Consider the following 57,671-nt stretch of genomic DNA (forward strand, 5'->3'; position numbering starts at 1 on the left):
TATTTAAAATAGCAAGCATAATAGCAGCCTGGCCAGAAGCTGTTGCAACAGCGCCTACACCACCCTCTAGTTCCGCTAACTTCTGCTCAAATGCTGCAATTGTCGGATTCCCAATACGTGTATAGATATACCCTTCTGCTTCTAAATTAAAAAGCGCCGCCAAATCATCTGATGTGTCGTATTTATATGTTGTACTTTGATAAAGTGGTAGAACGCGCGGCTCCCCATTCTTTGGTGTATATCCCCCTTGCACACAGATTGTTCCTTTTCCCCATGATTCGCTCATTTCTCATACTCCCTTCTTATATAAAACAAATAAAAAAACTGCTTCTTTCCTGAATGAGAAAGAAGCAGTTTAAAAACACGCTCTAAAATTCCTTCTTATCTCTCAGGATTTATTACCTGCAGGATTTGGCACAATTCCGATATTCGGCTGTTGCCAAGGCTTCATAGGGCCTGTCCCTCCACCTTTTCTTGATAAGACTATGCAATTACCAATGATTTTATAGCAATTATTTTCTAATGTCAATTTATTTACTGAATCTTTACAAAATAATATATTAACTGTTTATTTTTCTTTTCAAAAAATTAAAATTATATAACTATACTGTTTTTCATATCCTATATAACAATAACAAACAAGTATCTCTTAGTAACTACTTTATCATCACAGCTGTGCCATAACCGATTCACTCTGTCAACCCTTGCCCAGCGGTCATCTCAAAGCGCAGGCCAACAATAGCATTGGCCCCTAATCTTTGCCTCTTTCTCCAAACGTCCTTTTACCATTCTCTTAGAAATCCTCTAGTATTTCTACTAGTTCTTCATCAACAATTGAATTTAAATCTTTATTGAACAACACTTCCCGTTACGAATCCAAAAATGCCTGTAATCGTTTTTGTTGGTACTGAATCTGTAGATACCATCAACATTTTTATTCTGCTACATATATAAAAAGTAACTTTTTATTTAAATGAACATAAATTTCCAGTTTATAATAAAAAATAGATATCCTTTCAAGGGAACAATCCACTTTTTTACTTTGTACTTATTCACAACATTGATATAATGATTAAAAATGCAGTTATCATTATATCACCTGAGGGGGCTTTTACAATGACATTAAATAAAGCACTTACAATTGCTGGTTCTGACACAAGCGGTGGTGCCGGAATGCAAGCGGATTTAAAAACATTCCAAGAACTTGGTGTATACGGAATGACATCTCTTACAACAATCGTAACAATGGATCCACACAATGGCTGGGCACATAACGTATTTCCTATCCCTGTTTCTACATTAAAACCACAATTAGAAACAACAATTGAAGGTGTCGGTGTAGATGCATTAAAAACAGGTATGCTTGGATCAGTAGAGATTATCGAAATGGTTGCTGAAACAATCGAAAAACATAATCTAAAAAACGTTGTCGTAGATCCAGTTATGGTTTGTAAAGGAGCAGACGAAGCTTTACATCCTGAAACAAATGACTGCTTACGTGATGTTCTTGTACCAAAAGCATTAATTGTAACACCAAATTTATTTGAAGCATATCAATTAAGCGGTGTAAAAATTACTTCTCTTGCAGACATGAAAGAAGCAGCGAAAAAAATTCATGCTTTAGGTGCAAAATATGTACTGATTAAAGGTGGTAGCAAATTAGGTACAGAAACAGCAATTGATGTATTATATGATGGTGAAACATTTGAACTTTTAGAATCAGAAAAAATTGATACAACAAATACACATGGTGCAGGTTGCACATACTCAGCAGCCATTACAGCTGAACTTGCAAAAGGTAAATCTGTAAAAGAAGCTGTAAAAGTTGCGAAGGAATTTATTACTGCGGCGATTCGTCATTCGTTTAAAATCAACGAATATGTAGGCCCAACACATCACGGTGCATATCGTAAATTTGCCGGAAAAGAACTTGTATAACGACGCAAAAATAAAGCTATCAAACGGTAGCTTTATTTTTTTCTGTTCCACGTGAAACGTAAACCGAAAAAAAGAGCGAAACCTGAACTGCACCCCAATTGTTAGACACAGTCTAACAATTGGGGTGCAGTTTTTCTATGGTTAAATTTACAGCTGATGAAAAAATACACATCGTTCTACGTTATTTGAACGGAAATGAAAGTTACCGAGAAATTGGTAAAGCGATTGGTATAAGAGACACCGTAATTTTGAATTGGGTAAACCAATATAAACAAAATGGTGTGGAAGCTTTTCTAAAACGGTATACAAATTACACGCAACAATTTAAACTAGACGTACGAAACTTTATGATTGAAAACGGTATGTCCTTATTTGAGACGGCAGCTATCTTCAACATTCCTGCCCCTTCAACGATTTCTGTTTGGAAAAAACAACTCGAAACACAAGGAATTAATGCCCTTCAATCTAAGAAAAAGGGGCGTCCATCCATGAAAAAAGATTCAAATAAACAATTCAAACAAGCTTTAGCTGAAGGGTCAGTCGAAGCACTTGAAGCACGTATTATGATTTAGTAAAGAAAATGAAGGTCGTTATGGCTACCGTCGCATTCGTGATGAGTTAACGAATCGTGGTCAGAAAGTGAATCACAAGAAGGTTCAACGTATTATGAAAGAGCTTGGATTAAAGTGTGTTGTGCGTATGAAAAAATATAAGTCTTATAAGGGGAAAGTCGGTAAAACTGCACCCAATATTTTAGCGCGCAGTTTTCATGCAGATGCACCAAATCAAAAATGGGTAACGGACATCACAGAGTTTAAATTATTTGGAGAGAAACTGTATGTATCACCTGTATTAGATTTGTATAATGGTGAGATTATTACCTATACAATTGGCTCTAGACCGACGTATTCACTTGTTTCAGAAATGTTAGAGACAGCATTAGAACGATTACCTGAAAACCACCAACTATTGATGCATTCCGATCAAGGGTGGCATTATCAAATGAAACAATATGTCCGGACACTTGAATCAAGAGGTATTGTGCAGAGTATGTCCCAAAAAGGAAACTGTTATGACAACGCAGTCATGGAGAATTTCTTCGGGATCATGAAGTCAGAATTCCTCTACATAAAAGAGTTTGAAAGTGTAGAGGAATTTAAAATAGAATTAGAAAAATATATAGATTATTATAATAAGAAACGGATAAAGGCAAAATTAAAAATGAGCCCGGTACAATACCGGACTCACTTTTATCAAGCTGCCTAATGAAATAACCGTGTCTAACTTTTAGGGGCCACTTCAAACCCCGCTCTTCTTTTTAACAACATCTTGATACTTTTCCGCCTTTTGCATTAAATCTTGCTTCTTGTGCCTCTGCAAAAAATTGTTTTCGGCATAAAATGGGATCTCCAGGATGATTTTCTTTCATATGAGTGACATATGTTTCATAACTTGGAACTCCAACAAGCAAGCTAATGAATTGTTTTCTTGCTCCCCATATGTTTCCTAATTTTTTAAGCATAATTTCTCGACTCACTTTCATCTCTTGGAATATATGGTGCTTCTTTTAATGGTGTAGCTTTGTTTTGCAACACACGAATCCATATACGAATTGCAGAAATTAGAACTGCTATGACGACTAACATGAAAATTCCACAAAGTGCCGCATCAATATAATCGTTGAAAATGATTTGTTTCATTTGTGCGATATTTTTTGCTGGTGCTAATATTTTTCCTTCATCCAATGCACCTTGAAATACTTTTGCATGCGATAAAAATCCGATTTTAGGATTTTCATGGAACAGCTTTTGATAACCAGCTGTCATTGTTACAATTAGCAATCCGATTGTTGGGATAAGCGTTACCCAAACGTATAGCTTTTTACCCATTTTGAATAAAATAGTTGTTCCAAGTAATAAAGCAATTCCAGCTAGCATTTGGTTAGCAATACCGAAGAGTGGCCATAATGTATTAATGCCACCAAGAGGATCCACTACTCCCTGATATAAGAAGTAACCCCATCCTAATACGCATAATGTTGTGGCGGTCACATTTGCTACTGTGGAATCTGTTCTTGCAAACGGCTTATATACATGCCCTAATATATCTTGAATCATAAAACGGCCTACGCGTGTTCCTGCATCAATTGTCGTTAAAATAAATAGTGCTTCAAATAAAATGGCGAAGTGATACCAAAATGCCATCATCGCTGTACCGCCCAATATTTGTGAAAAGATATAAGCCATTCCGATTGCTAATGTTGGTGCACCACCTGTTCGAGATAATATTGTTTGTTCTCCTACATTTGTAGCCAGTTCTTTTAACTCATTTGGTGTAATCGCAAATCCCCATGATGAAATAACTTGTGCAGCCTGGGTTACATCTGTACCGATAAGAGCCGCTGGACTATTAATCGCAAAATAAGTTCCCGGTGTTAACACACATGCTGCAATCATTGCCATTGCTGCAACGAATGATTCCATTAACATTGCCCCATAACCAATTGGTTGTGCATGCCCTTCTCTTTCAATCATTTTTGGCGTAGTACCTGAAGAAACTAAAGCATGAAATCCTGATACCGCACCACAAGCAATTGTAATAAACAAAAATGGAAATAAGTTCCCTGAAAATACCGGGCCTGTTCCATCAATAAACTTTGAAACAGCAGGCATTTGTAATTGTGGTGCAACAATAACAATGCCAATTGCCAATCCAACGATTGTACCAATCTTCAAAAATGTACTTAAATAATCACGCGGTGCAAGCAGCATCCAAACGGGAAGTGCAGATGCGATAAAGCCATATACAATAAGCATGATAGCAATTGTTTCGCCACTAAACGTGAACATGCTTGCAAGGGTAGGATTTTCAGCTACATACTGTCCACCAATAAGGGCTAAAATAAGCAAAATAATTCCAATAACCGACCCTTCTCCCACTCTTCCTGGACGAATATAGCGCATATACACTCCCATTAAAATAGCAATTGGGATTGTTGCTGCAATCGTAAACATCCCCCACGGGCTTCCAATAAGCGCTTTCACAACTACTAAAGCCAATACAGCTAATAAAATAATCATAATACCTAAAATCCCAATCATTGCGATTAACCCTGTAATAGGACCAATCTCATCCTTAATCATTTCCCCTAACGACTTTCCATTTCGTCTCATTGAAGCAAACAAAATGACAAAATCTTGTACTGCTCCTGCAATAACAACCCCAACAATAATCCAAATCGTTCCTGGTAAATACCCCATCTGTGCTGCTAAAATGGGGCCTACTAGAGGACCAGCTCCTGCTATAGCTGCAAAGTGGTGACCAAATAGCACCCATTTATTCGTTGGTACATAGTCTTTTCCATCATTCAATGTCTCAGCAGGTGTTTGCCGATTATGATCTAGTTCAAATACTTTTCTCGCTATAAATCTACTATAAAATCGATATGCAACGGCATATACTGAAACTGCAGCAACTAATAACCAAATGGCATTAATCGTTTCCCCCTGTGATAGAGCAATCACTCCAAATCCGGTAGCTCCTAATACTGAGATTATCCCCCAAAGCAAAATTGATTTGAATGCCTTCACATACAATCCCCCCAATATAACTTCTTAGTGGAGATTGTACTAAATTTTCTGAATATTTAATTTGAATCCTCCTTATCATGAAGGATTCTTATGTTATCATGTTCATATTCTCTCACAACTTGTTACAATTCAATTTTATTTCGAAGTCGTTTTACATAGTTTCGACTAACAGGAATCGGCCGTTCATCATACTTTTCCAAATAAAGATTATACGTTCCATTATAATAAGGTTTTAGTTCCCGTACATATATAACATTAATTAAATAACTCTTATGAACGCGTAAGAAATCATATGTACTCAATTTATTTTCTAACTCTTGAAGTGTATATGTTGAAATATAATGATTATTTGTTGTATAAATAGAAACTGTTTTATTTTCTTTATTCTTACTTACATATACGATATCCTCGGGAAAAATGTACGTAATGCCTTCATGACTTTCAATTGGCAGCTTTCGTAAATAACTTCTCGTTTTCTTTCCAATTTCTTGCTCCATTCTGTGCGCTAAAAATAATACATCATCTTGATGAAATGGTCGCAGCAAATAATAAAATGCTCGAAAACGAAAAGCCATAACAGCTCCCTCAACATTCTCCCCTATAAATACAAATTTTATATTGCAATTTTGCTCTCGCAACAAGTTGGAAAACTCAAATCCTGTTCCGTCTCTTAGCTGCGTATCTAAAAAAACGAAATCTGGAGCATGCTTTTTTGCGATATGTAAAGACTCCGTTCCAGTGATCGCTTCCAGACATTCTACATTTCGTATATTTTCTGTAAATAATTCAATTAATCTATTGCGTCTTTCTACCTCGTCCATAATAAATAAAATTTTCATTTGCCCAACCACCTAATTGTTTTGTCCATGTGTCTTGTTTTATACATTCGCTTTCATTGGAAATAAACCCTTTTTTAAGCTTTATTTTCTACTTACCATTATTCCGCATAAAAATAGAAAAAAGGAAGTCACCCCAACTTCCTTTTTTCTTATACTAATTCTTGCTGCTTCGTTTCTTTTCCAAGTACGATTACCGAAAGTACTCCAATTAAAATAGAAGCACAAAAGATTGTAAAAATGAATGAAAGGGACGTTTGCGAAGCAACTAAATATCCTACTACAAGTGGACCTAAAATCCCTCCAATACGACCAAATGCAGCAGCCATGCCTGCTCCTGTTCCACGAATCACTGTCGGATATTGCTCAGGCGTATATGCATACAAGGCACCCCAAGCCCCTAAGTTAAAGAAAGATAGAAACATACCTGCTACCACTAATATAGTTACAGAATCTGCAATACCAAATATATAAGCACTACAAGCTGTACCAATTAAATATGTGATCAGTACAAACTTCCGACCCACACGTTCAATAAACCAAGCGGCTGTAAAATATCCAGGTAGTTGTGCTAGCGTCATGATCAATACATATTCAAAACTTTTTATTAAGCTAAATCCCTTTAATACCATTACGCTTGGTAGCCAAAGAAACATACCGTAGTAAGAAAAAACAACACAGAACCATAAAACCCATAGCATAACAGTAGCTTTCCGATACTCTTTCGACCAAACAGCCTTTATATTGGTCATAACAGATTGTCTCTTTTCTACTTTTTCAAACTTAGGTGAGTCTGGCAACCTCCATCTTAAATACAGAGCATAGATGGCTGGCACTGCACTTAAAACCATCGCTACTTCCCAACCATATTTCGGAATGACAAAATATGAAATAAGAGCAGCAATTAACCATCCTCCTGCCCAAAAACTTTCAAGCAAAACGACAATTCTTCCGCGTTCATGCGCCTCTACGCTTTCAGATACAAGTGTAGAAGCAACCGGGAGTTCCCCGCCAAGCCCCATACCAATTAAAAAACGTAAAATAAGAAATGCACTTATTGTTGTTGTTAAAGCCGTCAAACCACTACCGATCGAAAAAAGTAATAATGTGATAACAAAGACCGATTTTCGTCCCCTTTTATCTGCCATTATTCCAAATAAAAAGGCTCCTACTGCCATACCGATAGAGTTTATGCTACCAATCCAACCTATCTCCTGGCTTGTTAATCCCCACTCTTTTTGTAAAGCTACAATGACAAATGAAAGCATTCCGACATCCATTGCGTCAAATAGCCATCCAAGCCCCGCTATTCCGAGAAGCTTTCGCTTTGAAATTTCTTTTACCTTCCCCACTAGAAGTCCTCCTAACACAGGTGTCTTTACACATAATTTTACACATGTGTAATACATAAGTAAAACAAATTTATCCCGCTATTTTAGCGGTAGTAAGGCTCCACTCAAACATTCAAGTGAAAACAAAGAAGTAAGCGAGAGTATAGTTGTCTGTAAAGGTTTGATTCATGAATATGGAGAGGGCCTACTCATTAACGTTTCACTTTATCATTCCCCTAGACTTATACTTTCATTACTTTCGTAGATAAACGTCATAAATGGATGGTGATTGACTCTGCCATGTTCATATGTATAAAAAAAAGCAGCGAGACTTCGCTACTTTTTCGAACGCATTACTTCTTTTAAAAACTCTGCCAACACAAGCTGACGGCGCCAACGAGTTGGGTTACTACATAAACGATAGAACCACTCTAAGTGAATAGCTTGAATCCATTTTGGTGCACGCTTTACCTCACCAGCCCAAACATCAAAACTTCCACCTACACCGACTGCCATCTTTGCTTGTAAGCGATTTTTATTATTTTGAATGAAATTTTCTTGTCTTGGGAACCCAAGTGCAACGAGTAATAGATCTGGTTTCGTTTCTTGAATATGAGAAACAATATTCTCTTCTTCTTCAGGCTTAAAGTATCCATCCTGCAAACCAACGATGTTTATGGCCGAATATGTTTTCTTTAAGTGATCTGCAGCCCCTTTCACAACATGCGGCTTTGCACCTAATAAGAACACGGATACAGATTTATTTTCTTTTGAAAGTTCTCCGAATAAATGATTCATTAAGTCAAAGCCTGCTACCCGTTCTTGAAGTGGTGTCCCTAACATAGCGCTTGCTTTTACAACACCAATGCCATCTGGGGTAATTACATCTGCTTGTAAAAGTGTTTTTTGGAAACTTGAATCTTTTTTTGCACACATAACAATTTCAGGATTTGCTGTTACAACTTGAAATGTATGATCTTGTCCAACTTCCAGCTGTTTCATAAGATATTGTACAGTTTCTTCCATCGTCATTGTAGAGAAAGGAACACCTAAAATATCAACTGTTTGTACTGCCATAATTACAATCCTCTCTATTATTCAAGGTTATTTCGCTATTAATTGTTTATATGTTTCTTGCGTATCTTCATATAACTTGTGCAGTGAGAAATTTGCTACAGCATGCTCGTAAATCCGTTTTCCCATTACAGCAAGTTCACCTGTTTTCCATTTTTCATACGCTTGTTCTAAAGCATTAGCTAAAGCTTTCCCATCACCTACTGGAACAACCCATCCATATGTGTTATCTACGATTAACGGTTCAATTTCACCAGCTTTCGTTACAATAGATGGTACACGTTGATTTGCTGCTTCTAATAGAACTAACGGAAACCCTTCACTGTGAGATGTTAATAAGTTAATATGGGCCGATGCAAATAACTGTTTCACATCTTGACGATGTCCTAAAAATTGGACCTTATCTTCAATTCCTTTTTCTTTCGCTAAAGCCTTTAAGTCTTCCTCTAATGGACCATCGCCTACTAATAACACCTTAATTTTAGACAATGAAGTCTGATTTAATGCATCAAATAATACTTCATGTCCTTTAACTGGATGGAGCCGCGCAACTTGAATAGCCGTAAACACATCTTCTTCAATATGAAACTTTTCTTTCTTATCGTAACCTTGCGCTTTTTCCTTATCATATTCAATTCCATTATAAATAACACGCATCTTTTCACTAGAAATCCCCAATTGTTCCAAACTCTTTTTCAAGCGATTTGTTACAACAAAGAATAAATCTATATCTTTTAAAGCCTTTAAGTTTAATTTCGTAAAAATCCATCCTTTTAAACCTTGCTTTGTAAAGTCTTGAAACGGATCACTATGAATTGTTGTCACCCATTTTGCAGCAATCCTTTTTTTCATAAGAGAAACGTAAAAGTTTGCTCTAGGACCGTGTGTATGGACAACATCAAATTGTTCCTCATTAATGAATCTACTTATATTTTTTAAAATAGATAAATCGTAGCGAGATTTCTGTGAGAACACATGAACTTTGATCCCTAGCTCCCTTGCTTCCCTCGCAACAATTCCGTCTTCAAATACTGCCAGTTCTACTTCATCGGTTGGGAACTGATCGAGAAGTGAAATAATATGTGTCTTTCCTCCCCCGTCTTCTGCTCCTGCATTCATATGCAATATCCTCATTCTTTTTTCCTCCTTTAAATCCTCGCCACATTTCCATCTACCTTTTATTTTACTGTACTAAAAAATAAAAGCTAACAAAAGTTAGCTTTTATTTTTATCATTCAATTTCTAAATCTACAATGAGGTAAGCTAACACCACTATAAAGTAAATTCCAACCCCTGGTGCTGTCAAAATATGTCCCGCAATATATGCAATACCTAAAGCTAAAGCTAAACTCGTTGCAAGCATTCCATATTTTATATTAACGATGTCTTTAAATCTTGTAATCATACGGAATAAGATTCTGAATCCATAGTAAATGAATGGGATCATCATTAACAAAAAGCCAATGATTCCAAAATCATAAAACCAATCATGAAAGTCCATTTCAATTAACTTTGGATCTGGTTGTTTTTGTTCGTTGTATTTAAAATTACCTGCGTAACCCATTCCTAATAACTTTTGTGACATTGGGGCTTCTGTAAAGAATTGCTGATGTCTTTCCGCATATACTTGACGTCCACTGAATATGAGGTTCTCTTGATTTTCCTTTTGCTGCTCTTTCTGAAGTTCCTTTTTAACTTCTTCTTCAACTTTCTCTTTTTCTTCTGCTTTTTCCTTGTTATGTTTCTGTTCTTTTAATTTTTCTTTAATTTCTTTTTCCTTTTGTTCTTGTTGTGCCGCATTTTGTTCTGCTAAATAGGTATTATGAATACCCATGTTTTGTGCTAAAGGTGTCTTCTTAAACGTTCCAATCACACCTGCTAATAGAACAATAGCAATGATACTATTAAGTAATAATGCCTTTTTGTTTGGATTTCTTCTATCAAATAATACTTGAAGGAGAAGAATGATAATAGCTGCTGCCAATGTTGCACCAATTGAGCCCATACCTACTTTTGTACCAACTTGAATTAAAGAATAAATCATCAATAGAGACGGAATCCAGTATAAAATACTCGTAATCCCTTTTGTCTTCTGAACAGAGTATAATACTACAATCGGGAAGATGATAGCCAAAATAGATCCTAACTCATTTCCAGCATAAAACCATCCACGAGAGCCAACTTTCATCCATTGATAACTACCAAAGTCTGTAGATGTTGCAATAGAAACAACCATAACAATATTGATAATTAATGTAGAATACGTAATATTATTTCTAACTTTTTCACCAATATTTGTGATTTTCTTCAATGATTTTAAGGCTAAAATGTATGAAGACAGCATAATATATATATACAATGCTTTTGCGAAGAATTTAACTTCCTCACCCATTATAATTGGATTCTTATTTAGCTTATTATTTATAAAACCTAGGCATAATACTAAACCTAGTACTACTAGATAAATCAAAAACTTCCTATTCTCTTTTTCTTTTGCCTGCAATAAAATATAAATACCACAAACAGCCATAACAAGAAATCTTGCCATTACCCCGAATGTTGTATTTATTTTTAATACGATAATACTAAGCGAAGTTAATAAATCTAAAACAGGTTGTAAAATAATAAAAAAGAGCAAAAATTGCTCAAACCTAATCCTAGTTTGATTTGTCAACATTCTTAGACCTCCATAAAAAATCATTACATTATCATGTAGACGTTATTTATTCCATTTAAATATACCTAGCAATTATAACATAACTCATATTTAAATTGAGAAATATTTTTATCCTAGCTCCAGTCCCTGCTTCTCTCCATTAGGATAAAAAACCTCCTTCCTTCTTCTTGTAATAACAATAAATACTATCGATATACTACTAATTTCCATTTTTAACTATAATATAAAATAAGTTCTATGCAAAATCTATTTATTTATATTTTTTGAAATACATCTACTTAAAATACCTATAAAACTATTCATTTTATGTCATATTACCTTCAACTATCCATCCATTCCCCTTCCAAGATTTATCCTCTTTTTATGACATTTTCAAACGCTTTCTTTATGTATTTCATACGTTTTTTGACATGTAACGAAAAGTAATTGTTATTTCGATAACTTTAGTGTATATTTTTTCTCTGGAACATCTTTAGGAGGAAGGGATTAGAGCCATGTTATTAATCGATATCTTTACGTTTCTTGGTATTATTGCCGCTGCTATTTCTGGTACATTAGTTGGTTTAAAGAAAGATCTAGATTTTTTTGGTGTCCTTTGTTTAGCTGTAGCTACTGCACTTGGTGGCGGAATTATCCGTGATATTTTGATTGGTAACCTACCTCCCGTTGCATTTATAAAACCAATTTACTTTTTTGTTAGTGTATTATCTGCACTCTTTACTTGTATGTTTTTCGAGCGTATTAACAAATTACAAGTTGTGATTATGCTTTCTGATGCGGTTGGCTTAGGCGTTTTCACTGCAATCGGCGCTAATGCGGCAATGTTACATCATGTTGATGCTTCCTTTTTAGTTGTGTCAATGGGTGTGATTACAGGTATTGGCGGAGGAATTATGCGTGATATTTGTGCGCAAGATATCCCTTATGTATTTCGCAAAGAAATTTACGCCATTGCTTCCATTCTCGGTGCAATTAGCTTCCTGATTACATATGGGCTAGGTGCACACGTATTAGCTTTCTATGTTTGTTTACTCGTAACATTCATCATACGCGTAGTCACAGTTATATATAATGTACATTTCCCCGTTTTCTTTAAAACGCATGCGAAAATAACTAAAGGTCAGTAAGAGAATTTCAAAAGAAGTTCTCTTATTCTGTTATGTTCAATATTAATATAGAGTAATATTGAAGAAATGGTTATAATTAGAAAAGGACGTAAAAAGAAAACGCTTTATATAACAGGGGGAAAGAGCAATGTTTGGGGCTTTCAAGAAAAAGGATGCACATAGCAGTACAAGTATTATCGAATTAAGTCAACAACAGAAAATAACCTTCAATGTTACAAATCCTGAATTAAAGATGCAGATGGATATGCTTCATATTACGAAAGAAGACCTACAAGTTGTGAAAGTATTACAACCATTTATTTACGAGCAACTAGAATGGATAACAGATAAATTTTATAGCAATATTACAAAGCAGCCACACTTAATCGAAATCATTGAACGCTATAGTTCCGTAACAAAATTAAAGCAAACTTTAATGCAACATATTAAGGAATTATTTAGTGGCAATATCGATGAAGAGTTTATTGAACGCCGTATTCGAATTGCTAAAAAACATGTCAAAATTGGCTTACATAGAAAATGGTATACAGCTGCTTATCAAGAACTATTCCGTTCCGTCATGAAAATTTTAAAAGAAAACATTTCAACGATAGATGATTTCTCTTATTCTCTAAATGTAATAAATAAATTGTTCACACTCGAACAAGAACTTGTTATTGCAGCCTATGAATCAGAATATGAAAATATTCAAAAAGAACATGAGAAAGAAAAAGAAATTACAGCAATGACGATTAAACATATTGCTATGGAGCTCGCAGCAATTTCCGAAAAAAATAGTGCCTCTATTCATCAATTAACGACACAATCGGAAAAGATTGTTGAAATCGCCAAAACAGGTACAGAGTTAGCCATAACTTCTGAAGAAAAAGCAAATAAAGGAAAAAATCAACTAGGCACTCAAAATAAGCGAATGGAAAGCATTCAATCTAATATGGAAACAATTATTACAGACACAAGGGAACTTCTTGATATTTCTAAAAAAATCAATGAAATTATTGATATTGTAAAATCAATTGCTGAACAAACAAACTTACTTGCATTAAATGCCGCCATTGAATCTGCACGTGCGGGAGAGTTTGGCAAAGGATTTGCGGTTGTGGCAGATGAAATTCGCAAATTATCTGAACAAACGAAGGAATCTATCGCAAATGTTACAAAGCTAGTTGAAAAAACAAATACGCAAATCATACATGTTTCCTCATCTGTGGAACAAATTAGCTCCCTTGTAACTGAGGGAACAGGTAGTATGCATGAAACGGACCATTATTTCCAAGAAATTGTTAATGATATGTCAAATTCAAAAGAACAAAACCAAAAAATTGAAAATGAACTAAAAGTTATATCTCAAGTGATGAAGAGGATCCAAGACGATTCTTCGCAAATGGCTTTAACCGCAGAGAACTTGCAAATGGAATTAACTAGATAATATCAGTTGAAGTTCTCCTTCTTACTGATAAAAAAATGTAATTCCGCCTACTCCAAATCTTAAATAAGGAGTCTTACCGCCCGAAAATAGCGAAAAAATAAAAGAATCCATTTAGGATTCTTTTATTTTTTAAAAAAGATTTTTTGACAATAGAAATAACTCATATAAACCCCGAGGCTTTGTACAATAAATAACCCAGGTAGTATTAAATTTTCATATACGGTATTAGAATGAAAAATTTTCATACCAATATATCCAACAATAAGCAATATAAATAGCATGTATCCTTCAGTTTGCTGCTTTCTAATCATCAAATGCAGCAGAGCAATTGCTGTAAATAAGGTAATAACGATATATGTAAGTTTCTCATACTTAAACAGTACAAAATTCATTCCTTCACTTGATAATTGATCTATGCTTGGCTTTAGAAAAGCATACCGCTCAACCTCTATCTCATTCAGCTGTTGATCTATATGTTCCTTTATATTTGAACTTTTCATTTCCTGCTGGTGATTGTTATGATCTCCGATTAAGACTGATTGTACATATGCCTCATTAGAGATTGTATATTGAGGCATTCCTATCGTTTGCATCCAATAGCTGATTCCAAAGTGCATCACATAAAACATAACAACTATCCCTATCATTTTTAGAAGCACACCTTGTTTTGGTGATGCTTGAAACATTTCTACTAACATGACATATACGAGTACAACGATTATTAAAAATATACCTACAGGGTGAATCATATTACTGAATGCTAATAAAATTGCAACAAAGACCCACATATAAGAATGACTTAAACCTTTATGTAAAAGAATATAACAAGCAAAATAAAATAAACATGTTGCTAACGGTTCAGCTGTTAATAAAGCACTCGTAAGAATGTTTGGGATATAGAAAGCATACACAACTGCCGCGATACGTCCGCACTCTTCTTGAAATACGATAGATGCTATTCGATAAATGAAAAATGCAGTTCCGGTACAAAATAAAATATTGCATAATTGTAAAACGAATATTGTATCCCCAAATATACGAATTAATAGTGATTGGTAAATAATAAAAGGCAATTGTGCAACAGCACCAATACTATTTCCAAGCGCAACTTGTTTTGCAGACTCATACATCGATTTCATATCGCCTATAAGCGGGGCGTCTCCAAATAGAACGAATCCAAGCCTAACAAGGATCGTTATGCTAATGAGAAAAATAAGAAATTGTTGATGTGTAAAACGATATTGCAAAATAGATGCAATTAATAAAAGAAGTATAACAAATATAATAAATACAATAATCATACTCGTTGTACTTCCACCCAAAAATTGCTTTGCTACTTCAAAAGATGACCACCAAGAATAACCATAAAACACGAGCAGTAACCCAATAATCATTTTGCTAAAAAAAGATGAAAAACCTGTTTGGATTTGATTCATATGTCCATAGCACCTCTATTTCCATTTATGACAAAACGATTCTATCATGAATGAGCACATAGCTGATAGGGAATTTATATAACAAATAAGGAGTTCATCATTTTTTACTTGCAATGTAAGCGAAACCTCTTTTACACTACAATCTATATAAAAATAAATTTTCTTTCAGTTACATGCATACAAATACGAAAGTGTTAATCTTCCTTTCCTATCATATTTTACTTATTTATAACGGAAGTAAAATCCGACAAATATTACATTCCTTTTATACTAAAAAACATGTCACTCTGATTGAAAACAGAAAATAGGAGTTGTTTATATGGAAAAAAAATTTATGCGGGAATCAAAAGCAATTAAAACAACAAGAGTTTTTCCAAATGACTTAAACAATCATCAAACTTTATTTGGCGGAAAATTATTAGCAGAAATTGATAGCGTTGCTTCTATTGCAGCAGCTAGACATAGCCGTAAGCATTGTGTAACAGCCTCTATTGATTCTGTCGATTTCTTAACACCTATTCATCAAGCTGATTCTGTTTGTTATGAAGCGTTTGTATGTTACACAGGGAAATCTTCCATGGAAGTATTCGTAAAGGTCGTTGCAGAAAATTTATTATCTGGTGAACGTCGTATTGCTGCCACTTGTTTCATCACATTCGTTGCACTAAAAGACGGCAAACCATCCTCTGTGCCACAAGTACTTCCGGAAACTGATGAAGAACATTGGCTCTATACAACTGGTGCAGAGCGTGCAGAAAATCGTAAAAAAGGGCGTTTGAAAAGTAAAGAAATGGCTGAAGTATTAACTTTAAATAAACCGTGGAATATATAATTTCTCGTACATGCAAAGATGATTCCTTTTCTTTGCATGTATTTTTTTATTTCAATAAAGTGATAATACATGAAATCAAGATTGATGAAGTAGAATTTTCTTTATCCTAAGGCTTTATATCTCTCCACCCATTTAACTTCTTTACTTTCACAGAATGTTGAAGTGAAGTCTTACCAGCTAAAAATAACAGAAAATATTTCCTTTTCTTTACAAATCCCACTTCAGCTTGTCCTTTATTTTGGTATACTATTAATGGTATATTAGATAAAGTGCATTTAAAAAGAACTATACTATATTAAATATACAAGGGATGGTGCGATAATGTCTGTTGAGGTGCCAATTTCAATACCAAAAACATTGATTATTATTCCTGCTTATAACGAGGAAGAAGCAATCGCTGATACGTTAACTAGACTTTTAAAATTAAAACAACATTTTTCACAACTAAGTATTTGTGTCATAAATGATGGTTCAAAAGATAAAACATCTGATATCGTAAAAAATTTTCCTGTACATCTTGTAAATTTACCATACAACTTAGGGATTGGATCTGCTGTACAAACTGGTTACAAATATGCTTATGAAAATGGATATGACATTGCCATTCAATTCGACGCCGATGGGCAACATAATCCTGATGATTTATACAAAATTATCAAACCAATTGCTGAAGATGAATGTGATATGGTGTTAGGTTCTCGCTTTACAGAAAAAACAGCCTATAAAGGTAGTATTTCACGAAGAATTGGTATTTTCTATTTCACTGCCTTATTAAAACTATTAACAAAACAAACATTTATGGATCCAACTTCTGGATACCGTGCTATTAATCGTGAAGTAATTAAAATTTTTGCACATAATTATCCAAAAGATTATCCAGAACCCGAAGTTCTGATTCACTTAAAAAAGAAAAAACTTCGCATTAACGAAATATCTGTCAATATGCAAGAAAGACAAGGTGGACAATCTTCTATTACACCTCTTAAATCCGCATATTACATGATTAAAGTAAGTCTAGCTATCTTAATGCAAAAAATCGTGAAAGGTTGATAATGAATGCCTATAGTTACCTTTTCATTTATCTTTATTCTATTATTATTTTTTCTAATTATTAATTCTATCCGTCAGGGAACTTTGGAAACGAAGTACTCTATTTTATGGATTTTTGTTTGTATCTCTATGGCTATTTTAAGCTCTACAGATAAGATTATAAATTGGATTGGCCAGTTGTTAAAAGTGGAGTATCCTCCATCTGTCTTATTTCTATTTGGTCTTTTATTCTGTTTTGTGTTAATTTTTGACTTAACGCGAAAGATTTCTAAATTTCATCATCAACTTGTCACATTAACGCAAGATTACGCATTATTAAAACAACAATTAGAGCATAAAGAACAACAATTAAAAAGCCAAGAACAACAATTATCTCGCTTAAACGAACAATAAACAATTTATTTCCAAATTTAAATAACCCCCTTCTATTTCCATCAAATAGAAGGGGGTTTTATTAACCTTTCACAACGGACTCTTTCTTTAAAAAGAGTTTGCTCACTTTCATTATAGCTACTGTAATTCCTATTCCTATTATAATAAATAAAAATGGCATTAACGGTAGCGCGTAACGTTCATAGGCAACATATAAAGACGTAAAGTATGTTTGAAAAAGAAGAAGACCCCATAAAAATATATACTCTCTCCATTTTCTCCAACATAATACGAATGAAAGAATTGTACAAATGAAAAATAATTGTTTAATAGATTCAAAAAATCCTTTCATATCTTCCCCTGAAATATCAAATATCTTTATATTATGACCTGGATAATAATAAGGCTTTTCCCACAGAATTTTTGGTTTTAAAACAAGATAACTTCTTAGCATAGATTCTTTATCTGTACGCCACCATTCCTTCATGCGATCCACTGCAATCTCTTTTTCCATTTGCATCAGTTCATGCGCCTCAATATGAGGATATTTCTCATGTAATTCCGCTTCAATTTCATCCATACCCTTTTCTTTTGGATACCCTTCTCCTTGATAAGTTCCAAGTAATAAAGGATTTCCTGCTCCAGCAGTTAAAGGAATAAATTGATGAAATTGAATATAATTGCGAACCCACCAAGGACCAAGGATGATACATAATAATACGAAACTAACGATCGCTTGCTTCATTATAATACGAAATGGATAGCGCTTTATTAAAAGGTAAACAAAGAGTAAAATCGGATATAATGCGATTTGCACCCGAAAATACAAAGCTAAAAAATAAAAGAGTAATACAATTAAAAGGTCTTTCATCGCGTGAGTATTGGCTAATTTTAAACTCCAATATAATAAACCAAGTGAAAAAAATAAAAATGGTCCCTCTGTTAATGTTAAATTTTCCACTACTACCTCTGGAGGATAACAAGCTAATAGAAACGCAGCTATGAATCCCGATACTGGATTTAAGATGTACGTAGCAATTTTATAAGTCATATAAATGCTAGCTACACCAAAAAGCATCATTATTAATTTAGCTATAAATAGTCCACTATCCCCACTACCAAAAAAATAAAATATAGAGGCTAATAACATCGATTGCCCCGGCATAATATGAATCGTTGGTTTAGCTGGGTCATGATATGTTAGCATACCAGTATCCAATAAAACCTTTGCACTATTTTGATAGCCTATATCATCACTAGCAATTGTTAAGTCTACACCATACGTTGTTAAGGTCAAAAAGCGAAACAAAAATCCTACAAACAAAATCATACTCAAAAGAGCCCATTTTACCTTTTGATTCGGTTGTTCTAACATCGAAGTTCCTCCCTTTGGTTACATACATATCTTTGTTACAAAATCACAAATTACATTTCCGCCCAAATTATTACCATTATATAACATTCAATCTTTTAAACAAGGTATAATAATTAGAAAGTTGATTTACAAAGTTTATATGCGGTAAACTTATACAGATGTTCTTGTAATCTTCTTCCTTTATAAAAGGCTTGTATATATGATACAAAACATAAAAAACTAGAGGAGATAAAACGCTATGACGGAACAAAAACAACTCGTTTCTGTTGTAATCCCGCTATATAATGCGGAAAAGTATATCGAAGAAACGATGCAATCTATACTAAATCAAACGTATCAAAACATTGAAATTGTAATTGTAGATGATGGTAGTAAAGATCAATCACCTATAATTGTAAAAGAACTTCAGCGAAAACATCCAGAGAAAGTTCGCTATGTCCATCAGGAAAATCAAGGTGTATCAGTTGCTCGTAATACAGGAATTGAGCACGCTAATGGTGAATATGTTGCTTTTCTTGATAGCGATGATTTATGGCATCCAAATAAAATAGAAAAACAAGTACAAAGTATGCATATAAACAATATGAATGCTTGTTATTGCGGCTATATGAACTTCTATGAAGAAACAGGTGAGAAGGTAGCGCATGTGACCAACTTTATTAAAGGTGATATGACAAAATCCTTTTTAACACATCAAGTTGTTGCCCAAACAAGTACGTGGATTTTTAAACGCTCTATCGTTATGGATCATGATATCCGTTTTACACCTGGCTGCAGTTGGGGAGAAGACTTAGAATTTTTATTTAAGCTCATGAGTGTTACAAACGTGTGCTATGTAGATGAATATTTAACCTATTATCGAATTTTATCAGAAGGAAATCTATCTTCTAAATATAAAGATTATGAATTAAAAACAACAAAAGAATTAGAAGTATTTCATCGAATGAATGACTGGATTCATCAAAAATCTTCAGATTTGATAACAAAAGACTCTGAGGAACTAATTCAAATGATTGAGACATATCTATTCCCATATACTGTTATCAATAATGCTTGTATTTATATTAAAGAAAATACAAAGCTAGAAAAGTCACAGGTTCAATTGATTAAACAGGATATAAAGAAATATTGCCGTAAAATTTATTCTAAAAATGGAAAACGAAGCAAAAAATTATATGCAATGCTTTGGTTTGTTCGAATGAAATTTCTGTTTTCTTAAAACGGGACCATGCTACACATTCTTTCCATTTTATAAACTGGACAAATAGAATCCAAAGAATAGAAAGGTATTTGCAATGAAAACAAATAAAATCCTAAAAAATGCGTCCTATCTTTTTGTAGGAAATATTATCGTTCGGTTTGTACTTGCGATTGCAACCATTCTCTTTGCAAGATATGTTTCACCTCATGATTACGGTATGTTTACAGCTGCATTAGCTGTTTCTGCTGTCATCTGTTACTTTACAGATGCTGGTTTAACACATACTTTTATGCGTGAGGGAACAAAACAAAGCGCTAATATTAGCGAGCTTATCAGTAGTTATCTGCGCGTTCGCTTCATTTTAGCCGTTATTATTTCGATTCTCTTTGCCATTTTCGCACAATTTTTCTATGATAATGCTTATTTACGTGCAATGGTATATTTAGTTGTATTGCCAACAATGTTTGGAGCAACTTTGCAAGGCGTCGGAATGGCTTACTTCCAAGTAACAGAACGCATGCAATTTACTGCTATTATCTCTGTATTACAAGGTGTAACAGCAGCAGCAGCACTTTTACTAGGAATGAGCTTTAAGTGGTCACTTATGATGGTTGCAGCAATGTATGGAGCGTCAAGTCTTGTAACAGGACTGATTGCCTTTATAATGGTAATTCGCTATACAACGATTCATAAGGGGTGGAACTCTGGAATTTTAGATCAACTGCTCGTTTTCACAATTAATGGCATTATTATTATGCTATTACCGCAGCTTGGTCCGATTATTTTAGAAAAGGTATCAACATTAAAACAGGTTGGATTTTTCGGTGCTGCATCCAAAATTCCAGCTGTTCTCTACCAAATCCCTGGCGTCATCGCCGCAGCATTTTATCCGAAACTATTTGCTTTTGGAAATGAGAAAAATGTGGAAGAACATCGAAAGCTATCACATTTTGAATTAAAGTTGATGTCATTTTTAGGAATGGGGATTTCGATTCCATTTATTGCTGATCCAAATTTTTGGATTGTTAGCCTATTGGGCGAAGAGTATGCACCAGCTGGTAATGCCCTCGCCATTTTAGCATTTATGGTTATTTTACAATCCATTAACTATCCACTTGCTGATAATTTAACAACGATTGGTCAACAATGGAAGCGTACATTAACAATGGCAATTGGTTTAGTCGTTGCCATCATTAGCTATATTGTATTAGGTAGTAAATTTGGAATGATGGGGGCTGCCACTGCAGCTATTCTTACAGAAGTTACCTTATTAATAGGATTTACTCTATTTGTTCATAAAGGTATTGAACTTCTATTCAAAGGTATTCTCTTTAACTCCTTAGCCTTTGCTATTAGCTATTGCGCATATCGTATGATATTCGTTAATCTACCGTCATTAGTTGCTCTCATACTTACAGGCTTATTATTTGGTATGATTGGACTTGTTATTGATCCACAAATACGTAAATTAATTTTAGAATTTGTTAATAAAAAGGTACTTCGTAAAGAAACTTAAACTTCAATGTCCTTTTGTTCACCTTATGATGTGAAAAGGACATTGAAGTTTTTATTTTGTTTCGTACATATTAGCGATGTCTGACTGTCCACGAATAACAGAAAAGTCACTGTAATGATGCTTCTAACTTCTAAGTTAAATTGACTTACTTTCTGAGAATGCTTTATACTGAAATACAGATAACCATCATAAACCAATGATTATAAAATATATCTTTTCATGTAAAAACTAAAAACACACCTTTTCCATAAATGGTGTGTTTTTACATAATTTATGCCAATTAAATATGATATGAAATGACTTTGATTTAAAGGGAGGAACTTGAATTTTCATGTATTTTGAAAAAGACAATAAGACCTTTTTCCATAAAAGCACTTTTATTATCATTCCATTGTTATTATTATGTGCTTTTATTTTTCATTACTTCTTTTTAACATCAGATCAAATATTTTCTGGTTCAGGAGATGCATTATCTCAGTTCGGATTCTTTACTTTTCTCCTGCAACATGCTTTTAAAGATGGTAATTTCTTTTGGTCCTGGGATTATGGATTAGGCGGCGACTTATTTGGAGAATTCAGTTATTACTATAGTACGGCGCCATTCTTTTGGATCACATTATTGCTTCCTAAGTTAAATATTGAGCAAATCTATGATATGAAATTATATATGAGCATTTTCAAAAGTTTTTTAGCGATGCTCTTTATGTACGGTTCTTTGCGTTATCACCATAAAACAACCTTTTCATCTTTTATTTCTGCCATTATATACGGTGGATGTATTACTTTTATTCGTCACTCTTTACTTTGGGATTTTATGGCGGATGCTATCGTTTTTCTACCACTCGTATTATGGGGATTCGATCGATATATTATAGAAAGAAAAAAAGGACTATTTCTATTTGCTACCGCTTTAATGCTAGCATCTAACTTTTATTTTGCCTTTATAACAAGTATTTTCATTTACATTTATGCATTTTTTCAATACTTTACGACACAGCAAAATAAAACGATTCGATCCTTCCTAACTTACTATATTAGGATTACTTTCTTATATGGATTATCACTCGGTTTATCAGCCGTATTCTTTCTTCCATCTGTCAATGCTGTATTTAATGCTGATCGACTCACAAAGAAATTTGATATTCCTTTATTCTTTGAAGATACATTTTATAAAAATTTGCTGGAAAGTATTTTCTTCATCAATAACGCGGAATACTATCAATTAGCATTTCCTGTCTTGATTTTATTCTTAATTGTAATCGGTTTATTTATACGTGATAAATTCGTATTGAATAAAGTATTATTTACATTCTTTATGCTTATTCTGTACATGATTCCATATACTTATTCTGTTTTTAATGGTTTTTCCGCTATGCAATATCGCTGGTACTATTTATTCTCATTTATAATTGCCCAAACGGTCGCATACATTTTAGACTGGATGCTCCTTCATAAAAAAGAAAATAAATTGATGTATCTCATAAGCGCATTGTTAGCTACTGGCTTGTTCATTTACGCATTCATGAGAAAAGTAAACATCAACGATCAGCCATTAGACGAAGTCGATCATATGCTGATAAGTGTCATCGTAATTTCTATCCTTACAATATGTTTATGGCGCTATCTGTCTAAAATTTTCTTACAGTTCTTAGTGATCCTAAATGTTCTTATCAATGTAATTTTTATCAATTACATGTATTCAGAAAATGTACTAAGTAAACCCTTTGGACAGCGAAATGTTACAAAAGAATCTTTACATGCATCTGGATACGATAGTCAAGATGAAATTGCTGCTATTCGCTATATTCAAAATCATGATAAAGATTTTTACCGTATTATTAATCCGGGCAGCCTTCGTAATACACCAATGCTTCAGGAATATCATGGTGCAAGTGCTTATCATAGCCTAATCAATTATTATGTTCATGACTTTATGAAAAATAAATACAATGTTTTTCAAGGATTCGATACACCTTCTATGTTTTTCCAATTAGATAACCGACTCCTTCTTGAAAATATGTTAGGTGTGAAATATTACATATTAAGCGCAGATACCGATGCAGCTAACATTCCTTATGGCTATAAACAATTAAAGCAAGTAGGGCCATATAACATTTATAAAAATGAATATGCGTTGCCATTAGGATATGTGTATGAATCAGGGATAGATGATAAAGAGTTTTCTAAACTAAACTTTGCTGAGCGAGATCAATTATTGTTGGATGCTGTAGTCGTTGATAACATAAAAGATTTTTCATTAAAACATTTTGATACAAAAAGGCTTGATGTCAAACCAGTACCGATTAAAACCGAACAGATCCAATTCGAAAACATCGAAAACAATAACAGTATGCTTACGGTTCATGAAGATGGTCGCATAATAGTACCTATTGATCCACCTAATGTTGTAGGAGACCTTCTTGTGGAATTAAAAATTAAAAATAAAGGCTCCTTCCATGCAATTGTGAATGGAAAAGACATGAGTAAAGGAGACGATGCGGGTGCATATGCATACCCATTAGAAAGATTTGTTTATAATCTTGGAAAGAACAATCATCCAAACGAATTGACGATTTCTATTACTGATAAAATCCCTGGACCAGGTGAATATGAGTTACAAGACCTGCAAGTCAACATTGTGAATTATGAAAACATCCAAGAAAAAACTAAAAAATTAACTAAAAATAGACTCCAAAATATCTCTTATAAAAATAACTATTTAAAAGGTCAAGTTAACTCAAGTAAAGATGGATTACTCTACCTGTCTGTTCCATATAGTAAAGGTTGGACTATAAAGGTAGATGGGAAAGAGACAGAATTTACGAAAGCAAACTCTGCGTTCATAGGCGTTCCAATTCAAAAAGGATCACATGTAATTGAAATGAATTATGTTACACCTTACTTCAAATTAGGTTTGATTATATCCATTATTTCATTCATCATTTGCTCCACTTTATTATTTTTTGGACGCAAAAAGGGAAATAATGAGCTTACCTTTTTACACAACAATAAGTAAACATACATCCAGTTAGGGCTATTCCTTCTTATCAAATAAGGAATAGCCTGAATCCATAGCACTATCACAAACAAGGAGGGTCAAAAATGACTCTTTCAATAGTAGTACCCTGTTACAATGAAGAAAAAGTACTTCGATCTTTTTATTTAGAAACTTCTCTTGAAGTTCATAAATTAGATACCGATTATGAATTTGTTTTTGTTAATGATGGTAGTAAAGATGATACATTGAATATTTTACGAGATTTAGCAAATTCCGATTCAGCTGTACACTATATATCATTTAGCAGAAACTTTGGAAAAGAAGCTGCCATGTTGGCTGGATTAAAATATGCTACAGGCGATGCGGTTGTTATTATGGATGCTGACTTGCAGCATCCGCCTTCTTTAATAAAGGATATGATAGAAGGTTACAATGCCGGATATGACCAAGTGATTGCAAAAAGAACAAGAACAGGTGATTCACCTATACGGTCTTTCATCTCACGTCTATACTACAAAGTTATGAATAAATTTGTTGATATTGAATTAGTCGATGGTATCGGCGATTTTAGACTTTTAAGTAGAAGAGCCGTAGATTCATTACTCTCTTTAAGTGAATACAATCGATTTTCTAAAGGTTTATTCTCTTGGATTGGATTTAAAGAATTAATCATTGAATATGAAAATGTATTACGTTCTGATGGAGAAAGTAAATGGACTTTTTCTAAGTTGTTGAATTACGGAATAGATGGCGTTATTTCTTTTAATAATAAACCATTACGCTTATCTATATACCTTGGATTACTAACAACTCTTTTAGCAATCTTATACGTAATCACGACATTTATACAGATTATGATTGATGGAATTGATGTACCCGGTTACTTCACTTTAATTTCCGCTATACTATTCATCGGTGGTATCCAGCTCATCTTCTTAGGCGTCATTGGTGAATATATTGGCCGTATCTACTATGAAACAAAGCGCAGACCACATTTTATTGTGGCAGAGAAAAAAGTAAGTGAAGTAAAACAAACAGTCTAATAAGAAAAAGGAAAAGTTACTTCTATATAATCTAGGAGTAACTTTTTACTATACTAATCTCTACATACCGTTTTTCTTCATATATACTTCCTTTTATAAAATACACAACCTTTTCTTGAAAAATTATACATTTCGAAAGGATAGCATTATATTCGAGAATTTAGTATCATGATTCAAGATACTATTTTGAAATGGACGGAGGACACTATGAGTTTATTAACAGTTGAAAATTTAGGACACACATTTGGTGATCGTACTCTCTTTAAAGATGTATCCATGCGGTTATTAGCGAATGAACATGTTGGACTAGTCGGTGCAAATGGCGTTGGAAAATCCACATTTATGAATATTATTACTGGACAACTTATTCATGACCAAGGGCGCATCGAATGGACGCCTGGTACACATTATGGCTATTTAGATCAGCATACAATCTTAACACCTGGTCGAACAATTCGTGACGTTTTAACGGATGCCTTCTTACCTTTATTTGAGAAAGAAAAAGAATTAAATATTATTACAGAAAAAATGGCTACAGCGACACCGGAAGAATTGGAAGAGCTTTTAGACCAAATGGCTAATATTCAGGATGCTCTTGAGGCTGGTGGTTTCTATTTACTAGATATTAAAGTTGAAGAAGCTGCTCGTGGCCTTGGTCTTGATGCAATTGGTCTAGATCGTGATGTTTCTGCATTAAGTGGTGGGCAGCGCACAAAAGTATTGCTTGCAAAGTTACTGCTTGAGCAACCACAAGTATTATTACTAGATGAGCCTACTAACTATTTAGATGTTGAGCACATTCAATGGTTAACAAACTATTTAAAAGAATACCCACATGCATTCCTGTTAATTTCTCATGATACAGAGTTTATGAACAAATGTGTGGATGTCATTTTCCATCTAGAATTCTCAAAAATGACGCGTTATACAGCGACATATGAGAAGTTTTTAGAACTAGCTGAAATCAATAAAAATCAACATTTACAAGCGTATCAAAAACAACAAGAATTTATTAAAAAGCAAGAAGATTTCATCGCGAAAAATAAAGCTCGTTATTCTACAACAGGCCGAGCAAAAAGCCGTCAAAAACAGCTTGATCGTATGGAGCGAATCGATCGTCCAGAAACAGCGATTAAACCTGAGTTCTCTTTCAAAGAATCTCGCGCAAGTAGCCGCTTTGTCTTTGAAGGAGAAGATGTAGAAATTGGTTACACACATCCACTATTACCGAAACTAACAATGACAATTGAACGCGGTGAGAAAATTGCAATTGTTGGATGTAATGGTGTTGGGAAATCCACATTATTAAAAACAATTTTAGGTAAAATTAAACCATTAAGCGGAAAAACAAGCCTTGGTGACTTCTTAGAACCAGCATATTTCGAACAAGAAGTAAAAGCTGATCATATAACACCTATCGATGATGTTTGGAATACATTCCCGAATTTAGATCAACATCAAATTCGAGCAATGTTAGCGAAATGCGGTTTAAAAAATGAACATATTACGCGCCCATTAAATCAATTAAGCGGTGGCGAGCAAGCAAAAGTTCGTTTATGTAAGCTCATGGGTGAAGAAAGTAACTGGTTACTATTTGACGAGCCGACAAACCACCTTGATGTAACAGCAAAAGAGGAACTAAAAAAAGCAATGAAAGCATACAAAGGAACGATTCTTCTTGTATGTCACGAACCAGACTTTTACCAAGATTGGGTAACAAAAGTTTGGAATGTAGAAGAATGGGCGCAAGCTAACAAATAATAAATAGAGGTGGATCTGTTATGATCCACCTCTATTTATTTTAGATTACATCTACCTCATAATATGTCGCTAATCGAAGTCGAAAATCTGTTAAATTATCATAACGCTTTAAATTCGCTAACATCCCTTGAATCACTGGCATTCTTGGATTTGCTACTCTCATTTCTGCTTCTAAAACATCTAATGTAACTAATAACTCATCATTTTCTAATTCATCAGCTAAATTACGTTTAAACATAATAATTTCCTGTAGAAATTGTTCCTTCACTTGCTCTTTTATTAAGTCTGTACTACAAAGAAGTTTCCCTAATTGTTCTTCATGCAAAACAGGTTCCTCACCAGAATTTACAAGACCTTCTACAATGTCATCCATTCTTTTTAAAATAAATGTGGAAACATGAGTTAAATTAATTTCTGTTTCATTTAAAATGATTAATTCTAAATACGCTCGGGAAATCCCTTCTACTATCACTACAAGATCTAACAAATACGGAGTGACCTTTTCACCATAAATAGACAATATACTATTTCGATAAAATGCATGTGACTCCATTTTCATGTTCATCATAAATGCTTCTACTTCTTTATTAAATGGAATCGCATTCTCCCTTGCATGCATAATAATAAATTCTTTATGCTTTTGTATATCATGAAACTGACAATATAATTGTTTTATAAATTTTTCGCGTGGTAGTAATGATTCTTTTTCAATTTTCGTCATTTTACTTTGAATTTTTTCATAATAATATTTAAGAGTAGCTAGAAGCAATTCATCTTTTGATTTGAAATATAAATAAAAAGCTCCTTTTGATATCCCGCATGCTGTTACGATTTCTTGCACTGATGTTGCATTCACACCCTTTGCTGCAAATAACTTTATTGCCATTTCAATAATTAAGCGTTCTTTTTCTTTCATATTTTCTCTCCTAATAGACCTTTACAACATAATTTTACATTGCGGTTGTTATTTTCACTTTATCTTAACAGTATTATAACATCTCTTTTCATTGACGACTGACCAATCAGTCAGTTATATTATGTATTAGACTGACCGATTGGTCAATACATAATAAGGGAGCGCAAACATGAACAAAATCATTAACTTTTCGTTAAAAAATAAGTTCGCAGTTTGGCTATTAACCATCATTGTTACCACAGCGGGAATTTACTCTGGTTTAAATATGAAATTAGAAACAATTCCTGATATCACAACCCCTGTCGTAACAGTAACAACGGTTTATCCTGGGGCTACTCCGCAAGAAGTAGCGGATAAAATATCGAAGCCGATGGAAGAGCAACTGCAAAATTTAAACGGCGTGAACGTTGTAAGTTCCTCCTCTTATCAAAATGCATCTTCTATTCAAGTAGAATATGATTTTGATAAAAATATGGAGAAAGCTGAAACTGAAGTAAAAGAAGCAATCGCTAATGTAAAACTACCAGAAAGTGTAAAGGACCCAAAGGTTTCTCGCATAAACTTTAATGCCTTTCCTGTTATTGCATTAAGTGTGGCGAGTAAAGACGAACCTTTAGCTACTTTAACGGAAAAGGTTGAAAAAAGTATTGTTCCGGGGTTAAAAGGCCTTGATGGTGTTGCCTCTGTTCAAATTTCAGGACAACAAGTAGATGAAGTGCAACTAGTCTTTAAAAAAGATAAAATGAAAGAATTAGGCTTAAGTGAGGATACAGTTAAAAATATCATTAAAGGTTCTGATGTATCTTTGCCACTTGGCCTATACACATTTAAAGATAGCGAAAAATCAGTTGTTGTAGATGGAAATATTACAACAGTTCAAGCATTGAAAGAAATGAAAATCCCTACTGTTTCAGCAGCAATCGGCCAAAGTGGTGCCGGATCAGCTTCTTCTCTTCAAACAGAAGCACCGCAAATGAATCCAGCCATGACTGCTAGTATTCCAACTGTCAAACTTGAAGAAATTGCTGATGTGAAAGAAGTTGGGAAAGCTGAATCCATTTCTCGTACAAACGGTAAAGAAGCGATCGGTATTCAAGTTGTAAAAGCAGCTGATGCAAATACAGTTGATGTCGTAAATGCTGTAAAAGATAAAGTGAAAGATATTGAAAAAAAATATAAAGATTTAGAGATTATCTCGACATTTGATCAAGGTACACCGATTGAAAAATCAGTTGATACAATGCTTAGCAAAGCGATATTTGGTGCCATATTCGCTATCATTATTATCATGTTGTTCTTACGAAACATTCGAACAACATTAATTTCTGTTGTTTCCATTCCACTTTCTTTACTCATTGCTATTTTAGTATTGAAGCAAATGGATATTACGCTCAATATTATGACACTTGGAGCAATGACAGTTGCTATTGGACGTGTTGTCGACGATTCAATCGTTGTAATTGAAAATATTTACCGCCGCATGTCTTTATTAGAAGAACCATTACGTGGAAAAGACTTAATCCGCGTAGCAACAAAAGAAATGTTTATTCCTATTATGTCTTCGACAATTGTAACAATTGCGGTATTTTTACCTCTTGGGCTTATAAAAGGTATGATTGGTGAAATGTTCTTACCATTTGCCTTAACGATCGTATTTGCATTACTCGCTTCGTTACTTGTAGCCATCACCATTGTACCGATGTTAGCTCATTCTTTATTTAAGAAAGAAAGTATGAGAGAAAAAGAGGTACACCATAAAGAAAAACCAAGTAAATTAGCAAACGGCTACAAGCGCGTACTGAATTGGGCACTTAACCATAAAATCATTACATCTAGTATCGCTGTTCTTCTATTGGTTGGTAGTCTTGCACTTGTACCAGTTATCGGTGTAAGCTTCTTACCAGCTGAAGAAGAAAAAATGATGATTGCAACCTATAACCCTGATCCGGGGCAAACATTAGAAGACGTTAAAGCAATCGCAACAAAAGCAGAAACACACTTTCAAAATAAAAAAGATGTAAAAACCATTCAGTTCTCATTAGGCGGGGAAAACCCAATGAGCCCAGGTAAAACAAATCAAGCTATGTTCTTTGTTCAATACGATAATGACACAAAAAACTTTGAGAAAGAAAAAGAACAAGTGATTAAAGATTTACAAAGGATGACAGGAAAAGGTGAATGGAAAAGCCAAGACTTCGGAGCTAGCGGAGGCAGTAATGAAATTAAGCTATACGTATACGGAGATCGTTTAGAAGACATCAAACCTATCGTGAAAGATATTCAAAATATCATGAAGAAAGAAAAAGATTTGAAAGATATCGATTCTAGCCTTTCCAAAACATATGCAGAATACACGTTAGTCGCAGATCAACAAAAATTAAGTAAAATGGGGCTAACTGCTGCTCAAGTTGGCATGGAACTTTCTAATCAACATGGCCGTCCTGTTCTTACGACAATTAAAAAAGATAGTAAAGATATCAATGTTTATGTAGAAGCAGACAAACATGATTATGAAGCAATTGATGATTTAACAAATCGTAAAGTGAAAACACCACTTGGCAACGAAGTAGCTGTTAAGGATGTTATGACTGTGAAAGAAGGCGAAACTTCCAATACAGTTACACATCGCGATGGGCGTATTTACGCATCCGTAAGTGCAAAAATAACATCTGATGACGTTTCTAAAGCATCTGCGGCAATTCAAAAGGAAGTAGATAAAATGGACCTTCCTTCTGGCGTAGAAGTTTCTATGGGCGGTGTTACAAAAGATATTCAAGAATCCTTTACACAACTTGGATTAGCAATGTTAGCGGCAATTGCCATTGTATACTTCGTTCTTGTTGTGACATTTGGCGGCGCACTTGCACCATTTGCGATTTTATTCTCACTTCCATTTACAATTATCGGTGCACTTGTTGCTCTACTCATTTCAGGTGAAACATTAAGTGTATCGGCAATGATTGGTGCGCTTATGTTAATCGGTATTGTTGTCACGAATGCAATCGTGCTTATCGACCGTGTTATTCATAAAGAACAAGAAGGCCTATCAACACGTGAAGCATTATTAGAAGCCGGCTCAACGCGTTTACGACCGATTTTAATGACTGCAATCGCAACAATTGGTGCTTTAATTCCTCTTGCACTTGGATTTGAAGGTAGTGGCTTAATTTCGAAAGGACTTGGGGTAACAGTAATTGGTGGATTAACAAGTTCAACATTACTAACACTCCTCATTGTTCCGATTGTATATGAAGTGCTCAGCAAATTTAGAAAGAAAACAGTAAACTAAAAAAAGCCATCCATTTGACCCTTCTTGGTCAGATGGATGGCTTTTTTTTATATTTTTACATGTTGCATTGAGATAAGCCTGTATTTGGACAGCTCTCGAAGCCGAGCGTATAGATAGCTAAAGCCTTTGCTATCTATAAAACTACATTCAATCTTAGAACATCTTATTTTTTACAGTTTTCCCCTACATTATTCATTTATTCTCTCCCGCAATATCTTTATCTCTTTCCCAAATATGATAAGTAAGACCTTTCTGCTTTTGTTTCGCTGAAAAATATTTGTCATGTAACGAACAAACGGCACGATTTGCTGAATTTGACTTATATTGATGATATCCTTCTCGGTTTGTTGTTGCGTATTCTCACACGATTATTACGATGATTTTGTAAGGCACCATCATAAGAAACCTTTCCTTTTCCTCTTTTTTATCAGTGTTAATAACTTAAAAGGAAATCAGATATAAAAACAGGCTGTGGAGAGGGATTTCTCCACAGCCTGTAAAAAATTTAGCCATAAAAAATACACCTCCATTTATTAGATCATGTCTAACAATTGGGGTGCGCTTCAATAGATATTGATTTTTCCTCATCATTAAACAGAAATTAAAGTGAATTATGCTTCTTTATTTTCAAAGGAATAGATATAATATATAAATCTATGGCATAAGTAATAATTAAAATTCCTTTTCCTTCATCGGTAAATTTTGCTTGAAGAAACTTTTCTGAAACTTTTCTTTTTCCCCATCTCTTTGGAAACCATTCAAATCCTAAGAACATACAATTAATCTACCCCTCATTAGAATTCCGATAACTTATTTCTTAATTCCAATTCTTCAACTGTTTCAAAACCTTTAAAAAATAGTCTTGCAATCTGATTATGATTAAAAAACACATTATATTCTTTAGATAAATTACCATGGGGATACGGACAAGATACATAATCCCACATTTTATTTTCATTTGCTTGTTGTTGCTTTCTGCCGTAAATCATGAGAGGTTGATTAATACCCTCAACAAGAACTACAGAGCCAATTGGTAATAAATCTTCTCCAATTAATAAGTTTGGTACATATGTATTTTCCATAATTTAAAAATCCCCCTAACAAATTATAAAAATTAATATTTCTTTGAAGAATAAGATTTCTTAAAAAAAATGAAACAATCTTATAAAATATAAAAATAAATAATGGCATTACTATACAAAATACCACCGATAAAATAATCTTTTCCTTCAATGTAGCATCTGCTCCAATCCATATAGCTAATAAACTTGCTGGAACAGCAATAGCACAAAAAATCATTAAAATCTTCTTAAATATACCTAACGAAAACATTATATACCTCCTACAAAGCAAATTATTTTAGTCTTTTTCAACTCCAAACTTTACTCCCAACCCTATTCCAAAGCCAATATCAAGCTCATTCATTAACCCTATTTTAGCTTCCCCACCTATAACTACCATAGGCTGCCTCTCCACCAACCACTACCTTCCAATCATCAACAAAAGGAATAGGAATTTTAACTTCAGCTTCGCCTTTAATTAAATCTGCTTTAGCACCAATACCAATATGACCATCTTTAGCTTCAACACCAGCTTCAGCATTTCCAACTTTCACATGGACTTTTCCATCGTCGTGATCTATACCAAAATCATTAAAAGTCACCCCAACCTTAGCTTCTCCGCCTATTCCTCCACCAAATTGTGCCTTAGCCTCACCTCTAAGAAGTTGTTCATGTATAGTAAAATCTCCAACTTTAAATCCTGCATCAATAACTGAACCTTTAGCCTCTCCACCTATCTTATCATATCCATCTATATCGCCAATCATTGCACCTGACTCTTTAAATATATAATGATTATCTGTCCTTTCAAATTTATCCGCTATACGTTCTAATTCACTTTCGATAGTATTTAAACCTTTAATATAAGTATCATAAGCTTTATTTAATCGAGGCAATTCATTATAAAAAGATAAACTAGCAGCTCCGATCCATCTTATTTGAAGATTAAACAATTCAGAAAGAATACTGTTATTACGATCCGCTGCCTCAGCGCTAGCATATTTAAAAGATTTCGCTCTATTTCTTAATTCCTCTGGAGTTACCTTAATATCTCCCATTCATATCCCCCCTTATTTCTAATTAAATATTAGAATTATACATTAATAAGATTACTTTTTTTTCCAAAAAAGCAAGTCAAAAATTATATTTTCGTGAATATTAATAATAAAAAACTGATTCATAAAGTAAGATAATATATGCTGATTTTCACTGCATTTTTTTATAGTTATATTGCAAATTTTGTATACTAAGGACCAATCAGCTTTGTACTGTTAATTTATTTTCAGTGATTGAAGAAACTCTAAAGGAGTAATTTCTTTCTTATTAAATCGGTATTCTCTCTAAGAAATGAATATATCCCTATCATAAGAAACTTCTTCTCCTCTTTTTTATCAGTATTGACAAATCAATAGAGAAGAAGATACAAAGTGGACTGTGGAGAAAGCTTTCTCCACAGCCTGTAAAAAATAACCTCGCAATCGCGAGGTTATTTTTTTTGATGAAACAAGATTAGAAAATCTCCATATCCTTCTTTTTCTAAGTCTTCCTTTGGAATAAATCGAAGTGCTGCTGAATTAATGCAATAGCGAAGGCCGTTTGGGCCTGGTCCATCTGGAAAAACATGACCAAGATGTGAATCGCCTTCCCTGCTTCTCACTTCTGTACGCGTCATGTTATGACTAAGATCAATTTTTTCTTTTACACTGGCTGACATAACAGGCTTTGTAAAGCTCGGCCAACCACAGCCACTATCAAATTTATCTAAAGAAGTAAATAGCGGTTCACCAGACACGATGTCTACATATAGCCCTTCTTCTTTATGATCCCAATACTCATTTTGAAACGGAGGTTCTGTCCCATTTTCCTGCGTTACATAAAATTGCCTCTCCGTTAATCGTTCTTTTAAATGTGCATTATCTTTTGGCCAATGCTTTTTAATAAACGCATCACGCCCTGATCCTTGGCGATATAATGCATAGCGGAATGCATTTTTCTTATGATAATCCTGATGATACTCCTCAGCCAGATAGAATGTAGATGCTGGAATAATTTTCGTAACAATTGGTTTAGAAAAATGCCCGCTCTCAGCAAGTTCCTTTTTCGATGCTTCAGCTAGTTTCCGCTGCTCTTCATTATGATAAAAGATAGCTGTTTCATATGATTGTCCACGATCATGAAATTGTCCACCCACATCTGTTGGGTCAATTTGTCTCCAATACATATTTAATAATTTTTCGTACGGCATTTTATCTGGGTCAAATGTAATTTGAACTGCTTCATAATGTCCTGTCGTTTCAGAACAAACTTCTTTATAAGTTGGATTTTCTTTATGTCCCCCTGTATAACCAGAAACGATTCTTATAACCCCTTCCATTTCTTCAAATGGTGAAACCATACACCAAAAGCAACCTCCCGCAAACGTCGCAAGCTCTACCTTTTCATTGATAGACATTTCCTTCACCCCAATTATTTGTATTCTTCTTACAGTATGGCATATATGGAATTAAGTTATAAAGTGAAACTTTAATTAGTAGTTTTTTCATCCCCACTGATTATGAATCCTCACCAATCGTGCAGTAAGGCTCAGATGGGAGCCTTACTGCACAATAGCAGGATAAAAGAAAAAGCATCATCACCTGATGCTTTTTAAGACTCTATTTTTTCAGTAGCCCCTTTTTCTATTTCATCGCTCGTTACATCTAAAACATCCAATAGGAACATAAAGACTGGGATACCGATAATTAGCCCCCAAACACCTAGAAAATGCTCAGAAAAAATCAATACCATAAATGTATAAAAAATGGGTAAGTTCGTCTTTTGTGACATAAACTTTGGATTTAATACGTAACTTTCAAGCGCATGAATAACAACCACAATAATTAATATATAGATAACATAAGTAATACTACCAATATTATATGCGATCATGCAAAGTGGAAATAATGAGATAATTACACCCGCCACTGGAATTAAACCTAATAGAAAGATCATTAATGCTAGACCAAGTAACTGTGGAAATCCTAAAATCCATAGTGCAATCACGGATAGCACACAATTCACAATAGCAATTAAAAATTGTGCTTCAATTACTTTCCCAAAAGAGCGCGCAAATTTCTTCCCAAAGTATTCAATTTCATTATAGAAAATAGCAAGTTTGCTCTCTTTAAACTTTGCCGTAAATGCAACAATACGTGCTTTTTCCAACAAGAAGAATAAGCTTAAAATTAAAGAAAGTAAAAATTGCAAACCGAATTTCCCAACATTTGCAATGGACTTATAAATAATATCTACGCCTTGCCCTACATACTTCGAAAGCTCCATATGATTAATCGCATTAATCGAGGCCTTTATCATGTCATTATCCGGTGGATTTTTAAGGAATACATTAAATTGATAAATTAATTGTGAAATTTGTACTGTTAACACCGGTAGATATTTAAATAATGTAACTGTAATTCCACCAACAAACATGACATACAAAAACGCTATAATAATTTTTCGGTTAATCGGCATAAAATGATCGAGCTTTCTAGAAATAAATTTCTGGAAGCGATCCATTAAATATGTCAGGATAAACGTAATTAAAATTAAATTAAACATGCTTTTTAGCCCATATAATATAAGAGCTAATAATAAAAGTATCAGTAACCTTTGAAATCCTTTGCTTTGAAACAGGTTTTTCATTTGCATAATCGACGAGTGATCTCTCCTGTCCTATAAAGTAAGACTTATCATAAGGGGGTCTCTTTCTCTTCCCCAAAAATTTTTTATGTTGATTAAAATCCTCTTCTTATCTTCTTTCTGCTAGATTAAGATTTGGATCCATAACATTACCTTTCCTTTCTATTTTACAATATAATAGTCCTTTTCAGAACGCATTATATAAAGTATTAATAAAGATTTAAGGAAAAATAAAATAGGTCATACCACTACTGTAACATAAAAAGCAAGCTATCAGTAGAAATCTGTTCTACAAATAGCTTGCTTTTATCAGGTTTAAATTGATATCTGATTACGCAATCAATGGCATAAACATTGGAATAACAACAACTGTTACAACCCCAACTACTGTTACTGCAATACTTGCCATCGCTGCTTCTACTTCACCCATTTCAATTCCGACTGCAACGCCAAGTGCGTGTCCTGCTGTTCCTAATGCTAATCCTTTCGCAATTGGATTTTTGACTCTAAATGTTTTTAAGAATAATGCCCCAAGTGCATATACAATTACCGCGTTAAAGATAACAGCAAAAGATGTAATAGCTGGAATACCACCGATACTTTCTGATAAAGGCAATGCAATTGCTGTTGTTGCTGCTTGTGGCAACATAGAATTCATAACAGCTGCATCTAAATGAATGGCTTTCGCAACAATGAACACAACCACTACTGAACAAACAGATCCGACAATGATAGCAGATAAGATTTGCCACCAATATTTTTTCAATTTATCAGCTTGTTTATATAATGGAATTGCAAAAGCAATTGTAGCTGGCTCTAGAAAGAAGCTAATGATTTTACCACCAGTATTGTATTCTTCAAATGTGAAATTTCCAACCTTTAAAAAGACAATCCCTAATACCATTGCTACAAATAGCGGTGTAAATAAGAAAAATTGTTTTGAATGTTTAAATAAGAATGTTCCGATTCCGTATGCGATTAATGAAACAACAATTCCGAAATATGGAGTCATTGTGCTTGCCATATCCATTCCCTCCTCATCACGTATCCAATCTATTACGCAACTTTTCCGTGTTTATGTCCTTTACCTAAAGTGTCTAATTGTTTTGTATCTACCGGTTCTTTTCCATCTTTTCCTAGAATAAATTGAGCAAATAAACCTGTTACTGCTAATAAAATAACTGTTGCAACAACAATTACAGTAATGATTTGTACAAAATATTGTCCCATTACCCCAAGAGAATTAATAACGGAAATTCCAGATGGAACGAATAAGAAGCCGATAATACCTGTTAATGCCGTTCCAAGTGACTCAACCTGTTCCAATTTAATAACCTTTAAGCATAATAAGCTAAATAAAATGACTAATCCAATTACTGAAGAAGGCATTGGAATTGGTAAATGTGATGCGATCATATGAGAAACTAACATAATTGCTGAGAAAATAAATGCTTGTGATAAAAAACTATATACTTTTTTTGTACTCATTTTAGCCACCTCTTTCGATTTGGTACCTTTATTGTATACGATGTAAACTCTTAAGTAAGCGTTTACAAAACAGAACGTCGAATATAGAGAATCAGTTACAAAAATTACAGGATGAAATACAAAAACTGCTTCTTAAATACGAAGCAGTTTTTTTAATTCCTTTGCATATGTACGACTTACTGGTACTTTCGATCCATCTTTCATAATTAAATTATAAGTAGAATTAAACCAAGGTTGAACTTCTGAAATATGATTTACATTTGCAATAAAACTACGATGCACTCTCATGAACGTTGTTTGTGGTAGTTTTTTCTCCAAAATAACAAGCGTATCATGAGTTACATATGTTTCTCGAATTGTCTTTACAGTTACTTTCCCATCTACAAGTCCTACATAGACAATATCTTCCGTACTTACAAGAACGATTGATTCTTCGATTGGAAGTGCAAGTTTATGCATCTCAGCAGTTACATCCGGTACTTTCACATCTGCCTTCTTTTCTATTTCACTTTGCTTTCTCTTTTTATATTTTTTTAATGTTTGTGCGATACGTTCTTCATCAAATGGCTTTAAAATATAATCTAATGCATCGACTTCAAATGCTTGTAATGCATATTGATCATATGCTGTCGCAAATACAATAGCTGGCGGATTTTTCATCTTTTTTAATATGTTTGCAATTTCAAAACCATTATCATCTGAAAGCTGAATATCTAAAAAAACAATATCTGGTTTATCATCCATCAATATTTCTAATGCATCTTCTATACAATCTGCCTCTTCAATTTCATCCACTTCTTTCGTTCGTTGTAATAAATATTTCAGCTCATCTCTTGCTAACATTTCATCATCTACTACTAATACCTTTACCACTACTTCCTTCCCCCTCTACATATTGAATCGGAATTGCAAAGAAAATTTCGGTTCCTTTCTGTAATTCACTTTTAATATGAAGTGTCGTTTCTTTCCCAAATAACCCCATTAACCGTTCATTAATGTTATATAAAGCTGTACCTGTTCCTTTTTTGGATGTTACAACCGCTTTTCCTAATTGTTCTAAACGCTCCTGTTCAATCCCCTGACCGTTATCTTTCACCTTAAAATGAATCAAATCACCTTCAACGTGCGCATACACTTCTACTTGGCAAATCGGTTGCTTCTTCGGAAATGCATGTCTAAGGGCATTTTCCACTAACAATTGAAGCACAAATGGTGGAATTAACATAGTCTTTAATCCTTCGTCTATATAGGTTTTCACCTCATATTTATTAGGAAATCTCGCTTGTTCTAACGATAAATACGCATTCACGTGATTCAGCTCTTGCTCTAGCGGAATCAACAGTTGCCGCGCTCCTTGTAAGTTACAACGAAAATAGACGCTAAGCTGTAGTAAGAGCTTTCTTGCTTTTTCCACATCTGTACGACAAAGTGCTGAAACTGTATTAATCGCATTAAATAAGAAATGTGGGTTAATTTGTGCTTGTAATGCTTTGATTTCAGCATCTTGAAGCAATTTACTTTGCAGCTCTGCTTCCCCTAATTCAAGCTGGGTCGAGAAAATTTTTGCTAACCCTTCTGCTAGCTCCTCTTCCACACGACTTAACTGATTTGGATTTTTAAAATATAACTTTAATGTTCCAATTGTATTGCCATGCGATGTTAAAGGAATAACAATTGCTGCTTGTAATGGACAGTCTTCATGCTGACAGTTAATGACTTCTCTTGATTTCGCTTTCATTATTTTTCCTGTATGTAATACTTCTTTTGATAATCCTGTAATTAAACTATGCGACGGGATATGATGATCAGCTGCTAATCCCACATGTGCTAATATTTTTTCTGTATCTGTTAAGGATACCGCATCCGTTCCCGTAAAACGATGGATAATTTGTGCCACATGTTTACATGATTCTTCTGTTAATCCTTGGCGAAAATAAGGTAATGTTTTATCGGCAATTCGAAGCACTTTATGCGTTTGTAGTGCCTTTGCATTCTCTTCTTGTCGCAAAATCGCTTGCACCATGGAAAGTAAAATAAAACTACCAAAACCATTTACAAAAATCATCGGCATTGCAATCGTTTTTACTATATTCCATCCATCTTTTACGATGAATAAAATCATAACCATTTCCAACGAAACAATAACCACGCTTAAAAACGCTGAATACTTAGGTGTAACTGTACGATTATGCTTTTGAAAAATCCGGCCAATATATCCTGTAATAATCCCTGCCAAAATAGATGAAATGGCACAGCTAAAAGCTGTCGTCCCTCCTAGCATGTAGCGATGAATACCAGAAATAAACCCAACACCAATTCCGACAATCGGTCCTCCTAGTAAACCGCTAATTCCGACACCCATAATACGCGTATTTGCAATCGTACTTGATGAGGAAACGCCTTGTAACCAATTTTCATTCATAATTGTATTTCCTGCAATTTCAATTCCTGTGTAATTGCTTACAATTGTAAATAACGAAAAAATACAAATGAGCATAAGCTTATCTTTATATCCATCTTGTTTATGAAGAAGACGTCGAAAAATTCGAATATGCGAAAGTAGAAAACCTAATATAACAATTAATCCAACGCGCTCAATCATCATGAGTACTAAATCTAACATCTTTAGTCCTCCTTTATTTATTTTGTTCATTTTATTATCGAAAAATAATGAAGCGAACGTCAAGAAGAATCATCTATCATTTATAATCTTTTACAATAATATCCTTAAAAACTATCTTTCATATTTGACAATAGAATCGAAGAGTGCTAATAATAAAGTAATTTCATTACAGTCCTTTAACACAACCCCGTGAGGTTGAGAAGGAAGTCGGAATATAAAAAAAGTATGCGCATTCTTTCCAAGGGATACGCATGCTCTTTAGGCCTTCTCACACAACTGACGTGAGAAGGCCTTTTATTATTCTTCCATAGTGACTGTATAAAAATAAGGAGGAGTAATAATGGACATAACAAATGAATCAAAAGCAAAACGTTATAAAACATTGCTTGGTTCTGCATTAGGGTATGCAGCAGAGGGATTAGATATGTTACTTCTATCCTTCGTACTCGTTTACATTTTGAAAGAATTTCACTTAACACCTGTAGAGGGCGGAAACCTTACATTAGCAACAACGATTGGGATGTTAATTGGTTCCTACTTATTTGGATTTATCGCTGACTTATTGGGTCGCATTCGAACAATGGCTTTTACTATTTTATTATTTTCACTTGCAACTGCACTCATTTATTTCACAACAGAATATTGGCAATTATTAACACTTCGTTTTCTAGTAGGAATGGGTGTTGGTGGAGAATTTGGTATCGGAATGGCGATTGTAACGGAAACATGGTCTAAAGAAATGCGGGCAAAAGCAACTTCCGTTGTTGCACTTGGATGGCAATTTGGAGTACTCGTTGCTTCACTCCTACCAGCCTTTATCGTTCCACACTTCGGCTGGAGAGCTGTTTTCTTATTTGGTCTCATCCCAGCTTTACTTGCCGTATATGTTCGTAAAAGCTTAAGTGAACCGAAAATTTGGGAACAAAAACAACGATATAAAAAAGAATTGTTACAAAAAGAGTGCCAAGGAACTTTAACAGCTATGGAAGCAGAAGAACTCCAACATATGAAAAAGTTTCCTTTACACAAGTTATTTTCTAATAAAAAAGTAACGATGACAACAATTGGACTTATTATTATGTCTTTCATCCAAAACTTTGGATACTATGGTATTTTTACATGGATGCCTACAATTTTAGCAAATAAATATAACTACACATTGGCAAAAGCAAGCGGCTGGATGTTCATTTCTACAATTGGAATGTTAATTGGAATCGCAACATTTGGCATTTTGGCCGATAAAATTGGACGCCGTAAAACATTTTCACTTTATTATATAGGTGGTACTATATATTGTTTGATTTACTTCTTCCTCTTTACAGACGCAACGTTATTACTGTGGGGAAGCGCCTTACTTGGTTTCTTTGCAAACGGAATGATGGGAGGATTCGGAGCAATATTAGCTGAAAACTATCCATCGGAAGCACGTTCCACAGCTGAAAACTTTATTTTCGGCACAGGACGCGGCTTAGCTGGATTCGGACCAGTTATTATTGGATTACTGGCGACAGGCGGCAATTTATTTGGTGCTCTATCCCTTATCTTTATCATTTATCCACTAGGCCTTCTAACCATGCTTATATGCGTTCCCGAAACGAAAGGAAAAGTATTGGATTAATGGTACGAAACAGGTTTGTGCCAACAGACCATCCTATATCGGCGATTCGTCACGAGATTTCGCTTCTACTAAAAATGCAAAAAGAGCTCGTTCAAAAATATAACTTTTGGACGAGCTCTTTACATTTTGGATAAAATGATATCTATGATTCGTTTTTACTTCTTACCATTATGAAAAAAATTAGGGGTCAAAATGTCGTTTGGATAAGGTTTATGATATATATGAGTGGTAGCTGGCGATAACGGCGGAATTAGCCATACCCAATTTCCAGTCACAACGCGACCACATGCCGCCTCTTGTTTTTCAAATTGAGCAAATTGCTGCGCTGCTGTATGGTGATCAACGATACTTACTCCTTGTTTTTTAAATGAATGTAAGACAGCTACATTTAACTCAACCAACGCCTTATCTTTCCATAATGTACTATTTCTAGTTGTATCTAAATTCATTATTTCTGCAATGGCAGGCAGTAAATGATAGCGATCCACATCAGCTAAATTACGGGCACCAATTTCAGTCCCCATATACCAACCATTAAAAGGAGCTGCCGTATAAGAAATCCCGCCAATTTCTAAACGCATATCTGAAATCATCGGTACACCATACCATTTCACTCTAAGAGAGGAAAATGGGTATTCTGGATGTTCAATATCCACTTCTTTTACTTCCTCTTTCGGAATTTCCTTATATACAGGTTCTTGCCCATCAATTGAGAATACGAGTGGTAACACATCAAAATTCGTTCCTTCCCCATTCCAGCCAAGCTTCTGGCAAAAAGATGTAAAAGAAGAGGAATGCGGATCCCCAATCACACCTGTGTCCGTTTTATATCCTGCATAACGAATTAATTGATGATTATAGATACGAATATGACTTTGTTCATCTCTATACTGCTTAAAAATCGTAATGGTTGGCCTAATTTTCCCACCATTTGTCGCATATTGAATATGATGAATTAGCGCGCGATATACCCCTTCCTCATCATTGATCTCCCTAGCATCCAATATATGCATTTTATTCCAGAACAGTCTTCCAATACATCGGTTACTATTTCGCCAGGCCATCCGTGCCCCATGAACCAGCTCCTCAAAAGTATGTTCATATGTACCCGTCCGCTCTATTTCCAATACGATTTGGTTCATACGTTCTTCTATTTGTTTTTCTTTACCGAGTTCTTGATAGCAAGTTGTAATAAATTTTCTTGCCTCATCTATTAATACCCTCATTTTATTCATAAATAATCTCCTTCTGTTTCAACAAGACGCTACTATTTTACAGTATAAGCAAAAAGAAACGTAGGAACAAACCAAATCATTTTACATTATTAACCAAAAAACAATCCTTTTCAGAAAATAAATAGAATTGTTTGTTTTATTGTTGACTTATTAAAAAAACAAGTGTATTTTTGAGTTAGGTAAATTATTTTTACCATGTGCAACTTTTGGAGAAAAAGGGGGGAAGTTTATGTCTTCATTTCATTTGCCTAAGCTTTCATATGACTATGATGAATTAGAGCCCTACATTGATGGTGACACTTTGGCGCTTCATCATGGAAAGCATCACGCAACATATGTTAAAAATTTAAATGCTGCTTTAGAAAATTATAAAGAATTGCAGAACAAGCCTTTAGAAGAATTACTGAGCAATTTAAATGAACTACCGCCTGATATTATGACAGCAGTTAGAAATAATGGTGGTGGGCATTACTGCCACAGCCTTTTTTGGGAGGTCATGAGTCCGAAAGGCGGAGGCGAACCTAATGGAGACGTTGCAAAAGTCATTGATTATTACTTTAATACCTTTGACAACTTTAAAGATCAGCTTTCCAAAGCGGCTATTAGTCGATTCGGAAGTGGATATGGATGGCTCGTACTTGATGGGGAACAACTCTCCGTTATGAGTACACCAAATCAAGATACACCACTACAAGAAGGAAAAGTTCCGTTACTTGTAATCGATGTATGGGAGCACGCTTATTATTTGAAGTATCAAAATCGACGTCCAGAATTCGTTACGAATTGGTGGAATACGGTCAATTGGGATCGTGTGAATGAAAAGTATTTACAAGCAATTAAATCACAGAAACATTAGTCATGCGTATAAGGTAAATTTGGTAATGTAAACTAGTATCATCGAAATCCTCCAAAATCCCCCGGATTGCCACCGGGGGATTTATGTATAAATTACCTTAACTTTTCAATATAGTATTTCAATACATCATTTATATTCATTTTTACTCTATTAAATTGAAATCCTAACTCTTTTGCCTTCGTATTATCAAGCGTGCAATTTAGTATTTCGTTATATGGGGCTATATGATTGCTCTTTGTTTCAATATAGGCTCTTATACCTGTATGTTCCTCAATACATTCAATCACTTCACGCATAGAAATCGTGCCATTACTACATGCATTAATCGCACCTTCCATCTGTATTGTATGAATCCACGCGAGGAAATTGCCTGCCTCTTTCTCATGTATAAAGGACATTTTCCCTTCTATATCCTCCACTCTAAAAGGGGCTTGTTTTACAATATGATCTACATAAAACTGCAACCTCTTTGTATAATCATTTTCTCCGATTACAACAGGAAATCGAACCGCTATAACGGGAAATGTTGCATATGTAAATAAAACAGCTTCTGCTAATCGCTTCCCTTCTTCATAAGAGAAATCCGTTCTATCTCCATAAACAATTGGATATTGATACGGATTAAAATCATCCTCCTTCAGAGATAATGCAGGTTCATAAACAGCCATTGAAGACGTCATAATATATTTTCCTACTTTATTCTGGAGGGCATTGCATATTATTTTTGCTGCATTAGGGCTATAACATAAATTATCGTACACAACATCATAAAACCCTCCATCTAATAATTCTTGCAGCATTCCCTCATCTTCACGATCTACAATAAGCCTCTTTATACGATTACCAAACTCATCTGCTGTTACCCCTCTTGTCGCAATTGTCACCTCATGTTTCTCTTGTAACAATTTCTCAACTAACCGTTTGCCAAAAAAACGTGTTCCCCCTAAAACTAATACCTTTACCATATCCGTCATTCCTTCCCATTCCCTTTTTAAAATAACGAAATACATAATCTCTTTTATGTTACTAAATTTCCTCGCAAAAAACATAAGAGTCTCCTGTGAGATTCTCTTATGTTTTCATCTACTAAAGAAATAGAAGTATTATTTTATGTAACGAAAGAGGCTGTCCAAAGTAGTTATTCAGCTACTTTGGACAGCCTCTTCTTACGATTAGTCAAGTCATTTTTTATTATGCTTTCTCATATCCATTTTTATTATTCACTTGCCATCTCCAAGAATCTGCACACATTTCTTCGAGTCCACGTTTTGCTTCCCAGCCTAGTTCTCTTTTTGCTTTCGATGCATCTGCATAGCATATTGCCACATCTCCAGGACGACGCTCTGTAATTTTATAAGGCACTGCTCTTCCTGAGACTTTCTCAAAAGCTTTCACCATTTCTAATACACTATAACCCGTTCCTGTTCCAAGGTTATAAACATCAATCCCTTTTGTATGGAGTACCTTTTCAACAGCTTTCACATGGCCATTTGCTAGGTCCACAACATGAATGTAATCACGTACACCTGTGCCATCTTTTGTTGGATAATCATTTCCAAATACATTTAATTCTTTTAATTTCCCAACTGCTACTTGTGTTACATACGGCATTAAGTTGTTCGGAATACCATTTGGATCTTCTCCAATGCGCCCGCTTTCATGAGCACCAAACGGATTGAAGTATCGAAGTAATACTACACTCCATTCTGGATCTGCCACAACGACATCACGTAAAATTTGTTCAATCATTAATTTTGTTTGACCGTATGGGTTTGTTGCACTTAACGGGAAGTCTTCTGTAATTGGTGATGTCTCTGGAATACCGTATACTGTTGCAGATGAGCTAAAAATCATCTTTTTCACATTATGCTTCTGCATCACGTCACATAACACTAATGTGCTTGTAATATTGTTATGATAATACGTAAGTGGAATTTCAACCGATTCCCCCACTGCTTTTAAACCAGCAAAATGGATGACTGCTTCAATCGTATTTTCCTCAAAAATCATATCAAGTGCTTCACGATTTAAAACGTCTTCTTTATAAAATGGAAACGACTTACCTGTTATCTCTTTCACTCGATTAATTGCTTCTTCTGAGCTATTCGAAAGATTATCTACTACGATAATTTCATATCCACTATTTAACAACTCTACACATGTGTGACTACCAATATATCCTGCTCCACCCGTTACAAGTATTGCCATAAGTATAGTCCTCCATATTTCATTCATTATAAACTTTTAAAATTATACCACATATCTCCTACCAAATGTTTATTCCCCCAAGTCACCATCTTACATTTTATACCATATCCCTATTGTATCATGACTATTTCATAGAATAGTTTTGTATTATTTTTAGTGCTTGCATTGAGAAATAATCAAATGGAGTAAAATGATTTCAATTTACATGTCCTTCTTAAAAAGGTGAATACTCTTTTATATTCTACATTCACTTAAGGGGAAGTCTTAATTATGATAAACCGTTAAAATTGATTAATCCTCGTGAAAAGAATATCAGGTCTACCATAAAATTTATACACTTCATTTAAGTCCGCAACGAAAACAATAACATTTACGACTTGATTCATTCCAACAATTAATTGTCTTCTTAACTGGAAGATGATTTTTTCTCTCTTTCTAATATCTGGTGAAAGTAAAATAACATACAGTGTATCTTCAATTGTAAAAGCAGCTTGATCAATCATATCTTGAACAAGCAATGCATCGATTTTATAATTCCGTTCATTAAAAAATTTTGTTAGAAAAACTTTTAAATCTGCTAAATAATAAGTAGTATTTTTCGATAATAATACCGATGGATAAACGATTTCTTTTAAATCATTGTCATTGGAAGTAATATCTTTTATTTTTCGTTTTAAAATCATCAATTTCTCATAGGTAAGCAAATAATCCGTATAAACAGTTGGATAAATGGAGTGACTTAAATATTCAAAAGAGATGACAAAATCAATTGGTATTGCAAACGTTTCTAACTGTTTTGGAGACAGAAAATGATTGATTTTTACAAATGGAAGATACTTTTCAATTGTTTGTTTTGCATAAAACAACTGATCAAGTCCCGTATTAGATATAAGCGCAGCATTCAATTTTGGATATTCAAGGAAAAATTGATCAATATTATTTTTGATGATCATGACAAAACGGCTTATATCCATTCGATTAAAATTCAGTGCTTTTAAAGTTGGCGTTGATCTAAATAGAAAACTGACAATCCCAAATAAAAAGGGATCTTTTTGTATGATTTCATTATAAAGTGTATTTATTACGCGAATTCCATTCGTCGATCGAGTGATAGCGCGATCAAATTCTACTTGGAGTGCTTTAATCGTTAACGAATCAAGAGAACAAGCGATTATCTTTTTTAGCTCCTTAATAAAAGACTCAATAGCGTTTTTCACAATAGCAGAAGGCTGGAAATTCTGAATTTGTTCCATTGTAAGTTGCTTCGTACCAATCTGCATGAGTTCTAAAAGAAACATGCATTCCTCTTTCGGTAAAGTCATCTCGTAATGTTGCAAGAATAACTTTTGAACCAAATGAATAAACTCCATTTCATGAGCTTTTGTTTGACAATGGGTTGTAATAGGACATTGAATTTCCAAACGTCCAATCATTATCTTTAAATACATAGCAAGATGCAAAAAAGCATTTGAAGTGAAGGTAACCTTCATTTCATTTGAAAGTTGAGAAATAAAATGCTGATGGGCATAATCTATTTGCTCTTTTGGAGCCCTCATAAATTCATAAGAAAAGGCATTATTGGAAAAACCAAAAAAATAGTACAGTGCGAACAAGCGAATATTTTTTTCATCACCGGTAATTCTTAAACCCTTTCCTTTATTTAAACTTAATGAAAAGTTGTCCAATAAGGTTTCCCAATGCTTAATTTCATACTTAATCGTATTTGGATTTGAGAACACCATTTCTGCCAACTCAGGAATAGAAATCGCAGTAGAACTAAATAACAATTTATGAAAAGTGTCGTGAAATAAAGCATAACGTGAGTCAATTTGAAGTCGATAAATATCCAATAAGTATGCCAGATGTTCTACTTCTTCATCCATTAAAGATAAACAAACTCCTCTGCCGGGTATCTTACTAAGAGATGCCTTGATATGATGATTCGAAATAAATTCTTGAATCACTTTTAAATCATTCCGGATTGTTTTCTCTGAACAGGCTAATTTTTGTTTGTAGTAATCAATAACCTGATAATCCCCTTTATGATCCAATAACATTTCTGCTAGTTTTTTTTGCCTAGTATTCATACAGTCTTCTCCTTATTTTACCGGAGCTACGGTAAAACGAATTATTTCTCATATGATAATTATATCCTAAAATAAAGCCATATTAGTAATAAAGAATATAGCCGATTTGTTTGCAAACAAAATCAAGGTAATTAGCATGGAAGGGACGTTAGGTTTATGAAACTGGCTCAAGAAAAACAAGAAACATTTTTAATGGCACCACTATTAGTTCTAATGTGTGCACAAATTGGAACATCTGCCGATAACTCTGTCCTAAGTGTTGCAACAAATTCGTTAATTTCAACATTGAATGCTTCGATGAATGATATTCAACTAGCCAATATGGTTTACTCGCTTTGTGCGGGAGCATTTATGGTTGTTGGCGGTATGTTAGGAATTATCATCGGTTGGAATAAAAACTTTCGAATTGGAGCAGCCCTTATATTTATTGGAGAAGTGATATTGGCAATTTCACAAAATATAATGTTATTCACATGGGGAGGAAGACTTATTGTTGGGTTAGGTGCGAGTTTGATGATCCCCTCTGTATTAGGAATGATTCCAGGAATATATAAAACTGGGAAAGAACGCGCATTTGCTTTTGGGGCAATCGGTGCAGCAACAGGGATTGCTTCAGCAGCAGGACCAATTATAGCAGGTATCTTAATTGACAATTTTGGATTTCGAGTAGCATTTGGCTTTTTAGCAACTTATTTCGCTTTAGTTTTAATTGCTTCTAGTATCATTCCGAAAATCCCAAAATCATCATCAAAATTACGGTTAGATTATCTAGGTATCATTATTGCCGCTTGTGGTCTCTTTTTATTCTTAATTGGGATTTCAAAAATAAATGTTTGGGGATTAGTTCAACCAATTAACGCTCCATTCACAGTGTTTGGATACTCACCTTCATTACCACTAGCTATACTAGGACTTATTATATTGAGCTTCTTATTAAAAGTAGAAAAATATGTTGAGAAAAAACACGGTTGCGCATTAATTCCATCTTCCTTTACTTCAAATGCGCAAGTACGAGAGGGCTTATACGCTTCTGCGATTGTTTTCTTTTATCTAGGTGGACTGATTATGATAGTCAATCCTTATCTACAGATTGTTAACGGCTTTAATGCCTTACAAACAGGATTTGCTATGGGATTTATGGGATTACCTATGTTTTTAGTCTCTTTACTTACACCAAAATATTTCTCTCATGTTCATCCTAAATATTTATTACGCCTTGGATATCTTTTACTTGGTATAGGTGTTATTCCTATGAGTATCTCTTTATTACCAAATGGCGTTAGTAAACTTATGTATTTCGGATTAATTATAGCAGGGATTGGAATGGGACTTATAAGTTCACAAAGCTCAACAATTGTTGCTACAGCAATTAATACTCGAGATGCTGAACAATCTGGTGGTATTCAAACAACTTCACGTAATATTGGTCAAGCAATCGGTGTGGCAATATTAGGAATGGTCATGTTGTTTTCATTATCTGCTGGTTGGGATTCTGCTATTCAAAAAGGATCTGGCCTTTCAGAACAAGTAAAATCACAGATTCAAAATGAAGGAATCGCCTTCAAAAGTGATGCTGATTTACTTCACCAATTTAATAAGGTACCTCTAACTAAGCGAGAAAAACAGACATTATTAGAAGTTAACTCGCAGGGCCGTATTCAATCTACCAAATATGCTCTATACACTATGGGATTGATATCAGTACTCTTTCTATTAGGAACTACTGGTATTAAAAATAATTCAGAAAAGGATGATACAAAATGAAAATCTTCAAAGGACAAAAGGTTTATTTAATGGACGATGGCTTTTCAACTGCTACAGGAATAGTGGAAGAAAACGGAAAAATCATTGAAACTGGTAATTTTGAAGAGCTTGTTAACAAATATCCTGAAGCTGAAAAAATAATGACTTATGAAAATGATTATTTATATCCAGGATTTGTCGAACCTCATTCACATCCTATGCTTACTTCCTATTTTTTAGGAAATTGTGCTTTAATTGATTTTAAACATTGGGATTTTGGGAAATATGGTGTAGCGCCTGCTTGCCTCACTCATGAAGATATGATGAATCGATTAGAAAAAGAAGTTGCTAAAAAAGAAAAAGATGCCTTTTTATTCTTCGGATATAATAAGCAACGCCACGGTACAATCACTGCTAAAGAGCTTGATCAATTAGAAAATCAAAAACCTGTTGTATTACTTTATGGAACAGGGCATGGTGCAGTAATGAACACTTGTGCAATGGAAACATTCGGATTTAACAAAATTCCTAAAGATACATTTGGTTGTGGATTAACTGAAGAGGGTAATTATAATGGTGTCTTTACCGAAACAGCCTATATGCCTTATATCAGCTATTTAGCACCAATTCTCTATAATAATGACAATCTAGAAAAAGGGAAAAATTTATATTTAGAAAATGCAAAAGTGAATGGTATTATTGCTACTGCAGAATATATGGGTGGCGGTACATCAGGTGTAGAAAATGAAATTGAATTTTATCAAGATTTCAGTAGTGAAGATTATCCTATTCATATGTCCTTTTTAACAAACTATCAACACGTTAATAATCAATTTGATAATGATAACCAAAAAACTTTCGAATATATAGATAGTATGATGTCAAAATACGATACAGATAACTTTAAAATCATGAAAGCCTTAAAATTCTTCTTCGATGGTGCTGTAATTGATCATCAAATCATGTTATCCGAACCTTTAACAAATGGAGAAGTTGGGAAGTGGAATTACGACTTTAAAGGTCATAATATTGAAACATTTGTCGAAGATTTTCTACCATTCTGGAAAAATGGATATGACTTTTATATTCACTCCCAAGGTGATTTATCACAACTAACTTTAGCAAAAAAACTAAAAGAATTATTAACTAAAGTTCCTAGAGATGATTATAAAATGTCCATTCAACACTTTGCTTTTTCCAATGACGAATTTTTTGAATTCGTACGAGCTAATAACTTATCTATCAGTATTTCAGCTCTTCCTGCTTATATGGATATTTGGCCCATGTGGGACAAAGCAGGATTATATCCAAAACATTTTCTAACTCAAAACTTCTTACGTCTAAAAGATGTAACAGATGATGAGCATTTTGATTTATCTATTCACAGTGATGCTTGTAATATGCCAACTAGACCACTTTATGGAGTATATAAAGCGGTAACTAGAAAAGATGATACTGAAACAAAAGTGAAAGATGATCGTCCACAAAATATTGATTTAATTACAGGTATTCGAGCTATTACAATTGAAGCTGCCAAACAAAATCGAAATGAAAATATATTCGGTAGTATTGAACCTGGTAAACGCGCATCATTTGTTGTATTTGAAAAAGACTTATTTGATCCAAACAATGATTACGAAAACCTAAAACAAAATGTTAAAAATCTAGTTATAAATGGAAATGATGTTTCACTTAATTAAATATATTTGTGATAACAATTCCTACATTTACTATGCTTATTCTTTCTCCTCCTATTGTTCATAAATCATATATAAGAGATTGTCCCAAAAGGTCGTTAAAAACGAGCTTTTAGAGACAATCTCTTCTTTTTTATTAAGCTATCACTATACTAATCATCCATTTGACAATAGCGATCAAAAAAATTCGCAATCACATCTCGATCTGATCGGTCTATCATCATGTTAATTCTTCCTTGTAGATAACCATATAAGAGCCAATTTGAACACTCTCTTAGTTGGTTATATTTATCCTTTTTTGCCTTAAAGCATAATATCGTATGGTCTTTTTTTGTTTTGTAATAATATTTAGATATATCATTGTAATCAATAATATATTCTCTTTGCAGTTGATACATTTCTTTCACTTCGTAAATCATAACTTTATGTCTTGTCCCAAAAACGACAAATCGATTTCCTACATCTGTAAGTACCAATGGCATAACAAAATAGTCCGCAGAGCATAAAAGAGATCCTGAGTAGTAGCCCCCTGTCGCACTCGCTTGAAACTGTAATTCGATATATTCATCCTCCTCTAGCTCATAATGTGCCTTTCTTTCTATCTCTTGTAAATTTTTCTTTGCAATTTGCTTTTTAATATCTTTTTTCTTCTCTTCTAAATTCCCAATAAAACGCTCTCCTATCTCTTCAAAATGAGCTATTTGTCGTTCATCCCACTGCTCCAAAACAACTTTCTCTAGACCATGTTCATACCTCATAATATCCCTCCATGCCCCTTTTTAATTTTTCCCTTCCTCTAGACAGTCTTGTATAAATGGCACTTGTACTCATATGTAGTTCTTCAGAAATCTGCTTTATGCTCTCATCTGCAATATACTTTCGATAAAAAATGTGATAGTCCACCTTATCGAGCCGTTGAATAGCCTCTAAAATAAATTCTTTTTCTTCCTCTTTCAACAAGACTTGTTCTACATCTTCTTTATCTTTTAAAATGCACCGTTCCATTGTTTGTTCTATCAATTTTCGCTTAAACTTTCTTTTATAATCTAGCGCCTTAAACTTCGCAATCGAAATAATCCAATTCTTAAATTGTCCCTTTTCAATTTGAAAATGATCTATTTTATACCAAAGAATGAAAAGAACATCGTTATAACATTCCTCACTTTCAACTCTTTCTTGATTTTCTCCTAATATACTTCCTATAACGCCATAGATAAGCCTACTATACTGAAGAATAACTTGATCTAATGCTTCTATATTTTGCTTTTTCAATTCAGCCACTAATTCCTTATCATTCATACCTTTCCCTCCCTTACTTATATATACGAGTGTAACAAATAGTTTCTTACAATATTTTTAATTAAAAGTTTTTCAATAAGGAGCTTTCACCATTAAATACGAACATTATTCATTAAACAAATAATTTAATTCGACATTAAACCGTTTTCTTAGGATTCCCTCCTGTAAAATCCCAAGAAATAAACTAAAAAGCTTTGACTTCTGTAATAAAATGATGTACATTACCAATTGGGCGAACAATTTTTACAGATGATAATAATAACATTCGTATTTAGGGGTGTAAGCTATGGAAAATGTATTCGACTATGAAGATATTCAATTAATTCCTGCAAAATGTATTGTAAATAGCCGTTCTGAATGTGACACAAGTATCACTTTAGGAAAACATAAATTTAAATTACCTGTCGTGCCTGCAAATATGCAGACAATTATTGATGAGAAAATCGCAACGTACTTAGCGGAAAATAATTATTTCTATATCATGCATCGTTTTCAACCTGAAACACGCATGGCATTCGTTAGAGATATGCAATCACGAGGATTAATTGCTTCTATTAGCGTTGGGGTTAAAGAAGAAGAGTATGAGTTTATAGAGCAGTTAGCTGCTGAACAGCTTTCACCTGAGTACATTACAATCGATATTGCACACGGTCATTCAAATGCCGTTATTCAAATGATTCAACATATTAAAAAATATTTACCAGAAAGCTTCGTTATCGCTGGAAACGTTGGAACACCAGAAGCAGTGAGAGAACTCGAAAATGCTGGTGCTGACGCTACAAAAGTAGGGATTGGACCTGGTAAAGTTTGTATTACAAAAATTAAAACTGGATTCGGAACTGGCGGATGGCAGTTAGCTGCACTTCGCTGGTGCGCAAAAGCTGCAAGTAAGCCAGTTATTGCTGATGGGGGCATTCGTACACACGGAGATATCGCAAAATCAATTCGATTTGGAGCAACTATGGTTATGATTGGTTCCTTATTTGCTGGTCATGAAGAGTCTCCAGGAGAAACAATCGAAAAAGATGGCAAACTGTATAAAGAATATTTCGGTTCGGCTTCTGAATTCCAAAAAGGTGAGAGAAAGAACGTTGAAGGGAAAAAAATGTTTGTTGAACATAAAGGTTCTTTAAAAGATACTTTAATTGAAATGGAACAAGATCTACAATCTTCTATTTCGTATGCTGGTGGAACAAAATTAGAATCCATTCGTACTGTAGATTATGTCGTTGTGAAAAATTCAATTTTCAATGGAGATAAAGTATATTAAGTCTTATCAATCCGATAGATGAGCAATTACCCGGGCGTAATTGCTCATTTTTTTATACACGTATTCTGCCAGATTAACTGCCTCCACTGCTATATCTCAATTGATTCAAGAAGAAGGGCAACCCGCAGTAAATCGCTGGCTCGAAGTACTGCGCGCTGGCGGAACGATGGAACCGCTTGAATTAATGAAACATGCAGGAGTGGATATGTCAAAACCAGATCCAATCCGCAAGGCTGTTTCTTATGTAGGTTCATTAATTGATGAATTAGAACAGTTGTATCATGAGTAATAAAAAACAAGCCCCTTATTCTTAAGGAGCTTGTTTTCTACTTCCCAAATCTTTTACGATACCCGCATTTTCGACATAACTCTTCTACCGCAACTCTTCTTGAAAAGCCATCTACAAGATTTTTTGCTCTTTCCCCTTCAATAATATTGGAGAACGAATCATCATTAATATTCCCAAGGTTAATGATTCCCTCACCATCTAAACAACAAGGGATAACTGTTCCGTTTGCTAAAATACCCGCTTGCGTTCGAAGACCATAGCAAAATCCTTTTCCATCATCTTCTTCCTCATGAAGAGCTGGCCACTGGAATTCATAATCTTGGTTAATAAAGATGCGATCAGCAAGCTTTATACCGCTTCCGGGTGTAATCTTCTCCTCAATTTTGTATGGCAGATTAAACTCTTTTTCAATCATCTCTAACAGTTCTCTATTTCGCTTTCTCTCAAGATTTGTCTTATTATCTTGCGTCAAGTTCCACAATCTTAATGAAACAATTAAATCCGATTCACTTGTTGCTTCTCGAATAAAGGAAAGTATATTCCTTACATACCCTTCCTTATCCTCCGAACCAGGATGTCCATCAAAACTATGGAGCGAAAAATTAATCTGTCTTAATGCTGGTTTATTTAATAATTTATGTTTTCTCTTTTGAATTAAAGTGCCATTCGTTGTAATATTTACTTTAAACCCTTTTTCATGGCTTAAATCTAACAATTTGTCTATTTTAGGATGAAGCAACGGCTCACCTTTAACATGCAAATAAATGTAGTCTGTGTGCGGCTTAATTTGGTCTAACCTCTTTGAAAAATCCTCCACAGACAGAAACTGCTTCTGCCGTTCTGTTGGCGGACAAAAACTACATGCAAGATTACACACACTCGTAATCTCTAAGTAAAACTTCTTAAACTTTTTCAACCTCAATTCCCCACTTCTTTGACTACTTAGAACAACCCATTGTCCTCCCACTATTACAGCATACTTTTTACGAAATGGGAACATGTTGATTTGAGATACTTATTACCATTTTTCTTTTTCTACATACTCCAATTTACACAATAATCGACTGCCTATTGTCCCTCTTGATTCTTATCGCCCTTAAAAACAAGCCAACGCTAAGAAATATGCCGGTTGCGACAATTCCACTAACAGGATTTAACCAAAAATCCCCTTGATCCGTAAATGTAATGACACCACTAATTGTAACCAAAACTGTCGGAACAGCGTCCTCAAGCGCATGCATACATACACATGGCCATACGGATTTCGTGAGCCTGTATATTTCAACATACATGACCGTCCAGCACACCATGAGCACACATCCGATTAAGAGGGTACTCATCCTTGAAGTGGATTCAAAATAATCATTTGGTAAAAATACGATATAATAAGCACTATGCCATAAAGCCCAAATAAGACCAGAAATAAGATACAGTAGCCAATCATTCATTTTTAGTTCGATTAACTTTGGCGTTAAATAACCACGCCATGCAAACTCTTCAAATATATTTTTAAGAAAATTACTTGCCATAGAAATCATCATAATGGATAAAAGCGAAGATCGTTCAACATGCGATATGTCCGCAGCACCAAAAAAGAGTGCAAATCCAACACTTACGAGAGTAACAAAAGGATAAATAGCGAATGCCGTAACATACCACTTCACATTATTTTTCACATTTAATTTCAACCCCATGTCTTTCCAATCACGGCGAATGATTCTAAAAAATATAGCCGTTAAAAACGGTAACACTAACCAAAGCCCCATACCTAAAGAATTACCTTCCGTTTGATCTGTAAGGACAGAATCAAGCAATACCCCAAGCCATCCACTGCTCAAGACAACAATAATAAAAACAATCAAATGAACCTTTACATTCCCTCTCTTTCCCGTCACCATGTTAAATCGTCTCCTTTTTCCATTTGCCCTCTTTCACATCAATAGAACATAACTACCAGTAATCTTTTCTCCCCCTACATATCCATAAAAAGCTACTATGCATCGGTTCATTATATTTAATACGATTCATTTATATGATGTATTCTTTACGACCTATTCTATAACCTTTCTATCAATAAAAATCCCCTTGACCTCATTATGCCAAGGGGATTCATACATATTTTATTGAAACATTACCTTAAAATAATAATTTCTTTTTCGTATCATAATTAACATTTTTGCTTTTATATTTTAAGGCAAGTGTAAATTATGAAATTATATTTCATAAGGGAAAATGATAGTAAGGATTTATTTATGATACGGTTCCCCACGATTAATCCGAAATGCACGATAGATTTGTTCTAAAAGGACAAGTCTCATTAATTGATGCGGCAATGTCATTTTAGAAAATGATAGAGATTCATTTGAGCGTTTCATTACTTCTGTACTTAAGCCAAGGGATCCACCGATTACAAAGGCGATTTTGCTTTTTCCATATGTAGCGAGGCGGTCTAAGTTCTCTGCAAATTGTTCTGATGATTTTTGCTTTCCTTCAATTGCTAGTGCAATGACATGCGTATCATCTGAAATTTTGTCTAGTATACGCGCGCCTTCTTTTTCTTTTACAATTAACATCTCTGCTTCGCTTAAGTTTTCTGGTGCTTTTTCATCTGGCAATTCAATTACTTCCACTTTTGCATAAGATGATAATCGTTTTAAGTATTCTGCAATACCTTGTTTTAAATATTTTTCTTTTAATTTCCCGATTGAAATAATTGAGATATTCACAT

The 57,671-nt window shown here is 34.1% G+C and carries 46 protein-coding genes, 5 pseudogenes and 1 riboswitch (1 of these 52 cut by a window edge); of the genes and pseudogenes, 20 read left to right on the forward strand and 31 right to left on the reverse strand.

The window, feature by feature from the left end:
- On the reverse strand, positions 1-286 hold the beginning of the coding sequence (locus MR063_RS11125) for a bifunctional O-acetylhomoserine aminocarboxypropyltransferase/cysteine synthase (protein ID WP_242197664.1). 1,013 nt of this gene lie to the left of the window's left edge; the window shows 286 of its 1,299 coding nt (coding positions 1-286); the start codon lies at positions 284-286; its stop codon lies beyond the left edge, outside the window.
- Between the two features lie 92 nt (positions 287-378).
- A riboswitch (SAM riboswitch) is annotated at positions 379-484 on the reverse strand.
- Positions 485-689: 205 nt separating this feature from the next.
- Positions 690-932, reverse strand: a pseudogene (locus MR063_RS22140) (heavy metal-binding domain-containing protein).
- A 184-nt stretch (positions 933-1,116) separates the two neighbouring features.
- Here MR063_RS22140 and pdxK point away from each other — a divergent pair.
- Together pdxK and MR063_RS11135 are read left to right on the forward strand one after the other, a co-directional pair.
- On the forward strand, positions 1,117-1,938 hold the full coding sequence (pdxK, locus tag MR063_RS11130) for a pyridoxine/pyridoxal/pyridoxamine kinase (RefSeq protein ID WP_242197667.1): 822 nt from the start codon (positions 1,117-1,119) through the stop codon (positions 1,936-1,938).
- Positions 1,939-2,075: 137 nt separating this feature from the next.
- Positions 2,076-3,204 (forward strand): annotated as a pseudogene (locus MR063_RS11135) (IS3 family transposase).
- Between the two features lie 52 nt (positions 3,205-3,256).
- Here the strand turns inward: MR063_RS11135 and MR063_RS11140 are convergent.
- The 7 genes from MR063_RS11140 to MR063_RS11170 all read right to left on the reverse strand — a co-directional run bounded on the left by MR063_RS11140 (position 3,257) and on the right by MR063_RS11170 (position 11,446).
- The gene (locus MR063_RS11140) at positions 3,257-3,460 is read right to left on the reverse strand and encodes a YbdD/YjiX family protein (RefSeq protein WP_242145186.1); all 204 of its coding nucleotides are present in this window, start codon (positions 3,458-3,460) and stop codon (positions 3,257-3,259) included.
- Complete coding sequence (locus tag MR063_RS11145) at positions 3,453-5,528, reverse strand: carbon starvation CstA family protein (protein WP_242197670.1); 2,076 nt, start codon at positions 5,526-5,528, stop codon at positions 3,453-3,455. Before MR063_RS11145 ends, MR063_RS11140 begins: the two co-directional genes overlap by 8 nt.
- Positions 5,529-5,650: 122 nt before the next feature.
- Positions 5,651-6,367: a LytR/AlgR family response regulator transcription factor gene (locus tag MR063_RS11150; RefSeq protein ID WP_242197672.1), complete on the reverse strand. Its 717-nt coding sequence runs from the start codon at positions 6,365-6,367 to the stop codon at positions 5,651-5,653.
- Between the two features lie 149 nt (positions 6,368-6,516).
- Entirely contained in the window at positions 6,517-7,716 is a 1,200-nt protein-coding gene (locus MR063_RS11155) for an MFS transporter (RefSeq protein ID WP_242197675.1), read from the reverse strand.
- Between the two features lie 315 nt (positions 7,717-8,031).
- Entirely contained in the window at positions 8,032-8,772 is a 741-nt protein-coding gene (locus MR063_RS11160; RefSeq protein WP_242197679.1) for a WecB/TagA/CpsF family glycosyltransferase, read from the reverse strand.
- Between the two features lie 27 nt (positions 8,773-8,799).
- On the reverse strand, positions 8,800-9,903 hold the full coding sequence (locus tag MR063_RS11165) for a glycosyltransferase (RefSeq protein WP_242197682.1): 1,104 nt from the start codon (positions 9,901-9,903) through the stop codon (positions 8,800-8,802).
- 97 nt (positions 9,904-10,000) lie between these two features.
- A complete protein-coding gene (locus tag MR063_RS11170; RefSeq protein WP_242197685.1) occupies positions 10,001-11,446 on the reverse strand; it encodes an O-antigen ligase family protein in 1,446 nt (481 codons plus the stop codon).
- Positions 11,447-11,940: 494 nt separating this feature from the next.
- Between MR063_RS11170 and MR063_RS11175 the strand changes: the two genes are divergently transcribed.
- The 3 genes and pseudogenes from MR063_RS11175 to MR063_RS22150 all read left to right on the forward strand — a co-directional run bounded on the left by MR063_RS11175 (position 11,941) and on the right by MR063_RS22150 (position 13,999).
- On the forward strand, positions 11,941-12,573 hold the full coding sequence (locus MR063_RS11175; RefSeq protein WP_242197688.1) for a trimeric intracellular cation channel family protein: 633 nt from the start codon (positions 11,941-11,943) through the stop codon (positions 12,571-12,573).
- Between the two features lie 244 nt (positions 12,574-12,817).
- Positions 12,818-13,195 (forward strand): annotated as a pseudogene (locus MR063_RS22145) (protoglobin domain-containing protein); the annotation flags it as partial.
- The gene (locus MR063_RS22150) at positions 13,193-13,999 is read left to right on the forward strand and encodes a methyl-accepting chemotaxis protein (protein ID WP_396021834.1); all 807 of its coding nucleotides are present in this window, start codon (positions 13,193-13,195) and stop codon (positions 13,997-13,999) included. The pseudogene MR063_RS22145 and the gene MR063_RS22150, both read left to right, overlap by 3 nt.
- Positions 14,000-14,121: 122 nt before the next feature.
- Here the strand turns inward: MR063_RS22150 and MR063_RS11185 are convergent, their stop codons facing one another.
- Entirely contained in the window at positions 14,122-15,435 is a 1,314-nt protein-coding gene (locus tag MR063_RS11185) for a glycosyltransferase family 39 protein (protein WP_242197694.1), read from the reverse strand.
- Positions 15,436-15,754: 319 nt separating this feature from the next.
- On the opposite strand from MR063_RS11185, the gene MR063_RS11190 reads away from it, so the two are divergent.
- From MR063_RS11190 to MR063_RS11200, 3 genes are all read left to right on the forward strand, one after another.
- A complete protein-coding gene (locus MR063_RS11190) occupies positions 15,755-16,267 on the forward strand; it encodes an acyl-CoA thioesterase (protein ID WP_242145112.1) in 513 nt (170 codons plus the stop codon).
- Positions 16,268-16,588: 321 nt separating this feature from the next.
- Positions 16,589-17,317 (forward strand): glycosyltransferase family 2 protein, encoded by a 729-nt coding sequence (locus tag MR063_RS11195; protein ID WP_012096391.1) that lies wholly within the window; start codon positions 16,589-16,591, stop codon positions 17,315-17,317.
- A 6-nt stretch (positions 17,318-17,323) separates the two neighbouring features.
- Complete coding sequence (locus MR063_RS11200) at positions 17,324-17,710, forward strand: DUF2304 domain-containing protein (RefSeq protein ID WP_242145111.1); 387 nt, start codon at positions 17,324-17,326, stop codon at positions 17,708-17,710.
- 61 nt (positions 17,711-17,771) lie between these two features.
- On the opposite strand, the gene MR063_RS11205 is transcribed toward MR063_RS11200, so the two are convergent.
- Positions 17,772-19,064 carry an ArnT family glycosyltransferase gene (locus MR063_RS11205; protein WP_242197697.1) on the reverse strand — a complete coding sequence of 431 codons (1,293 nt, stop codon included), beginning with the start codon at positions 19,062-19,064 and terminating at the stop codon, positions 17,772-17,774.
- 238 nt (positions 19,065-19,302) lie between these two features.
- Here MR063_RS11205 and MR063_RS11210 point away from each other — a divergent pair, with 238 nt between their 5' ends.
- From MR063_RS11210 to MR063_RS11230, 5 genes are all read left to right on the forward strand, one after another.
- On the forward strand, positions 19,303-20,283 hold the full coding sequence (locus tag MR063_RS11210; RefSeq protein ID WP_242197700.1) for a glycosyltransferase family 2 protein: 981 nt from the start codon (positions 19,303-19,305) through the stop codon (positions 20,281-20,283).
- A 76-nt stretch (positions 20,284-20,359) separates the two neighbouring features.
- Positions 20,360-21,781 (forward strand): flippase, encoded by a 1,422-nt coding sequence (locus tag MR063_RS11215; protein WP_242197704.1) that lies wholly within the window; start codon positions 20,360-20,362, stop codon positions 21,779-21,781.
- 331 nt (positions 21,782-22,112) lie between these two features.
- Positions 22,113-24,797 carry a YfhO family protein gene (locus tag MR063_RS11220; protein ID WP_242197708.1) on the forward strand — a complete coding sequence of 895 codons (2,685 nt, stop codon included), beginning with the start codon at positions 22,113-22,115 and terminating at the stop codon, positions 24,795-24,797.
- An 86-nt stretch (positions 24,798-24,883) separates the two neighbouring features.
- Complete coding sequence (locus MR063_RS11225) at positions 24,884-25,822, forward strand: glycosyltransferase family 2 protein (protein ID WP_242197712.1); 939 nt, start codon at positions 24,884-24,886, stop codon at positions 25,820-25,822.
- Positions 25,823-25,972: 150 nt separating this feature from the next.
- Complete coding sequence (locus MR063_RS11230; protein WP_242197830.1) at positions 25,973-27,583, forward strand: ABC-F family ATP-binding cassette domain-containing protein; 1,611 nt, start codon at positions 25,973-25,975, stop codon at positions 27,581-27,583.
- Between the two features lie 40 nt (positions 27,584-27,623).
- On the opposite strand, the gene MR063_RS11235 is transcribed toward MR063_RS11230, so the two are convergent.
- Positions 27,624-28,499 (reverse strand): TetR/AcrR family transcriptional regulator, encoded by an 876-nt coding sequence (locus MR063_RS11235; protein WP_242197714.1) that lies wholly within the window; start codon positions 28,497-28,499, stop codon positions 27,624-27,626.
- Positions 28,500-28,668: 169 nt separating this feature from the next.
- Here MR063_RS11235 and MR063_RS11240 point away from each other — a divergent pair, with 169 nt between their 5' ends.
- Positions 28,669-31,788 (forward strand): efflux RND transporter permease subunit, encoded by a 3,120-nt coding sequence (locus tag MR063_RS11240; RefSeq protein WP_242197717.1) that lies wholly within the window; start codon positions 28,669-28,671, stop codon positions 31,786-31,788.
- 601 nt (positions 31,789-32,389) lie between these two features.
- Here MR063_RS11240 and MR063_RS11245 read toward each other — a convergent pair.
- The 10 genes and pseudogenes from MR063_RS11245 to MR063_RS11290 all read right to left on the reverse strand — a co-directional run bounded on the left by MR063_RS11245 (position 32,390) and on the right by MR063_RS11290 (position 40,641).
- A complete protein-coding gene (locus MR063_RS11245; protein ID WP_242197720.1) occupies positions 32,390-32,563 on the reverse strand; it encodes a hypothetical protein in 174 nt (57 codons plus the stop codon).
- Positions 32,564-32,582: 19 nt separating this feature from the next.
- Positions 32,583-32,870, reverse strand: a complete 288-nt coding sequence (locus MR063_RS11250) for a DUF4176 domain-containing protein (RefSeq protein ID WP_242197723.1) — start codon at positions 32,868-32,870, stop codon at positions 32,583-32,585.
- 353 nt (positions 32,871-33,223) lie between these two features.
- Positions 33,224-33,907: a WXG100 family type VII secretion target gene (locus MR063_RS11255; RefSeq protein ID WP_242197726.1), complete on the reverse strand. Its 684-nt coding sequence runs from the start codon at positions 33,905-33,907 to the stop codon at positions 33,224-33,226.
- A gap of 428 nt (positions 33,908-34,335) precedes the next feature.
- On the reverse strand, positions 34,336-34,788 hold the full coding sequence (gene msrB / locus MR063_RS11260) for a peptide-methionine (R)-S-oxide reductase MsrB (protein WP_242145184.1): 453 nt from the start codon (positions 34,786-34,788) through the stop codon (positions 34,336-34,338).
- Between the two features lie 48 nt (positions 34,789-34,836).
- A pseudogene (msrA, locus tag MR063_RS11265) lies at positions 34,837-35,301 on the reverse strand (peptide-methionine (S)-S-oxide reductase MsrA); the annotation flags it as partial.
- A gap of 194 nt (positions 35,302-35,495) precedes the next feature.
- Positions 35,496-36,539, reverse strand: a complete 1,044-nt coding sequence (locus MR063_RS11270) for an AI-2E family transporter (protein ID WP_242145102.1) — start codon at positions 36,537-36,539, stop codon at positions 35,496-35,498.
- Positions 36,540-36,861: 322 nt separating this feature from the next.
- Positions 36,862-37,554 carry an antiholin-like protein LrgB gene (lrgB, locus tag MR063_RS11275; protein ID WP_242145100.1) on the reverse strand — a complete coding sequence of 231 codons (693 nt, stop codon included), beginning with the start codon at positions 37,552-37,554 and terminating at the stop codon, positions 36,862-36,864.
- Positions 37,555-37,586: 32 nt separating this feature from the next.
- On the reverse strand, positions 37,587-38,018 hold the full coding sequence (gene lrgA / locus MR063_RS11280) for an antiholin-like murein hydrolase modulator LrgA (protein WP_242145099.1): 432 nt from the start codon (positions 38,016-38,018) through the stop codon (positions 37,587-37,589).
- 132 nt (positions 38,019-38,150) lie between these two features.
- On the reverse strand, positions 38,151-38,891 hold the full coding sequence (locus MR063_RS11285; RefSeq protein ID WP_242145098.1) for a LytR/AlgR family response regulator transcription factor: 741 nt from the start codon (positions 38,889-38,891) through the stop codon (positions 38,151-38,153).
- Complete coding sequence (locus tag MR063_RS11290; protein ID WP_242197730.1) at positions 38,866-40,641, reverse strand: sensor histidine kinase; 1,776 nt, start codon at positions 40,639-40,641, stop codon at positions 38,866-38,868. The genes MR063_RS11285 and MR063_RS11290 overlap by 26 nt, the downstream gene beginning before the upstream one ends.
- A 340-nt stretch (positions 40,642-40,981) precedes the next feature.
- Between MR063_RS11290 and MR063_RS11295 the strand changes: the two genes are divergently transcribed.
- On the forward strand, positions 40,982-42,259 hold the full coding sequence (locus MR063_RS11295; protein WP_242197733.1) for an MFS transporter: 1,278 nt from the start codon (positions 40,982-40,984) through the stop codon (positions 42,257-42,259).
- Between the two features lie 155 nt (positions 42,260-42,414).
- Here MR063_RS11295 and MR063_RS11300 read toward each other — a convergent pair whose 3' ends face one another.
- The gene (locus MR063_RS11300; RefSeq protein WP_242197736.1) at positions 42,415-43,494 is read right to left on the reverse strand and encodes a nitric oxide synthase oxygenase; all 1,080 of its coding nucleotides are present in this window, start codon (positions 43,492-43,494) and stop codon (positions 42,415-42,417) included.
- Between the two features lie 229 nt (positions 43,495-43,723).
- Between MR063_RS11300 and sodA the strand changes: the two genes are divergently transcribed.
- Positions 43,724-44,350 (forward strand): superoxide dismutase, encoded by a 627-nt coding sequence (gene sodA / locus MR063_RS11305; RefSeq protein WP_242145094.1) that lies wholly within the window; start codon positions 43,724-43,726, stop codon positions 44,348-44,350.
- Between the two features lie 92 nt (positions 44,351-44,442).
- Here the strand turns inward: sodA and MR063_RS11310 are convergent, their stop codons facing one another.
- The 3 genes from MR063_RS11310 to MR063_RS11320 form a co-directional block, all read right to left on the reverse strand.
- Positions 44,443-45,315, reverse strand: a complete 873-nt coding sequence (locus MR063_RS11310) for an NAD-dependent epimerase/dehydratase family protein (RefSeq protein ID WP_242197833.1) — start codon at positions 45,313-45,315, stop codon at positions 44,443-44,445.
- A 226-nt stretch (positions 45,316-45,541) separates the two neighbouring features.
- Positions 45,542-46,558, reverse strand: coding sequence for a UDP-glucose 4-epimerase GalE (gene galE / locus MR063_RS11315; RefSeq protein ID WP_242197739.1), 1,017 nt, complete (start codon positions 46,556-46,558; stop codon positions 45,542-45,544).
- A gap of 281 nt (positions 46,559-46,839) precedes the next feature.
- Positions 46,840-48,645, reverse strand: a complete 1,806-nt coding sequence (locus MR063_RS11320; protein ID WP_242197742.1) for a BglG family transcription antiterminator — start codon at positions 48,643-48,645, stop codon at positions 46,840-46,842.
- A gap of 156 nt (positions 48,646-48,801) precedes the next feature.
- On the opposite strand from MR063_RS11320, the gene MR063_RS11325 reads away from it, so the two are divergent.
- Complete coding sequence (locus MR063_RS11325) at positions 48,802-50,409, forward strand: MFS transporter (RefSeq protein WP_242197745.1); 1,608 nt, start codon at positions 48,802-48,804, stop codon at positions 50,407-50,409.
- Entirely contained in the window at positions 50,406-52,088 is a 1,683-nt protein-coding gene (locus tag MR063_RS11330) for an amidohydrolase family protein (RefSeq protein WP_242197748.1), read from the forward strand. Before MR063_RS11325 ends, MR063_RS11330 begins: the two co-directional genes overlap by 4 nt.
- 149 nt (positions 52,089-52,237) lie before the next feature.
- On the opposite strand, the gene MR063_RS11335 is transcribed toward MR063_RS11330, so the two are convergent.
- Together MR063_RS11335 and MR063_RS11340 are read right to left on the reverse strand one after the other, a co-directional pair.
- Entirely contained in the window at positions 52,238-52,843 is a 606-nt protein-coding gene (locus MR063_RS11335; RefSeq protein ID WP_242197753.1) for a hypothetical protein, read from the reverse strand.
- Positions 52,833-53,384: a sigma-70 family RNA polymerase sigma factor gene (locus MR063_RS11340; protein ID WP_242197756.1), complete on the reverse strand. Its 552-nt coding sequence runs from the start codon at positions 53,382-53,384 to the stop codon at positions 52,833-52,835. The genes MR063_RS11335 and MR063_RS11340 overlap by 11 nt, the downstream gene beginning before the upstream one ends.
- A 286-nt stretch (positions 53,385-53,670) precedes the next feature.
- On the opposite strand from MR063_RS11340, the gene guaC reads away from it, so the two are divergent.
- Positions 53,671-54,654 carry a GMP reductase gene (guaC, locus tag MR063_RS11345; RefSeq protein ID WP_242197760.1) on the forward strand — a complete coding sequence of 328 codons (984 nt, stop codon included), beginning with the start codon at positions 53,671-53,673 and terminating at the stop codon, positions 54,652-54,654.
- Positions 54,655-54,700: 46 nt separating this feature from the next.
- A pseudogene (locus MR063_RS11350) lies at positions 54,701-54,943 on the forward strand (oligoendopeptidase F); the annotation flags it as partial.
- 37 nt (positions 54,944-54,980) lie between these two features.
- Here MR063_RS11350 and MR063_RS11355 read toward each other — a convergent pair.
- The 3 genes from MR063_RS11355 to rlmH all read right to left on the reverse strand — a co-directional run bounded on the left by MR063_RS11355 (position 54,981) and on the right by rlmH (position 57,669).
- A complete protein-coding gene (locus tag MR063_RS11355) occupies positions 54,981-55,859 on the reverse strand; it encodes a radical SAM/SPASM domain-containing protein (protein WP_242197763.1) in 879 nt (292 codons plus the stop codon).
- A 133-nt stretch (positions 55,860-55,992) separates the two neighbouring features.
- Entirely contained in the window at positions 55,993-56,841 is an 849-nt protein-coding gene (locus MR063_RS11360; RefSeq protein WP_242197766.1) for a CPBP family intramembrane glutamic endopeptidase, read from the reverse strand.
- Positions 56,842-57,189: 348 nt separating this feature from the next.
- Positions 57,190-57,669, reverse strand: coding sequence for a 23S rRNA (pseudouridine(1915)-N(3))-methyltransferase RlmH (rlmH, locus tag MR063_RS11365; RefSeq protein ID WP_242145084.1), 480 nt, complete (start codon positions 57,667-57,669; stop codon positions 57,190-57,192).
- Between the last annotated feature and the right edge of the window lie 2 nt (positions 57,670-57,671).

The organism is Bacillus cereus group sp. BfR-BA-01492 (genome assembly GCF_022662815.1).
In the GTDB taxonomy this organism is placed as follows: Bacteria; Bacillota; Bacilli; order Bacillales; family Bacillaceae_G; genus Bacillus_A; species Bacillus_A cereus_BD.

Bases quoted from the DNA above. Each gene is read 5' to 3' on its own strand.
- sodA (WP_242145094.1), top strand. From the start codon at position 43,724: ATGTCTTCATTTCATTTGCCTAAGCTTTCATATGACTATGATGAATTA.
- MR063_RS11200 (WP_242145111.1), top strand. From the start codon at position 17,324: ATGCCTATAGTTACCTTTTCATTTATCTTTATTCTATTATTATTTTTT.
- galE (WP_242197739.1), bottom strand. From the start codon at position 46,558: ATGGCAATACTTGTAACGGGTGGAGCAGGATATATTGGTAGTCACACA.
- MR063_RS11195 (WP_012096391.1), top strand. From the start codon at position 16,589: ATGTCTGTTGAGGTGCCAATTTCAATACCAAAAACATTGATTATTATT.
- MR063_RS11235 (WP_242197714.1), bottom strand. From the start codon at position 28,499: ATGAAAGAAAAAGAACGCTTAATTATTGAAATGGCAATAAAGTTATTT.
- MR063_RS11300 (WP_242197736.1), bottom strand. From the start codon at position 43,494: ATGAATAAAATGAGGGTATTAATAGATGAGGCAAGAAAATTTATTACA.
- lrgB (WP_242145100.1), bottom strand. From the start codon at position 37,554: ATGGCAAGCACAATGACTCCATATTTCGGAATTGTTGTTTCATTAATC.
- MR063_RS11335 (WP_242197753.1), bottom strand. From the start codon at position 52,843: ATGAGGTATGAACATGGTCTAGAGAAAGTTGTTTTGGAGCAGTGGGAT.
- MR063_RS11160 (WP_242197679.1), bottom strand. From the start codon at position 8,772: ATGGCAGTACAAACAGTTGATATTTTAGGTGTTCCTTTCTCTACAATG.
- MR063_RS11215 (WP_242197704.1), top strand. From the start codon at position 20,360: ATGAAAACAAATAAAATCCTAAAAAATGCGTCCTATCTTTTTGTAGGA.
- guaC (WP_242197760.1), top strand. From the start codon at position 53,671: ATGGAAAATGTATTCGACTATGAAGATATTCAATTAATTCCTGCAAAA.
- MR063_RS11320 (WP_242197742.1), bottom strand. From the start codon at position 48,645: ATGAATACTAGGCAAAAAAAACTAGCAGAAATGTTATTGGATCATAAA.
- MR063_RS11270 (WP_242145102.1), bottom strand. From the start codon at position 36,539: ATGCAAATGAAAAACCTGTTTCAAAGCAAAGGATTTCAAAGGTTACTG.
- lrgA (WP_242145099.1), bottom strand. From the start codon at position 38,018: ATGAGTACAAAAAAAGTATATAGTTTTTTATCACAAGCATTTATTTTC.
- MR063_RS11330 (WP_242197748.1), top strand. From the start codon at position 50,406: ATGAAAATCTTCAAAGGACAAAAGGTTTATTTAATGGACGATGGCTTT.
- MR063_RS11310 (WP_242197833.1), bottom strand. From the start codon at position 45,315: ATGGTAAAGGTATTAGTTTTAGGGGGAACACGTTTTTTTGGCAAACGG.
- MR063_RS11295 (WP_242197733.1), top strand. From the start codon at position 40,982: ATGGACATAACAAATGAATCAAAAGCAAAACGTTATAAAACATTGCTT.
- MR063_RS11245 (WP_242197720.1), bottom strand. From the start codon at position 32,563: ATGTTCTTAGGATTTGAATGGTTTCCAAAGAGATGGGGAAAAAGAAAA.
- MR063_RS11240 (WP_242197717.1), top strand. From the start codon at position 28,669: ATGAACAAAATCATTAACTTTTCGTTAAAAAATAAGTTCGCAGTTTGG.
- MR063_RS11220 (WP_242197708.1), top strand. From the start codon at position 22,113: ATGTATTTTGAAAAAGACAATAAGACCTTTTTCCATAAAAGCACTTTT.
- MR063_RS11150 (WP_242197672.1), bottom strand. From the start codon at position 6,367: ATGAAAATTTTATTTATTATGGACGAGGTAGAAAGACGCAATAGATTA.
- MR063_RS11175 (WP_242197688.1), top strand. From the start codon at position 11,941: ATGTTATTAATCGATATCTTTACGTTTCTTGGTATTATTGCCGCTGCT.
- MR063_RS11185 (WP_242197694.1), bottom strand. From the start codon at position 15,435: ATGAATCAAATCCAAACAGGTTTTTCATCTTTTTTTAGCAAAATGATT.
- MR063_RS11170 (WP_242197685.1), bottom strand. From the start codon at position 11,446: ATGTTGACAAATCAAACTAGGATTAGGTTTGAGCAATTTTTGCTCTTT.
- MR063_RS11325 (WP_242197745.1), top strand. From the start codon at position 48,802: ATGAAACTGGCTCAAGAAAAACAAGAAACATTTTTAATGGCACCACTA.
- MR063_RS11190 (WP_242145112.1), top strand. From the start codon at position 15,755: ATGGAAAAAAAATTTATGCGGGAATCAAAAGCAATTAAAACAACAAGA.
- pdxK (WP_242197667.1), top strand. From the start codon at position 1,117: ATGACATTAAATAAAGCACTTACAATTGCTGGTTCTGACACAAGCGGT.
- MR063_RS11255 (WP_242197726.1), bottom strand. From the start codon at position 33,907: ATGGGAGATATTAAGGTAACTCCAGAGGAATTAAGAAATAGAGCGAAA.
- MR063_RS11360 (WP_242197766.1), bottom strand. From the start codon at position 56,841: ATGGTGACGGGAAAGAGAGGGAATGTAAAGGTTCATTTGATTGTTTTT.
- MR063_RS11290 (WP_242197730.1), bottom strand. From the start codon at position 40,641: ATGTTAGATTTAGTACTCATGATGATTGAGCGCGTTGGATTAATTGTT.
- MR063_RS11340 (WP_242197756.1), bottom strand. From the start codon at position 53,384: ATGAATGATAAGGAATTAGTGGCTGAATTGAAAAAGCAAAATATAGAA.
- MR063_RS11225 (WP_242197712.1), top strand. From the start codon at position 24,884: ATGACTCTTTCAATAGTAGTACCCTGTTACAATGAAGAAAAAGTACTT.
- MR063_RS11165 (WP_242197682.1), bottom strand. From the start codon at position 9,903: ATGAGGATATTGCATATGAATGCAGGAGCAGAAGACGGGGGAGGAAAG.
- MR063_RS11250 (WP_242197723.1), bottom strand. From the start codon at position 32,870: ATGGAAAATACATATGTACCAAACTTATTAATTGGAGAAGATTTATTA.
- MR063_RS11140 (WP_242145186.1), bottom strand. From the start codon at position 3,460: ATGCTTAAAAAATTAGGAAACATATGGGGAGCAAGAAAACAATTCATT.
- MR063_RS11205 (WP_242197697.1), bottom strand. From the start codon at position 19,064: ATGTTAGAACAACCGAATCAAAAGGTAAAATGGGCTCTTTTGAGTATG.
- MR063_RS11210 (WP_242197700.1), top strand. From the start codon at position 19,303: ATGACGGAACAAAAACAACTCGTTTCTGTTGTAATCCCGCTATATAAT.